Origin of the sequence: Clostridium sp. E02 (assembly GCF_003833015.1) — a bacterium.
Lineage (GTDB): Bacteria > Bacillota > Clostridia > Lachnospirales > Lachnospiraceae > Lacrimispora.
Map to the genome: position 1 here is coordinate 173,014 of NZ_RJLQ01000003.1, position 57,671 is coordinate 230,684.

Annotated in this window: 58 protein-coding genes and 1 pseudogene (2 of these 59 only partly in view); 4 read left to right on the forward strand and 55 right to left on the reverse strand. The window is 39.9% G+C overall.

What is annotated here, in order from left to right; translation table 11 throughout:
- From EFT72_RS03175 to EFT72_RS03195, 5 genes are all read right to left on the reverse strand, one after another.
- A protein-coding gene (locus EFT72_RS03175; RefSeq protein WP_124065462.1) for a DNA methylase crosses the window boundary here: on the reverse strand, nt 1-1,186 show its 5' portion. The gene continues 344 nt to the left of window position 1, outside the view; only the first 1,186 of its 1,530 coding nucleotides appear in the window; the start codon lies at nt 1,184-1,186; the stop codon falls past the left edge of the window.
- A 30-nt stretch (nt 1,187-1,216) separates the two neighbouring features.
- Entirely contained in the window at nt 1,217-1,732 is a 516-nt protein-coding gene (locus tag EFT72_RS19875; protein WP_347561832.1) for a DUF3781 domain-containing protein, read from the reverse strand.
- A 239-nt stretch (nt 1,733-1,971) separates the two neighbouring features.
- Complete coding sequence (locus tag EFT72_RS03185; RefSeq protein ID WP_124065463.1) at nt 1,972-3,459, reverse strand: hypothetical protein; 1,488 nt, start codon at nt 3,457-3,459, stop codon at nt 1,972-1,974.
- A gap of 262 nt (nt 3,460-3,721) precedes the next feature.
- Entirely contained in the window at nt 3,722-5,338 is a 1,617-nt protein-coding gene (locus tag EFT72_RS03190) for a carbohydrate-binding protein (RefSeq protein ID WP_124065464.1), read from the reverse strand.
- A 322-nt stretch (nt 5,339-5,660) separates the two neighbouring features.
- Nucleotides 5,661-7,367 carry a response regulator gene (locus tag EFT72_RS03195; RefSeq protein ID WP_124065465.1) on the reverse strand — a complete coding sequence of 569 codons (1,707 nt, stop codon included), beginning with the start codon at nt 7,365-7,367 and terminating at the stop codon, nt 5,661-5,663.
- Between the two features lie 874 nt (nt 7,368-8,241).
- Between EFT72_RS03195 and EFT72_RS03205 the strand changes: the two genes are divergently transcribed.
- The gene (locus EFT72_RS03205; RefSeq protein ID WP_124065466.1) at nt 8,242-8,496 is read left to right on the forward strand and encodes a hypothetical protein; all 255 of its coding nucleotides are present in this window, start codon (nt 8,242-8,244) and stop codon (nt 8,494-8,496) included.
- Nucleotides 8,497-8,658: 162 nt separating this feature from the next.
- Here the strand turns inward: EFT72_RS03205 and EFT72_RS03210 are convergent, their stop codons facing one another.
- The 29 genes and pseudogenes from EFT72_RS03210 to EFT72_RS03335 all read right to left on the reverse strand — a co-directional run bounded on the left by EFT72_RS03210 (nt 8,659) and on the right by EFT72_RS03335 (nt 30,452).
- A complete protein-coding gene (locus EFT72_RS03210) occupies nt 8,659-9,108 on the reverse strand; it encodes a transposase (RefSeq protein WP_124065467.1) in 450 nt (149 codons plus the stop codon).
- A 382-nt stretch (nt 9,109-9,490) separates the two neighbouring features.
- Nucleotides 9,491-9,841, reverse strand: a complete 351-nt coding sequence (locus EFT72_RS03215; protein WP_124065468.1) for a hypothetical protein — start codon at nt 9,839-9,841, stop codon at nt 9,491-9,493.
- A 10-nt stretch (nt 9,842-9,851) separates the two neighbouring features.
- Entirely contained in the window at nt 9,852-10,157 is a 306-nt protein-coding gene (locus tag EFT72_RS03220) for a hypothetical protein (RefSeq protein ID WP_124065469.1), read from the reverse strand.
- Nucleotides 10,158-10,382: 225 nt separating this feature from the next.
- On the reverse strand, nt 10,383-10,586 hold the full coding sequence (locus tag EFT72_RS03225) for a hypothetical protein (RefSeq protein ID WP_206426600.1): 204 nt from the start codon (nt 10,584-10,586) through the stop codon (nt 10,383-10,385).
- Between the two features lie 328 nt (nt 10,587-10,914).
- Complete coding sequence (locus tag EFT72_RS19115) at nt 10,915-11,061, reverse strand: hypothetical protein (protein ID WP_164473058.1); 147 nt, start codon at nt 11,059-11,061, stop codon at nt 10,915-10,917.
- 432 nt (nt 11,062-11,493) lie between these two features.
- Nucleotides 11,494-11,736, reverse strand: coding sequence for an RNA 2'-phosphotransferase (locus EFT72_RS03230; RefSeq protein WP_243109928.1), 243 nt, complete (start codon nt 11,734-11,736; stop codon nt 11,494-11,496).
- Nucleotides 11,737-12,043: 307 nt separating this feature from the next.
- Nucleotides 12,044-13,255, reverse strand: a complete 1,212-nt coding sequence (locus EFT72_RS03235) for an IS110 family transposase (RefSeq protein ID WP_124065471.1) — start codon at nt 13,253-13,255, stop codon at nt 12,044-12,046.
- A 513-nt stretch (nt 13,256-13,768) separates the two neighbouring features.
- The gene (locus tag EFT72_RS19760; protein ID WP_279221931.1) at nt 13,769-13,891 is read right to left on the reverse strand and encodes a hypothetical protein; all 123 of its coding nucleotides are present in this window, start codon (nt 13,889-13,891) and stop codon (nt 13,769-13,771) included.
- Nucleotides 13,892-14,205: 314 nt separating this feature from the next.
- Nucleotides 14,206-14,469: a DUF2247 family protein gene (locus EFT72_RS03240; protein ID WP_124065472.1), complete on the reverse strand. Its 264-nt coding sequence runs from the start codon at nt 14,467-14,469 to the stop codon at nt 14,206-14,208.
- A 19-nt stretch (nt 14,470-14,488) separates the two neighbouring features.
- A pseudogene (locus tag EFT72_RS03245) lies at nt 14,489-15,385 on the reverse strand (integrase core domain-containing protein).
- Between the two features lie 652 nt (nt 15,386-16,037).
- Nucleotides 16,038-16,355 (reverse strand): hypothetical protein, encoded by a 318-nt coding sequence (locus tag EFT72_RS03250; RefSeq protein WP_124065473.1) that lies wholly within the window; start codon nt 16,353-16,355, stop codon nt 16,038-16,040.
- A gap of 238 nt (nt 16,356-16,593) precedes the next feature.
- Nucleotides 16,594-16,962 carry a dihydroorotate dehydrogenase (quinone) gene (locus EFT72_RS03255; RefSeq protein ID WP_124065474.1) on the reverse strand — a complete coding sequence of 123 codons (369 nt, stop codon included), beginning with the start codon at nt 16,960-16,962 and terminating at the stop codon, nt 16,594-16,596.
- Nucleotides 16,963-16,971: 9 nt separating this feature from the next.
- Nucleotides 16,972-18,369: a PAAR-like protein gene (locus tag EFT72_RS03260; protein ID WP_124065475.1), complete on the reverse strand. Its 1,398-nt coding sequence runs from the start codon at nt 18,367-18,369 to the stop codon at nt 16,972-16,974.
- A gap of 13 nt (nt 18,370-18,382) precedes the next feature.
- Nucleotides 18,383-18,904: a hypothetical protein gene (locus tag EFT72_RS03265; RefSeq protein ID WP_124065476.1), complete on the reverse strand. Its 522-nt coding sequence runs from the start codon at nt 18,902-18,904 to the stop codon at nt 18,383-18,385.
- A 2-nt stretch (nt 18,905-18,906) separates the two neighbouring features.
- Nucleotides 18,907-19,503 carry a hypothetical protein gene (locus tag EFT72_RS03270; RefSeq protein WP_124065477.1) on the reverse strand — a complete coding sequence of 199 codons (597 nt, stop codon included), beginning with the start codon at nt 19,501-19,503 and terminating at the stop codon, nt 18,907-18,909.
- The gene (locus EFT72_RS03275; RefSeq protein ID WP_124065478.1) at nt 19,503-20,900 is read right to left on the reverse strand and encodes a contractile injection system protein, VgrG/Pvc8 family; all 1,398 of its coding nucleotides are present in this window, start codon (nt 20,898-20,900) and stop codon (nt 19,503-19,505) included. Before EFT72_RS03275 ends, EFT72_RS03270 begins: the two co-directional genes overlap by 1 nt.
- The gene (locus tag EFT72_RS03280; protein ID WP_124065479.1) at nt 20,887-21,504 is read right to left on the reverse strand and encodes a hypothetical protein; all 618 of its coding nucleotides are present in this window, start codon (nt 21,502-21,504) and stop codon (nt 20,887-20,889) included. The genes EFT72_RS03275 and EFT72_RS03280 overlap by 14 nt, the downstream gene beginning before the upstream one ends.
- Nucleotides 21,501-22,049, reverse strand: a complete 549-nt coding sequence (locus EFT72_RS03285) for a hypothetical protein (RefSeq protein ID WP_124065480.1) — start codon at nt 22,047-22,049, stop codon at nt 21,501-21,503. The genes EFT72_RS03280 and EFT72_RS03285 overlap by 4 nt, the downstream gene beginning before the upstream one ends.
- Nucleotides 22,030-22,275: a hypothetical protein gene (locus EFT72_RS03290; RefSeq protein ID WP_124065481.1), complete on the reverse strand. Its 246-nt coding sequence runs from the start codon at nt 22,273-22,275 to the stop codon at nt 22,030-22,032. Before EFT72_RS03290 ends, EFT72_RS03285 begins: the two co-directional genes overlap by 20 nt.
- Nucleotides 22,276-22,277: 2 nt before the next feature.
- The gene (locus EFT72_RS03295) at nt 22,278-23,936 is read right to left on the reverse strand and encodes a contractile injection system protein, VgrG/Pvc8 family (protein WP_124065482.1); all 1,659 of its coding nucleotides are present in this window, start codon (nt 23,934-23,936) and stop codon (nt 22,278-22,280) included.
- A gap of 223 nt (nt 23,937-24,159) precedes the next feature.
- On the reverse strand, nt 24,160-24,657 hold the full coding sequence (locus tag EFT72_RS03300) for a DUF1543 domain-containing protein (RefSeq protein WP_124065483.1): 498 nt from the start codon (nt 24,655-24,657) through the stop codon (nt 24,160-24,162).
- A gap of 27 nt (nt 24,658-24,684) precedes the next feature.
- Nucleotides 24,685-24,798, reverse strand: a complete 114-nt coding sequence (locus EFT72_RS19880; RefSeq protein WP_164473059.1) for a metallophosphoesterase family protein — start codon at nt 24,796-24,798, stop codon at nt 24,685-24,687.
- Nucleotides 24,799-24,806: 8 nt separating this feature from the next.
- On the reverse strand, nt 24,807-25,277 hold the full coding sequence (locus EFT72_RS03305; RefSeq protein WP_124065484.1) for a flavodoxin domain-containing protein: 471 nt from the start codon (nt 25,275-25,277) through the stop codon (nt 24,807-24,809).
- 108 nt (nt 25,278-25,385) lie between these two features.
- Nucleotides 25,386-26,255: a PhzF family phenazine biosynthesis protein gene (locus EFT72_RS03310; protein ID WP_124065485.1), complete on the reverse strand. Its 870-nt coding sequence runs from the start codon at nt 26,253-26,255 to the stop codon at nt 25,386-25,388.
- Nucleotides 26,256-26,438: 183 nt separating this feature from the next.
- Nucleotides 26,439-27,092 (reverse strand): GNAT family N-acetyltransferase, encoded by a 654-nt coding sequence (locus tag EFT72_RS03315; RefSeq protein ID WP_124065486.1) that lies wholly within the window; start codon nt 27,090-27,092, stop codon nt 26,439-26,441.
- 212 nt (nt 27,093-27,304) lie between these two features.
- A complete protein-coding gene (locus tag EFT72_RS03320; protein WP_124065487.1) occupies nt 27,305-28,078 on the reverse strand; it encodes an EFR1 family ferrodoxin in 774 nt (257 codons plus the stop codon).
- Between the two features lie 2 nt (nt 28,079-28,080).
- A complete protein-coding gene (locus EFT72_RS03325; protein WP_124065488.1) occupies nt 28,081-28,467 on the reverse strand; it encodes a hypothetical protein in 387 nt (128 codons plus the stop codon).
- Between the two features lie 86 nt (nt 28,468-28,553).
- The gene (locus EFT72_RS03330; RefSeq protein WP_124065489.1) at nt 28,554-29,363 is read right to left on the reverse strand and encodes a DUF6597 domain-containing transcriptional factor; all 810 of its coding nucleotides are present in this window, start codon (nt 29,361-29,363) and stop codon (nt 28,554-28,556) included.
- Nucleotides 29,364-29,432: 69 nt separating this feature from the next.
- Nucleotides 29,433-30,452, reverse strand: a complete 1,020-nt coding sequence (locus EFT72_RS03335; protein ID WP_124065490.1) for a LacI family DNA-binding transcriptional regulator — start codon at nt 30,450-30,452, stop codon at nt 29,433-29,435.
- A 125-nt stretch (nt 30,453-30,577) separates the two neighbouring features.
- On the opposite strand from EFT72_RS03335, the gene EFT72_RS03340 reads away from it, so the two are divergent.
- Nucleotides 30,578-30,817, forward strand: coding sequence for a hypothetical protein (locus EFT72_RS03340; protein ID WP_124065491.1), 240 nt, complete (start codon nt 30,578-30,580; stop codon nt 30,815-30,817).
- Between the two features lie 82 nt (nt 30,818-30,899).
- Here EFT72_RS03340 and EFT72_RS03345 read toward each other — a convergent pair whose 3' ends face one another.
- Nucleotides 30,900-31,727, reverse strand: coding sequence for an alpha/beta hydrolase (locus tag EFT72_RS03345; protein ID WP_243109929.1), 828 nt, complete (start codon nt 31,725-31,727; stop codon nt 30,900-30,902).
- A gap of 300 nt (nt 31,728-32,027) precedes the next feature.
- On the opposite strand from EFT72_RS03345, the gene EFT72_RS03355 reads away from it, so the two are divergent.
- Nucleotides 32,028-33,233 (forward strand): IS110 family transposase, encoded by a 1,206-nt coding sequence (locus EFT72_RS03355; RefSeq protein ID WP_206426602.1) that lies wholly within the window; start codon nt 32,028-32,030, stop codon nt 33,231-33,233.
- Nucleotides 33,234-33,399: 166 nt separating this feature from the next.
- Here EFT72_RS03355 and EFT72_RS03360 read toward each other — a convergent pair whose 3' ends face one another.
- Together EFT72_RS03360 and EFT72_RS03365 are read right to left on the reverse strand one after the other, a co-directional pair.
- The gene (locus EFT72_RS03360) at nt 33,400-34,863 is read right to left on the reverse strand and encodes an ATP-binding protein (RefSeq protein ID WP_124065494.1); all 1,464 of its coding nucleotides are present in this window, start codon (nt 34,861-34,863) and stop codon (nt 33,400-33,402) included.
- Nucleotides 34,860-35,546, reverse strand: coding sequence for a response regulator transcription factor (locus EFT72_RS03365; protein ID WP_124065495.1), 687 nt, complete (start codon nt 35,544-35,546; stop codon nt 34,860-34,862). The genes EFT72_RS03360 and EFT72_RS03365 overlap by 4 nt, the downstream gene beginning before the upstream one ends.
- A gap of 176 nt (nt 35,547-35,722) precedes the next feature.
- On the opposite strand from EFT72_RS03365, the gene EFT72_RS03370 reads away from it, so the two are divergent.
- Nucleotides 35,723-36,163, forward strand: a complete 441-nt coding sequence (locus EFT72_RS03370) for a hypothetical protein (protein ID WP_124065496.1) — start codon at nt 35,723-35,725, stop codon at nt 36,161-36,163.
- A gap of 72 nt (nt 36,164-36,235) precedes the next feature.
- Here EFT72_RS03370 and EFT72_RS03375 read toward each other — a convergent pair whose 3' ends face one another.
- The 18 genes from EFT72_RS03375 to EFT72_RS03460 all read right to left on the reverse strand — a co-directional run.
- Nucleotides 36,236-38,155: a beta-L-arabinofuranosidase domain-containing protein gene (locus tag EFT72_RS03375; RefSeq protein ID WP_124065497.1), complete on the reverse strand. Its 1,920-nt coding sequence runs from the start codon at nt 38,153-38,155 to the stop codon at nt 36,236-36,238.
- Nucleotides 38,156-38,212: 57 nt separating this feature from the next.
- Nucleotides 38,213-39,730: a carboxylesterase family protein gene (locus EFT72_RS03380; RefSeq protein WP_124065498.1), complete on the reverse strand. Its 1,518-nt coding sequence runs from the start codon at nt 39,728-39,730 to the stop codon at nt 38,213-38,215.
- Nucleotides 39,731-39,750: 20 nt separating this feature from the next.
- On the reverse strand, nt 39,751-41,703 hold the full coding sequence (locus EFT72_RS03385) for a right-handed parallel beta-helix repeat-containing protein (protein WP_124065499.1): 1,953 nt from the start codon (nt 41,701-41,703) through the stop codon (nt 39,751-39,753).
- Nucleotides 41,704-41,732: 29 nt separating this feature from the next.
- Entirely contained in the window at nt 41,733-43,454 is a 1,722-nt protein-coding gene (locus tag EFT72_RS03390; RefSeq protein WP_124065500.1) for an extracellular solute-binding protein, read from the reverse strand.
- Between the two features lie 33 nt (nt 43,455-43,487).
- Nucleotides 43,488-44,411: a carbohydrate ABC transporter permease gene (locus EFT72_RS03395; protein ID WP_124065501.1), complete on the reverse strand. Its 924-nt coding sequence runs from the start codon at nt 44,409-44,411 to the stop codon at nt 43,488-43,490.
- A gap of 20 nt (nt 44,412-44,431) precedes the next feature.
- Nucleotides 44,432-45,352: an ABC transporter permease subunit gene (locus EFT72_RS03400; RefSeq protein ID WP_124065502.1), complete on the reverse strand. Its 921-nt coding sequence runs from the start codon at nt 45,350-45,352 to the stop codon at nt 44,432-44,434.
- Nucleotides 45,353-45,657: 305 nt separating this feature from the next.
- Complete coding sequence (locus tag EFT72_RS03405) at nt 45,658-46,716, reverse strand: LacI family DNA-binding transcriptional regulator (RefSeq protein ID WP_124065503.1); 1,059 nt, start codon at nt 46,714-46,716, stop codon at nt 45,658-45,660.
- Complete coding sequence (locus tag EFT72_RS03410; RefSeq protein WP_124065504.1) at nt 46,716-47,705, reverse strand: Gfo/Idh/MocA family oxidoreductase; 990 nt, start codon at nt 47,703-47,705, stop codon at nt 46,716-46,718. Before EFT72_RS03410 ends, EFT72_RS03405 begins: the two co-directional genes overlap by 1 nt.
- Nucleotides 47,706-47,803: 98 nt before the next feature.
- Nucleotides 47,804-48,856, reverse strand: coding sequence for a hypothetical protein (locus EFT72_RS03415; RefSeq protein WP_124065505.1), 1,053 nt, complete (start codon nt 48,854-48,856; stop codon nt 47,804-47,806).
- Nucleotides 48,853-49,716, reverse strand: a complete 864-nt coding sequence (locus EFT72_RS03420; RefSeq protein WP_124065506.1) for an L-ribulose-5-phosphate 3-epimerase — start codon at nt 49,714-49,716, stop codon at nt 48,853-48,855. Before EFT72_RS03420 ends, EFT72_RS03415 begins: the two co-directional genes overlap by 4 nt.
- Nucleotides 49,717-49,780: 64 nt before the next feature.
- Nucleotides 49,781-50,542 (reverse strand): DeoR/GlpR family DNA-binding transcription regulator, encoded by a 762-nt coding sequence (locus EFT72_RS03425; protein ID WP_124065507.1) that lies wholly within the window; start codon nt 50,540-50,542, stop codon nt 49,781-49,783.
- Nucleotides 50,543-50,639: 97 nt separating this feature from the next.
- Entirely contained in the window at nt 50,640-50,942 is a 303-nt protein-coding gene (locus tag EFT72_RS03430) for a PTS sugar transporter subunit IIB (protein WP_124065508.1), read from the reverse strand.
- Between the two features lie 17 nt (nt 50,943-50,959).
- The gene (locus EFT72_RS03435; protein ID WP_124065509.1) at nt 50,960-52,438 is read right to left on the reverse strand and encodes a PTS ascorbate transporter subunit IIC; all 1,479 of its coding nucleotides are present in this window, start codon (nt 52,436-52,438) and stop codon (nt 50,960-50,962) included.
- Nucleotides 52,439-52,453: 15 nt separating this feature from the next.
- Nucleotides 52,454-52,915: a PTS sugar transporter subunit IIA gene (locus tag EFT72_RS03440; RefSeq protein WP_206426601.1), complete on the reverse strand. Its 462-nt coding sequence runs from the start codon at nt 52,913-52,915 to the stop codon at nt 52,454-52,456.
- Nucleotides 52,916-52,935: 20 nt separating this feature from the next.
- A complete protein-coding gene (gene ulaG, locus EFT72_RS03445) occupies nt 52,936-54,039 on the reverse strand; it encodes an L-ascorbate 6-phosphate lactonase (protein ID WP_124065510.1) in 1,104 nt (367 codons plus the stop codon).
- Between the two features lie 579 nt (nt 54,040-54,618).
- On the reverse strand, nt 54,619-55,773 hold the full coding sequence (locus EFT72_RS03450) for a LacI family DNA-binding transcriptional regulator (protein WP_243109930.1): 1,155 nt from the start codon (nt 55,771-55,773) through the stop codon (nt 54,619-54,621).
- Nucleotides 55,770-57,080 carry an Nramp family divalent metal transporter gene (locus tag EFT72_RS03455; RefSeq protein ID WP_124065511.1) on the reverse strand — a complete coding sequence of 437 codons (1,311 nt, stop codon included), beginning with the start codon at nt 57,078-57,080 and terminating at the stop codon, nt 55,770-55,772. The genes EFT72_RS03450 and EFT72_RS03455 overlap by 4 nt, the downstream gene beginning before the upstream one ends.
- Before the next feature lie 85 nt (nt 57,081-57,165).
- On the reverse strand, nt 57,166-57,671 hold the 3' portion of the coding sequence (locus EFT72_RS03460; protein ID WP_124065512.1) for a dihydrodipicolinate synthase family protein. The gene runs 445 nt beyond the window's last position; only the last 506 of its 951 coding nucleotides appear in the window; its start codon lies off the right edge, out of view; its stop codon occupies nt 57,166-57,168.

Sequence of the window (57,671 nt, forward strand, 5' to 3'; positions counted from 1 at the left end):
AAGACGTAGGCCATTTAAGATTTATAGTTCCATGTGCATGCTTTGGAACCTGTCGTCCATAGTGATCGGTTGTGATCAATCCATGATACTTCGCTTTTATATCCGGATGTATTAGATTTTCAATATCATACCCTACGGTCAAAACCATTTGATCTGTCACAAGACGCTTATCCACCAGATCAAGAACTAGAAGATCTGTCATTTCACGTACAATACGTCTTGCTTTCTCATATTGATAGGGGGACTGTAAAACCTGTCCCGATCCAAGACTATTTGTGGACGGTTTATACGCCTTTATATCTGCAATTGTACATGGCTCAACTCCCCAAGCATGGTCGATTAATAGCTCTGCATTTATTCCGAATAATTTATATAGCAAATCTTCATTATAATACGCATTCTTCTTCCCAACGGAACATCTTGCCACGTCCCCCATTGTTTCCATTCCTTTTTCTTCTAATTTCTTGGCATATCCTCTGCCTACACGCCAGAAGTCTGTCAGTGGTTTATGAGTCCAAAGAATTTCTCTATATGTCATTTCATCTAGTTCTGCTATCCGCACACCATCTTTATCTGCTGGTATATGCTTTGCTACGATATCCATTGCTATTTTGCAAAGGTAAAGATTGGTTCCGATTCCAGCGGTTGCAGTGATTCCAACCGTTTGTAAAACTTCACGTATTATCTTCATCGCAAATTCGCGTGCAGAAAGATTTGCTGTCTTCAGATAATGTGTCACATCCATAAATACCTCATCGATCGAGTAGACATGGATATCTTCTGGTGCCACATACTTTAAATAAATATTGTATATTTGTGTACTATACTGGATATACTCAGCCATTCTCGGTGGTGCTGCAATGTAATCCAGTGACAAATCGGCTGATTCCTTTAATTTAGTATCATCATAGGATGCGCCCGTAAAGGTTCGATTTGGTACTTTGCTTCTTCTAACTGCATTTTCTTCTTTTACTTTCTGCACAACCTCGAATAACCTGGATCTCCCAGAAATCCCAATCGATTTTAAGGATGGGGATACTGCAAGGCAAATGGTTTTTTCGGTTCTACTTGCATCCGCAACTACAAGATTGGTGGTTAATGGGTCTAGCCCACGTTTAAGACATTCAACTGAGGCATAGAATGACTTGAGATCTATAGCGATATAAACGTGATTTCCCTGCTCCATTCCTTTCCCTCTCCGTTTCTATATAAATACCTAACATTTCTTGTTTTCTTTGTGAGCCGTGATAATCGTATAACTCGTGGCATTCACGGTAATCCTACACCCTTCTACGATTACATACCAATTTTTCCCCTCTCTAGATATCAAAGCATCTGTCCGTATGATTTTTTTTACACACCAATCAACCGCATCATCTACGTCGAGTTTTAGGTTCTTTCTTATCCGCTGTATTCCGGATTCTGTGGAATGTAATTTTTCTATGTTATTTAATAGAACACTGCAATCAGTTGTTTCTTTTGTATTACCCTCAATACAGTGGGGAATGTAGACCTCAGCTATCATCTCACAAATTTTTCCTAGATACTGTAAGTTCATATGATATGTTGCTTCCGGTGAAGGGGTTGACATCCGTTGATCACCAATTCTATCTTTGTCTTTATATTTTTCAAATTTTCGGATTTCCTTTAATAATGAATCCCTTACCTTCAATAGATTACAATATGTCTTATCCTCCAACATTTCTACGTACTCTTTGGGATTAATTATCATACCTAGCAGTCCCCCTAACCCATCTTTTTTATTCAATCATTCGCCTTGTTGTATCAGTGCATTATAACCGATTTGGTAACACAACTATATTTTACACCATGGGCCTGACTTTTCGAAGCCTAATTCCATATTTTTTTCAAATGAATCAGGCTGCGCTCTTACTTGAAACAAAAGCTGTAGTGAGGACTGTCATACAATAAAATACCGGACTCCAAAAATCTGAAATCCGGTATTTTTATTTATTTAGGAATAATTAATAACTCAATTTCCGGCTTGTCCAGCTCTGAAACCGGCATGATTCCTACTAAATTAACGGGTATTGTTAACAAAGTGGAAATCTGGCCACCAAGCTGCTTGATATACCATTTGTCTTTATATTCTACTGCATCCGTACAGAAACAATACCTCTCTCCTTTAAGTTCAAAAACAACAACGCAGCTTTCCATTCTGTTGGCACCGCAAACCTTCGCTCGCCGGGTCCTTATATCCAGGCTTCGTTCTGATCCATATACCTCTGAAAGCGATTCAGGGGGTAGATACCCCAGGATTTTCATGGAACTCAAATCAAATTCCGGCAATTCTGCCGATATTGTAGAAATATAGTCCTCTTCCATTCCATTGGCATCGCTCAAATCAGTTCTACTTATAGCAAAAAGGGCGGCATATTGTTTGATGATATCCTTTATAATATATTTTTTCCTGCTTTGGATATTTAAGTCTCTTGAAAAATCATTTACAACAGGCAGATTTAACTCCTGCTGCATAAAGAAATACCCTTGTACATATTCTAAACTTGCCTGTAAATTATAATGATCTACATAGCTTTCTACCGAGAACGCACTTATCATTTGATCTATATCATTGGATTTAAGACCTCCCAAGTAGGCTTTTGCAGCCTCCTGAGGCGAATCAAATCCTTCTGATTCGACGATGAAGGTTGAAGGTTCCTCTACATTAATTTCTTCTGTTCCCAGCTCAAATAAGTTCTGTGATAAATCGGGCATTAACTTCTTAAGCGTTTTCTCATCTTCTGTATCCAACGGTATGGTTCCAACGATACCCCTTTCTACACCTGTCATATTGGCTAAAATTCCACCTAATTGCAGATTAAACCATTGGCCATCGCGTTCCAAGACATCAAAGAAAAGGATATACTTTTTCTTTCCAAGTTCAATGGCTGCCACACAGCTTTCTATATTTTCACCGCCATATTTTTCTGCCATCTTAACCATATTATTCTGATGTGCGTCCGTGCTATATGCATCTGAGAGCGAATCCGGAGGAATAAATCCCAGCAGCTTCATAGATCCAAAATCCACTGCCTCCATCTGTCCCTTCAGCTTCTCCAAAAACTGTTTTATGTTTTCACTATCTTTTAATGTTATGCAGTCATTGGGATTTAAATCCATTCCGCATAGGATTGTATATTGGCACAGAATATCATCTACGTTATTTTCTGCAGAGAAGGTATCTGCCATTCGTTTAAAATCACTGGCCTTAAGCCCCAGCAGATAAGCTTTAACGGCGCTTTCCGCCGAGTCAAACCCAACAGGTGCTGCTTTCGTGGATACTGCCGCCCCAGACAATACGGGCAGTCTTTCAGATGCACGCTGCTGTTCTGTCTGCGGTTTAGATGACTCCTGTGAAGAGCAGGCAGAAATACATGTCCACATCAAAAGAATTGCCGTGATTACCAAAATATGTTTGTATTTTAATATTATTTCCATTTATTTGCTTATCCTTTCAAAACCACTTTGTATTAACTCCTGTATTTTGTCATTACAACTAAATATTAATTGGTATTATACTATGATAATTCAATAATATCCACTATATATTTACGTAACAAAGCATTCATATCGGTTGTTACTATTTAAATTACACCTTTTCTTGATCTTGGATAAAATAAAAAGATGTCTAAAAATGGTAGATACCATCTTTGGGGACATCTTTTTATTATTACAGCTGCTATGTTTGAAAAGTCAGGTTTTAATTTATTTCATAATAATCTACAAATGCATCCCAAGTGCCGGTATCCTCGTCAACCTGCAGCTTTACTTGCTGGGATCCTGCGCTTAGCGATACATTCATGCTCTGAAGAGAAGGAGTCGTCCCTGTAAAACTTAGGGTACCTTTCTTAACACCTCCTACATATACCGACACCTTTGCCGTGCTGCTATTATTCGAAGCCCCCCGTACCTGAATGGTATACGTTTTTGTGTTGGTAAAATTAAAATCATTGGCACAATAATCTCCATTGGCATACAAAGCTATTCCGCCAAAGGGGGATGAAAGATTGCCCGCATAGGTCCCGCCTTTGGTCATATTCTCACACTCAATGCGTGTTTGTGTGCCTTTCGTGAACTTCCACCAGTTTAGATTAAACAGATATCCACTCCCTCCAGTAAACTTTAAGTAGAGGTCATGCTCCCCAGTTGCACCACTAATATCACACGTCGTAGTTGCCCATGACTGCCAGTCGCCAGTTCCGGCAACCTTGCAAGTCCCTACCAGAGGACCAGTCAGACTATCTAACCTGACTTCAATATTCCCACCGCTGGAACCACTCGCTGCTCTTACCTGAAACCCTGTGGCACCATCACCGAAATCAATATTGTTGTAGACCACATAATCCCCGTTTTCAATATAGGCAACAGCCTGTCCACCTTCGCTGCAGTTTTCTAACTGGACTCCCGACTGGGTTTTATACCCCTCTGCTTCAATCTGTGAAAAAGCTGACTGTGTATCAGGGGTTGGCGTTGTCCCTTTAAAAATCAATTGTGAAAATTGATAAAAGCTATCCTTCCAGAATTTAAAATCATGGTTGCCAGGAGCACGGTACCAGTTATGAGGAACATTGTTCTGTTCTAGATAATCATGTACCCCCTTGGCTACATTGAATAGACCGTCCTGTTCCCCGCAAGAAACCCAAAGAACTTTCATATTCTGGGTGACTTGTGCCGGATTCGGCGCCAGCTTACTGGGTGCATTAGTATTCGGTGCCGGGGAAAAACCTCCTACATAAGCAAAGGAGGACATGTATTTAAGCCCAAAGTTCAAGGATTGCCCTCCGCCCATGGATAATCCCGCAATGGCTCGATTTTCACGGTCAGTCAGCACCGAATAATGGGATTGTATATAGGGAATTAAATCATTTAATAAATCATATTGGAAATTTTCAAAAGCTGCCACCTTATCTGCCGAATAAATATCGCCCACCGGGCGGTCATCTGCCATGGCACGGCCATTGGGCATCACTACAATCATTGGAGCCAATTTGTTCTCTGAATACAGGTTGTCCAGGATAATATCCGGACGACCATTTAACCATTCTCTGTGATCTCCTCCAATGCCGTGCAGCAGGTACAATACATTGTACTTTTGACTGGCGGAGTACCCTGGAGGCGTATAGATATTAGCTTTACGGTCCGTACCCGTTGTATTTGAATGATAGCTTACCGTAGTTACTTTCCCATGGGGAATGTTGCTCCGTTGTTGATCATACCCTGCCGGAGGCGCCGCCAAAGCAGTGATTGCTGTAACACCTAAAAGTGCCACAGACAACAACATGGTATAGATTGCACTAAATAGTTTTTTCATCATCATCTTCACCCCTTTTTTTAATTCGATAAACTTAATTTACCTCATAATAGTCTACAAACGTTTCCCTAATGCCAGTATTGTCAACGCCCTCCCCTCTTATTGAATCATATTCTTCCTACACCTGAAACTAATAATACTTATCCTACTAGGCCGACACATTTAAGTTGTTCATATTGGGTCCATCAAATACCGCACATAACAGCTTCTTTATATTTACATAATAAACTTAGTAGAACCTCATTACTATAGTCATATTTTTACTTCGTTATCATTTATTTACCCATTTGAAACCATGAAAGTATCTGCCACTGTTATAACTTAAATCTTACTTATGTTTACTTAACAGTACTTCATTATGATATTCTTGTGGAGAGCGACCAGTTCCTTTCCTAAAAAATCTCGTAAAGGATGTAGCTGTTTCGTATCCGACCATTTTCGCAACTTCATAGATTTTAACGTTTTCTTTTTCCAATAGCTCCTTCGCTCTTTTAATTCTAACACGATCTATAAACTCGGATAGGTTGACACCAAAAACCTGTTTGTATAGGCGCGAAAGGTATGATGGGTTCAAAAAGACCTGTTCGGAAAGTCTTACCAGTGAAAGATCTTCACTTATGTTCTCTTCAATGAATTTTTGTATATAATTAACTGCCTTATCCGCTCTCTTTTTTTTCTCTTCGCTCTGGAGCCTGAAAATCACATTGGATAATTGATAAATGTATTCTACAGCCTCTTCCCAGGAATCAAATTTATCGATTCGCATCAGTCTGTTCTGATCGAGATGGAAGGCAATTTTTTCAGTAAGCTTGCATCGGTTTATATGAGACAGAAGGCTCAATGAAATCTTATAATATGCCTCGATTGCTGCATTGCTGTTTTTACTCTGAATTAATTTTAAAGGATCTCCCCATTGGGCCAGGATTTCAAAAAACTTGTCCTTCTGTCCTGACTCAAGGTATAATTCAATCGCATCCATTCTTTGCTGCCTTATCAATAACTCAAGTGCTTTGATATCAGCGTCCATTTCCGGCACTTCAGAACTGGTATTAATTATATCGTTTTTGATTTCATTATCGACTAATAGCATTTCGATATCTATGCCGATTCGATAATTCAGCAACTGATTCAGAGAATAATATTTTTCTGATAGGTTCTCCCATCTACAGGGCTCTCCACTTAACGCAAAACTAATGGATACATCTAGAGACTCTCTGCAGACAGTCTGAATCACTTCAAGAGTTCCTTTCAGAAATGAAACGATCTTTTTATAACCGGCTGCTATTTCTGTTTGTATCTGACTTATATCAAACAGTCCCTTCGGTTGTATGAACAAAACAAATCGATAAGTTTCATCCATCACACAAACACTTGTAATGTTAGTCTTTAAATACTGGTTAATAATGAGTCTTACGGAATAAAGGTATTGTATTTTACTACTATAGGATAAGTCAGTTGGAAAATTGTCAATCTGACCCAGAAGCAATAAAACAGGCTTGTTCGAATACATAGGAATTTCAAGCTGGTCAAATTGTGACTGAGTTATATTCTGTGAAGAATCTTCATGCAGCAAACGTTTTAAATAGTCTTTCTGAAATAGCTCTAGTGCCATATTTATCTGTTCTTTAGCGGAATGAATTAATTTCTCTATGTTTATTCCATTATGTATGTCCTCAATGGTATTTTCAACTGCATTTATCACTTTCTCGTAGTCTTCTGTTTTCATTATATAGCTAACACCATTGCGCCGAATTGCTTTATATACATATTCCAATTCGCTGTAGCTAGTAAGAAATATAACCCTGCATTGAGGCCAATTTCTATAAATTACATCCAGTAATTGTAAACCATTGATCTCAGGCATCCGGATATCGGTAAGTACAATGTCAATTCTTGTTCTATCCATCCATTCAATTGCTTCTTCACCTGAATAAGCCTTGTAGACATCCAAATCATATTTTTTTATGTCTATGAATATGTCGTACAAACCATTCACAATTTTTTCTTCATCATCCACAATCAGTAATCTGTACATGATTATCTCCCCCCGGTATTTGATTTTCTATTAACTTTAGCCCGCCCTTCCAAACTAGTCATGGTTATATCAGTTTCATTACGAACGCCTCCTCTATCCTGGCTATGGGATTCATTGCAAACTAACTATTATTAAGAAAATGGGGATTAATTTGTGATTGTAGCTGCTCTAAATTCAGCCCGCTGCATAAGATTTTTCTGATTATATACCTGATCTATGAGTCACTTTAAGATTCTCACCATACCGTTAAAACATTAATAAAGATATCCGAATTCATCTTTTAAATCGTGATTCATGGATACCTGTAAATCCCCACTTCACTTTACGGGTTTATGTATAAATAGTTTAACTTTAAACCTTTTTTACGAGGCGGATTTTGTAATATTATATCATGGTATCCATATTTTAACAACGTTTTTTGTATAATAATACACAATACATTATTATATATAATGTATCCCTATTCCCTTTATGCAAATGATGATTGCAAGCGATTTCTGGATTATTTGGGGGAGATGGAACAGCAGAAAAAAGAATAGAAATGGGAGCCTGTGTGACCTTTAAAACCCATGGTGGAACATATATGCCATTCAGGCGATAAAAAGCCTTGTTGGGCAAATCTGAAAAAGATGTATTTTCCTACAAAAGCAGGGATGAACCATGGGGTCGTAAATAATGCTGGTTAAAGGCTTTCCAAGGTGTCTGCATAGGTACACCTCATAAATTATCTCTAACTTATTTTACTAAGATATACCGCTTATCTTTTATAATTTTCTATCTATTTTCACCAATAAATCCAACGACTTTTATTGGTTTCCAATATCGACTTCCTGAAAATATTCCAGTATTGTATTTGTCAAAGGAGGAACTCATTATGACGGAGCAAGAATTACTGGATATGTTCATTCAGGAACGTATCAACATGCTACTTGATATATTCAATAAAAATCAGCCTGACAAATCAAAGAAGGAGATGAGCAAATTTTACAGGCAGAAATTTTTATTGAACATTTACCCAGCAAAGAGAAGGAACTGGTTGAATATTACATTGATTCTCTCACAAATTTACTTGCATCAGAAGAAAATTTTCTGTATCAACATGGATTTATGGATGGGGTTAAACTGTTAAAATTTGTCTATAAATTATAATAATTTAAAATAAAATCAACAAACAGACCTTCAAACCAAATAATAACCTTCGTTTGAAGTTTTTTGTGCTTCTGTTGCAACACCGTCTTGAAATGCTGTTATTGCTTGTTGCCTTTACCTGCGAAACTGAACTTTACAGGAGCTACTCCTGCGAATCTTGCCAGCTTGTCAGCTTGTCAGCATTGGGAAATCTTCGAATATCTCCGATTTCTGCAATCAGCTTACTGGCTATGGAAGTTCCAATCCCGGGTATACTGGTCAGTTTATAATCAAAACTAACCAGGATTTTCTTGATTTCTTGATCAAGCCCTGCTAATTCTTCTTTTTGATGTTCCAAATCTACATCCTGAATTGCACCAATAATTGCATCATCTGACCAATTATCAGAAAATATAGTACTTGTTTTTAGCCTAGAAACATTACCATCAGGAAATTGCTTATAGTACTTAACCACTTTTGTCCCATCCGGATTTATTTTTACTTCTTCTACAGCGAAGATAGGGCTATTATTATTGACAGCATTAGGAGAATGTCCACCTATAACCTTATTACCTGTTCCAATTCTTTGTCCTTCTAGGATCTTTGCCTCCATCTCAGGGGAGATTTTACTAGTAATCTTACCCGTCCCCTCAGGTGGAGTACTGAGATATGCGACGAATGGTAAAAATTAGTATTCAATAAAAAAAGTATAGCACTTATTTTTCATCATTCCGTACACAATGTTCACCAAACGGCGCATAATGCAGACCAATGCCTGAGACTTTGTCTTTCCTTCACTCGCCTTATTTTGTTCCAAAAGCAGGGATGAACCATGGGGTCGAAAATGATGCAGGTTAAAGGCAGGTGCACCTTACGGCGCTCCAGCCGATTTACAGCAGACGGCAATGCCGACTGCTTAAGGATTTATGGACAATACACTTCTTTTTACTAGGTAGCTGTCAATAAGGCAAAAGTCACCTGTCAGGTGGTTATGGTCACTCTGAAATCAGCCAATTTAGAGAGATTTTAAGGTGTCTGCGTAGGTACACCGCATAATATTTCAAAAATGATACATTTATCCAGATGGGTACAAATGGGGCTTTGCATGATAAAAGCCTTGTAGCATCATCCAAAGATAATAACCTAGAACCAATATTTTTTTCACTTAATGCTATAAGTCTCATTGAATCATCTCTAGCATTTAAAGGTTTATCAGGCTCTGAAATAGCAACAATTTTAAATTTAGCCTCATTAATATTTAAATTCATCACATTTTTAATCTCTTCAATTGTTTTTAATAAATTATTTTTAAAGATATCTCGATTCATTTCTCTTAATTTTTCCATGCATATTCCTCTACTTAGACATATTTCCGACTGGACCATTATAAAATATTTTTTCATCTATAACATAATTCGAAAGCGATGTTTCAAAATCCCCAATTCTTATCCATGAATTATCCACGTTTAAATCCATGTTCTTTAATATTTGTGGATAGTTTTGTGCTTGAGAAACTGTAGGTTGATAGTGCCCTGATTCATTAGTAATATTACGAATATATCCTTGTGAATTTACTTTCATTGTACTAGCCGCCTGAACAGGTTCTCCATTTGCTAAATAAGAATGTCCCCGCCCAATATTTAAATTACATTCCATATCCACTACAAAATCGACCTCTTTGATACCATTGTTTAATTTTAGCTGTCCATTTTCTATTATATAGTCAAATTTTTTACCTATTTGGTTATCTTTAGGGAATTTATTACTTATACTTTGACTCTGCCCCGCCCCCTCAGGTGGAGTACTGAGGTATGCGACGAACGGTGAATTTTCGTATTCAATTAAAAAAATTATAGCACGTCTTTGTGCTATTTTTAAATAGACAAATTACTGTTCTTCTTCTCGAATCGGTTCACGGTATTCCGTCTTGTTTTTCATCATTCCGTACACAATGTTCACCAAACGGCGCATGATACAGACCAATGCCTGAGACTTTGTCTTTCCTTCACCGATTTTTCGCATATAATAATCATAAAACACCGGATGATTGGGTACTCCGTTCTTGGGTTTAGACACCATGGTTACTGCCATGAAATAAAACAGTCCATGCAGCTGGTATCCCCATCGCATACTATTGATATTTGATCTTTTGAACAGGCAAAATATTGCATTTTAAATCCGACAGGCTGATTTACTTTAAATAAATAATCTCCTATTAGATTATAACCATATAGTTCTTGCTTCTCACCATCAGATAAGATAAATATTTTCTGCTTTTGAGGTAAGAAGATTACTTGTTTTAATTGATTAATAAATAAATTCTTCTGTTTGCCTTGATAAATCCAATTCACAACACTTAGATTTAAATCATAGTACAATTCTAAATTACCATCATAAGAATAATAATAAACCTTAGTTGCTAAAAATCTTTACCTGATTCAACTTGAATCAATTCTAATTTTTCATCTTCTGTTGCAAAAAAAGCATCCTCGACGTTTAAAATAATATTGCGTTCATTGCTTTTCCAAATTACACAACCAGAACTTACATTAAGGTTCTCAATCATTAATTCTCTCCTTATTTTATCTTTGAGATAGAAGTAATATCAAAATAGTCCATAACATTTGCACTTTTGTCTAATATACTATTTATTTGTTTTGCGCCTCCAGGTAGATATATATCTAATGGTAGATCAATTTGTGGTCCTACTGGACCTTGTAAACTTGGTAATGTTATACCATCTTTTACCGTATATCCTACAACTATATCAATCTCTGGTTTCCATTCACCTTTTACATATCAACTTCCTGAAAGGCTCCTTTACAAATCAAGTTGATTGGAAATTTTTTTATTAGCATGAATTCATAAATGGGATAAAAGTCATAAAGTATATTACCAAATTAACTTCATAAAAAAGCTTAGAACACAACCAGAAATAGTCATATTCTAAGCTTTTCAAGGCACTTACTTGGTATTTTTTAATTATTGAGATATGTTATTATTTTTCTAAAATATACTTACTTGGGACCATATCTGCCAGCCATACTTTCTCATTACCATAATAAAATTTTATTCCATCATTCCAAGCACTTAGCGAATCAATCACTAATATTCGAGAATTATTATCATGTCTTTTCCCTACGTTCTCTGCGGTTTCAATATCCTGTGATAAGTGAACATACTGCCTGCTCCGTGGTAACAACCCTTTTTCTGAAATTGAATCCATCCATATCAACAGCATACATATATTTTCCATTCATATTCTTATTCCCCAAATAATTGGAGCCTTAACTAACATAATCTTTAATATTATGAGCTGTTGGATTTCTGACATATTCTCCATTTCTTAGTACGCCTGCCGCTTCGTCATCAGGATACATAGTTGAGTCTACCTTATATCCACGTCCTGTACCATTTTTAATACCCTCACCCGCCCCCTCAGGTGGAGTACTGAGGTATGTGACGAACGATGAAAATTCGTACTCATATAAAAAAAGTATAGCACATCTTTGTGCTGTTTTTAAATAGAAAAATTACTGTTCTTCTCCTCAAATCGGTTCTCTGTATTCTGTCTTATTTTTCATCATCCCGTACACAATGTTCACCAATCGGCGCATAATACAAACCAGTGCCTGAGACTTTGTCTTCCCTTCGCCGATTTTTCGCATGTAATAGTCATAAAATACCGGATGATTGGGTATTCCGTTCTTTGGTTTGGAAACCAATGTTACTGCCAGAAAATAAAACAGTCCATGCAACTGACGATTCCCTTGCCTGGAGCTTTGTTCCTTGCCTTTTCCGGCGGAACTAAATTTTACAGGAGCCACTCCCGCAAATCTTGCCAGCTTATCTGCATTGGGAAACCTTCGGATATCTCCGATTTCTGCAATCAACTTACTTGCTATGGAAGTTCCGATACCTGGCATGCTGGTCAGTTTGTAATCAAAACTAAGCAGGATTTTCTCGATTTCTTGATCAAGCCCTGCTAATTCTTCTTTTTGATGTTCCAAATCCCGTACCAAACTTGTTGTGATAAAATCTCTGGATTCCTGATATTCCCGAAATGTATTTCCATCATTCTGAACGCAATCCAGAATCAACTCCGCTTTATCTTTCTTGGCAATACGGGATATTTCCTTAAATTCGATTGTTAGTTCTTCTGCTGTCTTTCCCTGCAAATGAACAGGAGATGGGTAGGTCTTCCAGAAATACATAGCACATTTCCCATCTATCTCACTGAAGAACTTACTGTAACTGGGATACGCCATTGATATCTGTTCATGAAGTCCGTTCTTAAACCGGATGCCATCTTTCACCAGTAAATCTCTCCGATTTACCAATTGTGACAACGTCCATTCATTATCTTTTGGCTTTGCGTCCGGCAACGTATGCAATTGGTTAATCAGAACCGTTGCCACACAATACGCATCATGCTCATCATTTTTACGGAGCATAGGTGCACTTTTTCTCTGGTCATATGCCAGGGCAGGATTAATGTCTTTTACAATGTAACCTTTTTCAATCAGCCAGACAGCTAGACTTCTGCCGTAGCCGTATGCATTCTCCAATCCGTAAATGGGTTCAAGCCCAAGGTGATTGGATTTTCTATTTACCTTTTCTGCCAGCTTTTTAAATTCACTGGGCTTGTTTTCTATCACGACTACCTCTAACTTTTCATTCCAGCAGTTCACCATCACTGCGGTATGACTTTCCTTATGCAGGTCAATCCCCACATAAAGCAGATTTTCTCTTTTCTGCAATTCTCTCCCTCCAGATCTTGTTGGGGGCCAATCAGTTCCCGTACCGGCAACCTCAGATGACAGCGTTAACTCTTTATGAGTCCGCAAGGGGGCGACAGCCTATCTACAACAAACCAATGGGTGGTAGGACAAGTTATTTCTTTTATTGGTTGTTGATGTTAACTCTGGATGGAATGGATTGCAAGTTATTTCTGGATGTGTTTTCAGAAGAAAGGAACGGCAGAAAAAGGAACAGAAAAGGGAGCTACAGAAAGAGTATTTCTTACCCCCTGTAACCCCCGGCAGCCCCAGTTTACCATAGAACCAATTACCTGTAAATCCCATGGTTCATCATGAACCATAGGTTAGACGATCTGGCTAAACTTCTGGTGAAACAAGATCTATACCACTTTCATTTTGCCCTGTGCCGTAAAATATTGCCCCTGTGTGACCTTTAAAACCGATGGTGGAACATATTATGCCAATCAGGCAATAAAAAGCCTTGTTGGGCAAATCTAAAAATATAGGCTTTTCTCATTGCACATGATAGCTGTTTGGATTGCTATTGCCTCCTGTTTGTCTTCCGGTTGCTTTTTCAGAAAAATGTCGCATATATGCCAGCTTTTCAAACCCATCTAGTTGCACAATCGCAACCATTTATAACATTCCTGAACTATAAGATTATCACCCTATTTTACTCCTAAAGCAGGGGTGAACCATGGGGGCAAAAATGATGCAGGTTAAAGAGCTGGGGGCAAAAACTTCCCCGGCTCTGATAACATTAGCCCGCGATGAGGACTAAGAATTTTTTTCATTGGGGCAACTTCCTAGAATTAGTGTCTTAACCGGAGTCGCACTTACTGAGGACTCCCATACATAAGAATTTAGGGAGCAAACCTCTATCAAACTGTAATAGATCGCCCTCGGTCACAATAATTATTAACATATATTCTTTTAACTTAATATCAATTTCAACTCTTCTTTATTTCTTTTAATTTTCCATTTATAAAGGAATCTAAATTAGCTAACAATCTATTTTCATTCTCTTCCTTTGTATGTTCTATAGGTATATAATTATCTGTAATAGGCATATAAGAAATAAATTTTTCCATGTCACTAATCACAAACTGATTAGCTATTTCATTTTTTAAATAATTATTCTTTATACCATAATATATAGTATACCAGTCTAAAAAAATATTAGCATCTGACGGTGTCAAGCTTTTTTGTAACACCTGTGTATAGTTTCATTCCCTACGCAGCACATCGTGCTGCATAAGGTGTAAGACCTCCATTATAACGGTGTGGTCTTATGTAATTATATTTTATATAAACGAAATCATAAACACCTTGGTCTAAAGCTTCATTGGTTTTGAAGCGATGAATGTTTAGATATTCGTTTTTAAACGTATTATAAAAACGTTCCATTACTGCATTATCATACGGACAGCCCGCTTTACTCATACTTTGCTGAATATGTTTTTTTTCACAAAACTCATTAAAATCTTTCGATGTATATTGCGACCCTTGATCCGTTTGCAACTCCTTTTTTGTACCCAGGTTTTTTCCTTCGAACAATTGATCTTAGCCCTAATTCCTTCATATAATGATGAATGGTAAGTGCAGATCTAATGATTCCGTTTTCGTTTTCAAGATAATCACGCATCATGTTATAGCCTGGAATGCCCTCCTCACGATGGTACTTGGCAACCATGATACGTTGAATATATGCCTTTTCTTTACGATATTCTTGTTTTTTATCCTTTTTGTAATTGTAGTAAGCATTGGGACAAATATGAAACTTTTTCAATAACCATCGAACGCCAAATTTAGAATGATATTTCTGGATAAACTGGTATTGTGCTAATCTATTTCCTTCGCAAAGAATGCTGCCGCTTTTTTTAAGAAGTCATTTTCCTTTTTAAGTTCTTCTAATTCTTTTTTTAAACGCTTTGTTTCAGCATATGCGTCAGATTCTTCTTGTTTAGTTGGATTGCTTTTGCATTCTTTGCGGTATTGCTGTAACCAGTATGTGAGTGTGCCGCTACCAAGATTGTATTCTTCAGTAAGGCTTTTTTTAGTTCTTCCCTCTTCCAGATAGAGGCGAAGTACTTTTTCTTTGAGTTCAGGATCATAACGATTGTTTGACATGTTGTAACTTCTCCTTTGATGTAGGTTATTTTACCAAACTATACCTTGGTGTTACAACTTAATTATACAACGTCAATCCTCAAATATCTCTATATTATACAATTCTTACCTCCTATGGTCTAGCATTAGGCTTTCCAGTTACTCGTACACCTTCTATGAACCTGCGGTGTGTTACTCCTTTTACAGGATCTGGATCTACAATCCATTCAAATATTCCATTTTTTCCATTTAGAGATCCTTCAATTTGATAAAGAGAACGTTTTACACCATCTCCACCAACTAGCGGAAATTCTGTTGCTTAACCTGCATAATTATCTATAATATCATTAAACGCATGTAGTGAACCTTCCTCTGTATGGAATGGATTGCAAGTCATTTCTGGATTTATTTTTAGGAGATGGAACGGCAGAAAAAAGAACAGAACAGGGAGCTACAGAAAGAGTATTTCTTACCCCCTGTGACCCCCGGCAGCCTCAGCTTACCATAGAACCAATTTCCTGTAAATCCCATTGTTCATCATGAACCATAGGGTAGACGGTCTGGCTAAACTTCTGGTGAAACAAGATCTATATACCACTTTCATTTTGCCCTGTGCCGTAAAATATTGCCCGTGTGTGACCTTTAAAACCAATGGTGGAACATATTATGCCAATCAGGCAATAAAAAGCCTTGTTGGGCAAATCTGAAAAATATAGGCTTTTCTCATTGCACCTGATAGCTGTTTGGATTGCTTTGCCTCCTGTTCGTCTTCCGGTTGCTTTTTCAGAAAAATGTCGCATATAGGCCAGTTTTCCATATCCCTCAAGTCGCACAATCGCAACCATTTATAAATTCCTGAACCGAAAATTTCTCGCCCTATTTTGCTACAAAAGCAGGGATGAACCATGGGGTCGAAAATAATGCTGGTTAAAGGCAGGTTCACCTTACGGTGCCCCTGCCAGCTTACAGCAGCCGGCAATGCCGACTGCATAAGGACTCCAATCAAAACACTTCTTTTTTATTAGGTGGCTATACATAAGGCAAAAGTCACCTGTTAAGTGATTGCAACCACTCTGAAACCAGCTAATCCCAAGGCTTTCAAGGTGCCTGTGTGGCTGCACTTCAGAAATAATATAATTCAATCCATAGCATTTCTCACTCCAAAGCATAAGCATAAATGAATATAATTTTTATTATGCCTCATAATTTTATTTAACTTACTTTTTACATTACTCATATGATATGTATACCTTATTATTTTCTTCAATAGATTTTTTAAATAACTCAAGTATTTCTTCATGTATTTCTTCTTCCAAGTCATCAAGCTTATACTTATCTATACCTTTAAATTGTTCGTATGCATCTTTAATATTTTCTACTAACCAAGGACTTTCATCGTACCACCCTATATTCAGATTATAATAATATGCTAATGCTGTCCATTTGCCTTCTACTGGTGCAATTTGCTGCATTATATTATCAAAATAACCAGACCATAAACTTATTTCTGATTTTTCATTGTTTTGTTGAACAACTGTAATAATTATCTCTGGTTCTCCCTCAAATCCTAAGTAGTATTTATTATCTATATTACCCATAGTACCTCCTTATTTTGCCAGATAATGACCATTTTGCAGCATCTGCTTTTGTGCTTCAGTAGCTGTTCCTGTTTGATTAGCCTTAACTGCTTGATTCCAAGTTGACTCATTAACCCATGCACCTCCAACTTTTACCTCCACTACTTTTTGCACTCCATTTGCATTACCTGGTGTTGTTTTGGTAACTACCCACGTTGTTCCTCTATCATACTGTACGGCTCCTGGTGTTTCAGTATGCCATCTTGCTTCATAACTATAACTCCCATCACTCCATTTATATTTCACTTGTTGATATCCATTTTTAGATTGTGCAATTACTCTTGTATTTTCAGGTATATCAATTGGTGAGCCACCATTATTTCGGATATCTGTTGTAACTTTTGTTAAATCATCACCTGATAAGGAATCAAACTTTATATTATCATAGTTTGTCTTACCCGTCCCCTTAGTACCAGACCTTCTAGTATTCCTTTGCTTAACCGAAGGTTCATTCGCCTTGCTTTGGGTATTCCTCGCACTACCACCAATCGCACTGTAATACAGCACCGCCCCATAAGCAAAATTAGTTACTACTTCCGCTGCCACACTCAAAAACAGCTTATTTTTTTCCTGCCATCTCTTAGAAGGTACTGTCGCTATCTCCTTCTCTGCATCTTTACAAACTATCTTTAACTGATTTATAAATTCTTTATTTATAACAAGTGAATTTATATCATTGTTTCCAATTTTATCGTTGTTGCTAAACGTATTTACTATCCCATTTGATAACGTCTCCGTTGATCCCGTATCACATTGCATGATCAAACGTCCCAACGCTCCCTTGATATACTCCCCTTCAAGGTTATTATCATTATACAAAGTAGAAAGTGCAATCTTCCCCCCACTCTTATTCATCCGGTCCTCTATGAACTGGATTGCCATTTCATACTTTCCTTCATTTAAATACAAGCTTCCATATGGATTATCCAATAACTCCCGCAGTCCTGGATAATTCTTATCCATCTCTTGAATTAGTAGAATCTGTTTTGCAAAAATTCCATCCTGACCTGAGTTAATAATTTTAAATTCCATCCCGCATGTTTTACAGGATAGAAGAGATTTGGTTGTTATAATTTCCTTCCCATTTATCTTCTCCCCTTGTGGTTCCGGGTTCTCCCATTTTTCCGCCAAATTCATTGAGTCCTCACAGAATCCCCCCTCCTTGCAGTACCCAAATGATTGAATATTATGAAATGCCTTACAGTCCTCCACACATGCTTTTGGCAGATTATTGACATCAATACCGCCAGAATCCACATATAAATAACTGTCATGGTCCCCATACGGGCAGCGTAATTCAGCCCCTAGCACCAGTGGCTCCGGTGGTTTTTCTTCTTTTTTCCCGAACATCCAATCGAAAAATCCCATTGACACCCTCCTCTCATTCTATCATAAATTCCTCTATTCTCATACCCATAACTTCCCTTCGATAGGCACTCTCTACAAAGTTCAAGTCAGCCACAAGATATCTTCCTTTTATACCTCCAAGTCTGAAAATAGAGTGCATTTGTATTTTCTCTTTTTTCAAAATACCTTTCATAATTACACTTCTATCTTTGCTTACCTCACTCTTTGCATCCAAACAATCAAGTTCCGGTAAATTAGGAATCTGATAATAAGCACTTCTCCGATTTTCCTTATCAAATAAGGTTGCATATTTAAACTGAATTTCCGGACTATATATTCGAATTAACGCCGCCAGTTCCTTTGAAACCATAAAACAGGGATGGCAAATCAGGTCCATAAATGACAGTTCCCGATTCAATTCTATTTGAAAATGATTCTGCCTGGAAAGCTCCTCATATATCTGACGATCCGATCTGCCTGGTCTCATTTGAGTGTACCAGTCCAAGAATCGTGGCTGTGGGTTCCTTTTATCAGCATATATCATGAAATATCTCATTTTTACTCCTCTCCTAGATGAAAAAGAACGTCGGCTTCTCCCATATACTCTCCAAACAGAATCCTCGCACAACGATCCAGCCGCACTCGTTGTGGCAAAAAATTGCTCTCTGACACTGCTTCCTCAAACATTGCTTGTAAAAATGCCTTGGTCAAACGATGATAATACGGTGCATACGCATAGCGTATATAATCAGCTTCATATTCACGGATTCTGGGAAAATTTTTACCAAGTTTTTTCCTGATAGCTTCCACATCCTCCTCGAAAAACTCATATATATATCTGGCATCCCAATAAGACACGGCATGAGAAGAATCGTTGTAAAATGCAGGATCCATTAAATCGATCCTGATAAGATAGTGCTGCAGAAACATACTGCTGTACAAATGGGAAAAAAGAATATATTTTATCTTTCCTTTTTTCTTCTCGTCTTGAAGAATTGTGGTCTGTTCTACCACTGCTTTGAAAGCTTCCAGAAACGTATGTACGATCTCCTTACTATGTTTTTCGCAATGCGATGTAATACACCTGCTGCTTTTTGAAAATTGTTCCGGCAAGATGGGTTCCAAAGCTGTCGTAAACTCTTCTTTTCGATCCATTATTGTATCCTTATCTTTCCACCGGTGAATGTAATGTCCTTATCGATCAACAATCCCGAACCACCCTGTTTGATGTTAATCTGCTTTTTTCCAGCTATAACAAGAGATGCATCCTCACTGGAAACGGTCATGTTACCCCTAGAAGAGATCGATATATCTTTGTTGCTGATAATCTGTATTCCTTCCTCATCCTTTATACTGATTGACATCCCTTTGTTATTAGTAAGTTCTACACTGTCAGGTGTAAACAGTAATTCCTTTCCATATTTTGTCTTAAATGACTTGTGATCTGGATTCTTCCTGTCTTTTCCTGTTTCCATATGTACAGAACTAATGACATAACCATGTTCCTCCATCTGATCTGGTATCTGCAGGCGTACACGGTCCCCTGGTTCTGGCATGCAGTACCAGCCCGCACCATCGGGGGAAGAATATCCAGTGGAATAAGGGAACCATTTCGTTCTATTCTGGCCGGTATTCTCGTCCCCTGCCAATTCAATCTTTACCCGATCTTGACGGACTTCACTGACAGATGCTAAAAAAGAGCAGCCTGTCTGGTCCATATTTGACTTAAGCATTACACGCATGCCATTGATCGGTCGTAAGGTATAAGTGTGAGTTAACTCCTCATGCACATATTTAATTTGAATTTTGCAGACATACCCACCTTCGTTCCCCAGCACAAGCCTATCCCATAAGTCATAAATATCTCTTGAAGTAATGCGGTATTCCATATAATCCTGCTCCATAAGTGGATTAGAACCGCTCCCCCCCTGTGTCATATAACTGTCAACCCGCTTGCTGACACTATAGCGAGTAGACTCAGACATGGTGTACGTTGAAAAATTAGCATTCCCCACAAAGTAATAAGCCCCTTCTCTGGTGATCGCAGGTGTTACAGCCATACCAAAACGGCTGGCAATTCTTCTGATAAACTCCCAGTCAGTCTCATTATATTGCAATAAAAAGTCTATGGTGGATGCCTCAAGACCGCCATTTACTTTTACATCCGCTTCCCCATACGACTGATTTATGGTTTTTAATACCTCCAGATATGTTAATCCAGTATCCTGAAAAGAACGATAATGCTTGTTCCCATCCATTAGAAATGTTCCACTTTTTAGTGTGAGGGTAAGCCTGGTGGCATGAGGCTGCGGTTCTAAGGAAAATCCGGCAATCAGTCCTGTCATAAGGTTTTGGGTATTCCCTTCTTCATCCTCTCCAGTAATATTCACCCACATGCGTTCCAGTAATTTACCTCTGTAAACCTCCACATCCTTATCACGAATATATCCGCTTATAAAAGCGGTTGCATGTTCCCCCACTTCCCGGTCTATTTCCAGGCACTCCAGTGTCAGGAACTCAAATTGAGAAATATGTATTTTATCTGCTCTCATTTTTCAATTCTCCTTTTCCTGTGAACTCTATATACCCCAGCGATTTTAACACTGGTTCTCTCCATTCATCATAAAAACACATCCTGCAGTTAAAGGTTCCCACTAACAGATACTCCTCCGTACCAACCAGAAACTGCAGGTTATAGGTTTCCTCATCCAGCGTAAAGTTCTTGTATTCAAACCACCTGCCATCGGCTCTTGCTAAAGGAATACTCCCTCTGCTATAAAATACAGTCTCCGGTGCATGAATCTTAACCGTGTCCTGCATTTGGTCTATAAGTTCGTCTAAATTGCTATACTCATGTATGTCCTCGCGCCTTAATAGATGAAAACCAAAATTATCATCATAATATTCATTGGTGAGCAATACCGCCGGTCGACTGCTGCTTATATATCTGATCTTTGCAATCATCTCGGGCATTTCTGTGAAGCTATGGGGCATTCGTGCAATCACCTTTCCGTTAAACATAGGAAATGGTTCAAATCTTACCCCTTTTCCCCGAATAGGGATTTCATCTGTCCGTAGATCATATGCACTGGTTCTTTTCTTGAAGAAGTTCTGTAACCCGATAATTTTTTCATCTACATAAACACCTTTTTTCATTTCCCCCCTCCGTGATGTCTCCCGATTGTCTGTAAAGAACCTGGACTGCTCCTGACATAAGATGGTTTTCTTTCGGGAACTTCCAATGATTCCATCATCTGTAACATTTGCTTTTTTCCTACCTCATCCTCAATAAAACAGCCCATTGTTCCAAGCATCATGCACTCATCCACAGAGTATACATACATGAAGTTTTGTAGTGTTCCTTCTCTTATCATACTTCGAAAAGAAAACCAGCCACATGCCCCATCCTTCTTTGGGACTAACTGTGGATCGGATAACAAGCATGAAGGATACAGCCCCACGATTGCTTTGGTTATGCATTGTATTGCATACTCTACCTGAACTGCTGCTAACTTTTGTTCTTTTAAAAGAGAAAAAGTACAAAACCGATGTGCATTCGTATCCTCTAAAATGATCTGAGGTCTTTGTTCATAGGGGTACATGAATTCTGCTCTGTTGGTTTCCATTGGATGTAAGAAATCCGGAATGCGCACTGCCAGCCTTCCACCAAAAAAAAGAGATTTATCTGCAACTTGCTCCATCTGCCTCCCCCGTTTCTAATTTTAAGCGATGCAACTGTTCCTTTATTTCCCTTCTGCACGCATCAAACGAAAATTGGACAGACTGGCAGATTACCTCACTGTGCCCAGAAACCAGTTGTTCCATCTCTTCCTGAGCCCCGCTTTTAAACTGCCAGACTGGAATCTGGTTTATCTTATCGATTAACGGACTTTTTCCTACTGCTCCATTAATAACAGAATATGACATTCTTAATCTCCTTTCATTTTCCCGGCTATCGGTCGAAATCCTGCTGCAATCTGGGATAGCTTGTCCTGTTCAATACTTTGCGGTATCGCCGAGATGACATTTACGATTGATGGTCCAAGCTCATAGGTATTTCCCCTGTCCTCTGACAATTCCTTCATCTTAAGCTGCATCTTCTCTTTATCCTTTTTCCTCCTTTCTTCTGTCCGTTTATCCACCTTTTGTTGATTTTCTATATCGGAACTGGGACCTGTGGTTCTCCCCTCTGAACCATACCGGTTATTTAAAATCGTATTTTCTCCTATACAATCCAAATTGTGGCAGATATTAACCACTGCCGGATTTCCCAACCTTCTTTTTACAACGGTAACCTCAGTGGGTGCTATCAGCTCAATTCTTCTTCCATGCAATGTAACTTTTCCCTTTGCCTGAAGCAATAATTCCCCTTTGCTGTAAATCATATTACCAAATCCATCCTGCATGGATATCTCAGACTTCCCTTTGTCCGCAGACAATTTAATATCCGATGGTTTAAGTTCCATCTTTTTCTTAGTCGTTGTACGAAACCACCGATTATCCGGATCCAGTGATTCCGCACATTCCTGCCCAGCCTCACGTACGCAGCTCACGCCAAATGCTTCCTGCTCATCTCCCCTTGGAATCTGGAGACGAACCTTGCTTCCTGTTTCTGGCATGCAGTATAGTAAATTTCCAAACTCAGGAGACCATAGATAAAAAAACGCTTTGCCTGCATCCTGTTCCTTATCCATATCCAAGTGGACTTTTATTGTCTCTTCCCTGCGTTCCAGTACTGTCCCGGTCAATAAAGCGCCTTTTATACAGGAATTATATATTGTTGGATACACTCCGTGATTCATTCCCGATAACTTATAGGTACAGTGCAATCCTCCTTTTTGTAGATTCATCTTTACACTATATGTCCACATAATTTCATTTCTGTAGCTAACACATTGTCCCAAATGCAGGATTTGATAAGTATCTACTTCATAATAAGAGGCTTCTCTGGTTTTACAGTTCAGCGCTATTGCATCATCCGCATCCATACACCATTGTTCCCTTAAAACATTTAATTTAAGGGGTACACTTTTTTTCTGAAATCCCAGGTATATTCCCCTTGCTTCGTAATCAGCCGCTGGGATAACTGGTATATGAAGGTGCGTTGATAATCTTAATATAAATTCCCAATCCGTTTCCTCAAACTGAATGAAAGGTTTTGTGATTGCCTGATCTGGTGCAGAAGACAGCACAGTAAAAGAAGTTTCCTCAGCTATATTTTGAACCAATTGCGAAATTGACTTATTACAATCCTGAAATGATCTGCTTTTTTTTTCTAGATCCATAAGCCATGACAATGAGTAAGAAGTGAGAGAAAGAATCTCATAAAATGATTCCTTTTCTACACAAATTTTACTAATTACACCTGAAAAAAGCAAAATTTCTTTTTGATTTTCCACACGATATATCTTTATAGGCTGGCTATTCATCTCTTCGCCGGATACAGAAAAACTACCCGGCTCTAGCTCTGCTTTTACCATAGCTATGGCATGGGTACCAATACTTTCTTTTATGGAAAGATCCAATATACGTTCTATTTTGATGTTACATCTAATTTTTAAATCACCATATGTAATATACTCCTCCATACATTTACTCCTTTTTTCCTGTACTAAAGTAAGCAGCACCTACAAGACCGTTCAGTTACTATGTTTTGTTTTTATCTTAATTATAGTTATATTTGTAACAAATAAATAGATTCATGTAACAAATAACGTGATTCATGTACTTTTTGGTATTTTTATCGTATTTTATTGAAATAAAAAAGGCTATGCTTATCATTATGATAAACATAACCTCATGTTCATGAGTCTATACGAGTTTTTTATAACCACTCCAATCAGGATTCAAACGATACGTTTTCCCATCAGGAATCAAATGAACAGAAGCATTCTTTCCATCTGCAAATTTCAAACAATTCTCAACCTTGAAAATACGATCCACATGACGATTTTCAACATTTTTAAGTAACTCTTTTTTTGCTTTCTCTTTCGCTTCTTCTTCCGTTTCTGCTACATAAAATCCATACTCATGTTGTTCTCCAAACAGCCCCTTCAAATAACCACCCATATTGACAAAAAATAGACTTAGTTCTATATTCTGCGTGTATTCTTTTATCTGAATGGCATATCCATCTGCGCCTGTAAGTACTTTATATTCATCTAGGTGCAGACCGATTCCATACCAATCTCTTTTAAGAGTTTCATATGTTTCTTCAATAGAATCGGCTATTACTAGTTGCACATCATGTACTTCAATGTTCGCTTTGCTAATACTTCCACCAATTCCAATCACAAATAATTTTTTCATATATTCCTCCGATACGCTTAAATTTCCCTAAGGCGTATTAATATCTCCAGCGTGTATGATACAATCAGCTGCATCCAGTTCAGCCATAACCGGCTCTCTAAGGATGCCATGAGTATCCGATACAATTGCAATGTGTTTCATCAGTTAACTCACCTCATCAGACCGGCAAAGCGTGTTATATTATCTTCAGCAACCTGCGACTGACTCTGTTGAGATCCGGTTATCTTTTTCATGATAAACTTCTCCAGGAAATTCATTTTGTCATAATTACATTCCCCTCCAAAGAACCCCTTTGCAGTGCTCACAACCAGTAATTCCCTTGGAAAAGAGGAATCAATCTGCTTTTGAACATCTTCTTCCTTCGCCATTCCACATATGAAAAGCCCTAGCTTTTTCCCTTTCAGGACATTTAGATTGTCAGAACAAAAACGCATTACTGGCTTTCTTATCTTCCCTGCATAGATCGAACCGCCGATGATGACTTTATCATATTTCTTCAGACCCGGAGGATTCGTGCCCAAATCACAGATATCCACCCTTTCACCCAGCTTTTTTGCAAGAATCTCAGCGCACGTCTTCGTAAATCCATATTTCGTTGCATATGCAATTAATGTACTCATTTTACCCCTCCTATATATTTAATTTAAATTCCTGATCTAACCAACTCCTGATAAGACTTATTCTTAAACTTACTCCTACAATTTAGAATCAATTTAATCCAGAAAATTTCAAATTTCAACTTCAGTTAAAACTAAATTCATTGCATTGCCCCCAACCCTGACTTCCTGAATTTCGTTTTTCTTTACCAATAAAGAAACCAAAATTTCAGATGGCTTTTTCATAGAATATCCCTGTTCGAACACGAGTTTCGATTCCTGTCCGCTTTTGATTTTTCCATAATGATAAAGATAACAGCTAAGTGCTCCATTTGAGGTTCCTGTTGCCGATTCTTCGGGGATCTCATATAAAGGAGCAAAATTTCTGCAACAGGCAGTGGCTCCATATAAGGATTCCAAGGCAAAAACATGATATCCTATTGCATTATATTTTTGACTGATTGTTTTGATTTTCTCCATGTCAGGCTTCATTTCATTTAGAACCTCAATACTTTTTACGGGAATTATAATATCTCGGAGTCCTGTTGATACGATCTGGGCCGGCAAATCTTCCGGTATTTGCAAAGCTTTGATATTTAATGAGTCTGCAAGTTCCTCTTTCTCTATTATTTCTGAAAATACTGGTCCTGGTTGATTCATCATAACAGAATTATCTTCTTTTATTTCAATGCCCAGTATTCCGGCTTTTGTCTCCTGTTTATAGGTACCTGGTTTTAAGAACCCCAAATATGCCATGGTGTGAAAAGCTGCAACTGTAGCATGACCACATAAATCAACTTCCTCTTTTGGTGTAAAGAATCTCACTTTATAGTCTGCCGCATCGGACTTCAATAAAAAAGCGGTTTCACTAAATCCCACAATTTTAGCAATTTTTCTCATATCCTTTTCCGATAATGAATCTGCATTTAACACAACCCCTGCTGCATTACCGCCTTCTTTCGTTTTAGCAAATGAATTTAATTGATATACTTTTACTTTCATGATCAATTCTCCTTATATCGTTACACTCGTTCCAATGTTCTTTTCTTCTGCTGCTCTTATTATGTAATCTGCAACAGCAAGATCCTGCAGCGCAATACCTATGCTGTCTCCGACCATCAATGGTCGATTATTAGACTTCAGTGAAATTCATTTTTGCGAGAAAGAAGGGCTTCCCATCACCTTTTAGAGGCTTGGGTTAATACTCATACGGAAACTCCAATTCCCAATCGCATTCTTATCCATTTGTATGGTTTTATAATCAAATTCAGTAAAGCCGTTTTTCAAATAAAATTTTTTATTTAGTTCAGTATTCGTAAATGTAATAAATGTTTCCGGTTCTGCTCCCATGCTTTGTTCCTTGATGTAGGGTATTATACACTCGTTGATCATCTTACTGCCTAATTGCCTTCCTGTGTAGGATCTGTCCACCGCCAACAGTTCCAGTAACCAGGAATGATCTTTCATACCGCTGATTGGTTTATGTCCTTCTTCAAGAACATTCAAAAATTTTAAAAGTTTAGGCAGACTTACCATTTTCATCAACTTTAATCCATCGGAACAAATATAATCCATTAGATTGGTATTCGAACTGTACGGACGTACCAAAACAGCAAAACTTCTGATTTTTCCACCTTCCTCACCTACAAAAAATACACTACTTTTATAATGCGCCCTGATATGCACCTCATATACCTCACTCATAAAAGCAATATAACGGCCATATTCTCTGATTTCCTTTTTAATATCGTTGCAAATGGGATACTCCGCAAATGTCAAAGCACACATTCTCGCGATGTCTTTTACTTCTTCCTTTTTAAGCTTTCTGTAATGAATCATATCTGTTCTCTCCTTCTTCTTTGCTTTGATCTATAGTCGTTTTTCTATATTCAATTATATAGCAGAATGTCTAAGCGATAAACGCTATTATGTTCAGGGTCTGGCTATCCTCAGCAAATTGAAAAAGCAGGAGAATCGATAATTACACCATTTCCTTAAATTTTCGAATCTGTTCCATGGTATTATTGTCTGACATGAGCTTTGCCTTTCCCTTACAATTCGTTTACATTGACGCTCTTTTTCTGAACCAGTTGTTTTCCCCCTACCTTGAATGCATTCTTTGGGCAGTAATTGACACACCTCATGCAGGAGATGCACTGGTTATGATGGATTTTCATACGCTGCTCATCTGTAAATTGAATGGCATGAACCGGACAATGTTTTTCGCAAACCCGGCATCGAATGCATAACGGATCGTCTATGCGAATAGACTTACTGGTTATTTCCCAGATGAAATGTCCTCTGGAAATAAGTCTCATCAGATCGGATAATACTGGTATTCGATTCCATTTCGCGCTTCCGTCTATCAGCGACTGTACATATTTTTCTGCCTGAAGAAAGGCTGCTTCATTTTTTTGTTTTCCTATTTCTGCTTTTTTTTCCGTCATCTGCATACTTGTCGCCATTTTAAACTCACAAGCACCAATGCATTGATATCCTTTCGCTGTCAGGGACTTTTTCATTGGTCCTACAATCCCACCGGAAAAGCTTTCCATGGTATCTGCAAGAAAAACACTTCTATTTTTTCCTTCTGGTAGATTTTTTACAAAATCCCATACAATTGGAAAGGTAGATTCTATGGCCACCGGAACCACGATTCCCAAATGACAATCCTCTTCCAATTCGACTATTTCAGATGTGGATATTTTTCTTAAAGTAACCGAGTATTTCTGCTTCTCAAACGCTTCTTTTATTTTTTTTGTAAGAAGAAACGTGTTTCCTGTCCCTGAAAAATAATAAATTATAATTGGTTTTCTAAGTAGCATGATTATACCCCCACTCCAATGGCAGTCGCAACTATAAATAGAAGCACAGCAAATGATGTATTAACAATTTCAAGCAGCATTAATGTCTTTGACATCTTATCCGGTGATTTAGGGAAAATCCCTCCCAAATCAATCATATATACAATAAAATAAAGTATAGAAATTATTTTAGCCATAGATAACGCATAGGAATTTTCCACCAAAAGTAAATAACTTGTTACATAAGAAGCAATCCCTAATGTAATAAGAAACGCATTAAAGCCCCAAAATACAACGCCTTTTAATCCACGAAAGTTTCTGTTTTCTATCGGACCTCCCGGAACTAATATAGTCAGTAATGTTACATTAATAAACACGAGTATGCTTGCCAATATCTTAATACTTTGCATATCAACCATCCCTTTCTGTTTTAGATACAATAATCTTACCAATCAGGCAGTCCGGTTGTATTGTAAAAAATCGGCGTTACTTTTATTTAACAGCAATCATTCATTCCATTACTATTTAGAATATGTTGCAATGTCAATTCACGATTCACATGTTCTAATTCATTGGCCGTTTTACCAGAAAACTTTTTTGCATTCTTGATCAGGTGAGATTGATCATAATAATAATTCTGCATATGTTTTCTACGGTCTTCATTCTCAATGTTTTTTCTGAATTTGATAATAGTTCCATATGTTTTCGGTGTCAATCCCACACTCTTTTTAAAAAAACGCTCAAGTGCGCTGATGGAAAGGCGAAAGAACTCAGCCATCTCACCAATATTTAGTTCCTCATAATTGCACTCAATATAATCGGTTATTTCGCTAATACGCTGGGTATTCCTATCAATACTCATTTTAGCTTTAAGATACTCGTAAACTTTATCGATTTTTTCCTCAATCCCATTTAAATCCTCAATTTGATGATATAATTCATGAATTGTCACATCAACTTCATTCGCATCTATTATTTTTTCCACAACGGAAGCTCCTAGGATATAAAAGAATGACATCAAACCTGCGGGTTTTAGGGAAATACCGATTTGATTAAGCTTACTCCCGTATCGAACACGCTTTGCACTTTTAATCTGACCGATCATTGCTGCATCTGGAATCAAAATTTCCCTTTCCTGCTCAATCAGCTTATAATTTGATCCATAGTTTAATATAAGATTAATGTGACCCAAGGGCATAATAATATCTTCTCGTTCTTCATCCTTAAGTAAATCCGATTCTACAACCCATATATAATCTACAAAGTTCTGTAGTATCCCAGAAGGACCGAATTGTTTTATCTCCATATCCAGCTCTCCTTTTCTGTTATCTTTTTTTCAGAAGCATTCTTGCTATTATAAGCTTATCAGGGAGATTTATACAGACTGGTGCGGACTGGCACAACTTTCACAGATTCTTATATAGGGCAGATTCTCCAGAATAACCTCTTCACGAATGGGTTCCAGGGACTTATGTTCAATCTCCGCTATCAATTCATCTACTATTCTTTTAATCCAGAATTCAAATGGCTGGTATACACTTGTTAAACTGGGTTTCATATGCTGACCCAGAGGGATTCCATCATATCCAATGATCGATATCTCGTCGGGTACGGGAATCCCTTTCTGAGATAAAGCAGATATCATCCCAATTGCCAGTTCATCCGATACACAAAACAATGCACTTGGTCTGTCATCTGTATTATCTATTATCGTTCCAATATTCCAGCCATTCTGCATCTTTATGTCACTTTTATAAAAGTAATTTTCATTAATCCTGATATCATGGTCTCGCAAAGCCTGTATGAAACCATCATATCTGGCATCCAGATAACGATTCGTACCATAGCCCTCAAAAAAAACGCAGCCGATTTTTCTATGCCCTAATGAGATTAAATACTCTCCAACCTTGTAGGAAGCGTTGTAATTCATTTGATTGTAACTGACCCCTTTTATCAGAGGCTCTGAATACAAAAAAGGAACTTTTGACAAGCTTTTTAGACGCTTCGCGGATAATTCATCTAAATGAAACAATGCAATAATACCCTCAACACGGCGTGCAGTAAGTTCATGAATGGAAGTTTCTTTTTGCTTCATGCTTGTACCAACAATATTGATGAGTGCTTGATATCCTGCCTGAGCAATATGCTGAGTGATCTGGGGTAAAAATTCAGAGTGAAATTGATTAATATGGTCTTCAATCAAAATACTAATCATAAACGTACGCTTGGCAGCAATAAAACGGTCCGATGACTTTGGATAGTAGTTGTATTTTATAACCGTCTCAAGTACTTTCTCCTCCAGTTTCTTACTTACAGGTTTGGAATGATTTAGTACTCTTGACACCGTGGCAATGGATACGCCTGCTTTCTGAGCTATAAATTTAATGTCAACCATGTAACCTCCTTAGCACTTGATACCCATAATTATATCGATTCTTACTTGCAATGTAAATGTTTTCCCGTATTATATTTATAGGACAACTAATTTAAACAAAATATTACATATGAGGAGGACTATTCATGTCAGATACCAAAGAAGCATTCAAAAAAAAGAAAAAACTACAAATTCTTGTTCCCATACTCGGCTTGATTGTTGCAATCGCTTTATTTTTGCTTTCCATTCGCCCTGCAGCAGTATTGGTCATTATAGGAGTTGTGATTTTTTCACAGATTAACTGGAAATGCCCAAAATGCAATCACTATTTGGGAAAAGGAACGAACCCAAAAATCTGCAGTAATTGCGGCGAAGAACTACAATAAAATTAGTCTAACTGCCCCCGATAGGAGAGAAAGTTTTTCTCCTTCCTGTCGGGGGCAGCTTGTTTCTGCTATGGGTAAGCGATCAGATACGTTTGCCAAGCCACAAAAGAATATCCCCAATGATCTCATCTCTACAAGGCTCATTTAAGATTTCATGAAAGAGGTTCGCATAGATATGCAAACTCTTATCCTTAGAACTTATCTCTTCAAATAGATCTAGGGAATCTTTTGCAGCAACTAGGCCGTCATCCGCTCCATGGAGAATCAAAACCGGATCGGAAAAGCTTTTTATATTAACCTTCAGCCACTGGACGCCTGCATATATCTGATTGATCAGTCCGGTGCTGATCTCCTTTTCCACCAACGGATCCAAAGCATATGCTTCAATCACTTTTTTATCACTGCAAACTCCCTCTCCCAGCTCATTGGGCAGATAGGTATCATCTGGTGCTTCAATTGGAAATTGATCGCCCATAACTGGATGGTTATAATGGGTCAGCGCACCTGAAGTAATAATCCCATCTGCCTGTCCCGGATTTTTTGTACCAAATAGTGTTACTGTTTCTCCTCCCATACTGTGTCCGAAGAGAAAGACCTTCTTTCCGCCACTCTCCTCTCTGGCAAGGGCAACAATCTGGCCCAGATCATCAGGCATCTCATTAAATTCTTTAAAATAAACTTTATTCCCCTCGGATTTCCCATGCCCCCTTTGGTCATACCGATATACGCTATAGCCGTTCTCGTTGAGCTTTTCCGTAAAATAATCATATCGGTTTAAATGCTCACACAGTCCATGGGCAATGACGATCAGCGCCTTTGGATTCTCCACAGTATCTTTTCTAAATCTCAGTTTTGTTCCATCAAAGGATGAAATCATCCTCTCCTCCATTTTTTTGTTTTCCCCATTCATAATCCCTTCTCCTTCCTACTACAATATATTTATGGTTAATATCCCTTACAGCCAGTAAGGAATTATCCATCTTGTTGCTTAACTGTTAGAATGTAGGTAGCAATCGGTATATCGTCCCCTTTCTTGGACTTAGCGTCCGTAAATAAGACTGATAACCAGCTCCTCATTCGCAGCATTCGTTTTATGCAGGTTGAACTGCCTCAGGTACGTTCGTGTCATACCACAGTAGATTGAATAGGTAATGAGTAAAACTGGTACTTATCCATTGCAATAATCTAAAGGAGTGACAAATTTATGAACATGAACGCAGTAGGTATTGATGTATCCAAGGGCAAAAGCATGGTTGCTATTTTACGCCCTTATGGTGAGATTGTTTCAGCACCATTTGAAATCAAACACACTTCCGGTAACATCCAATCTTTGATTGAACAGATCAAATCTATCGAAGGTGATTCCCGAATAGTTATGGAGCACACTGGTCGTTATTACGAACCACTGGCTCGTGAGCTTTCTCTGGCAGATCTTTTTGTAACTGCCGTAAATCCTAAGCTCATTAAAGATTTTGGAGATAACTCTCTGCGTAAAGTAAAATCTGATAAAGCTGATGCTGTAAAAATAGCCCGTTACACACTTGACAGTTGGACTGAATTGAAACAGTATAGTCTTATGGACGAAATACGTAATCAATTAAAGACTATGAACCGTCAGTTTGGGTTCTACATGAAACACAAAACAGCTATGAAGAATAACCTCATCGGTATCCTAGATCAAACTTACCCAGGTGTTAATACTTACTTTGACAGCCCCGCTCGTGATGACGGTAGCCAAAAATGGGTTGATTTTGCTACTACATACTGGCATGTGGACTGTGTTCGTAAAATGTCATTAAACGCATTTGTTGACCATTATAAGAATTGGTGCAAACGCAAGAAGTACAACTTCAGTAAAGATAAAGCTGAAGAAATCTACGGAACAGCAAAGGAACTTGTTCCTGTACTTCCAAAAGATGATTTAACCAAGCTGATAGTTAAACAGGCCGTAGAACAATTAAACACTGCTTCTAAGACCGTGGGAGAACTCCGTACCCTGATGAATGAAACTGCAGCCAAACTCCCCGAATATCCTGTTGTTATGGCAATGAAAGGTGTTGGTCCATCTCTTGGTCCTCAGCTTATGGCTGAAATCGGAGATGTCACACGATTCACTCATAAAGGTGCTATCACAGCATTTGCTGGTGTAGACCCAGGAGTAAATGAATCAGGAACCTATGAACAAAAAAGTGTTCCTATTTCCAAGCGAGGCTCTTCTGTACTTAGAAAAACCTTATTTCAGGTCATGGACTGTCTCGTCAAAACAAAACCTCAGGATGACCCTGTATATATGTTTATAGATAAAAAACGTGCTCAGGGAAAACCTTACTACGTCTACATGACCGCAGGTGCTAATAAGTTTTTACGTATCTATTACGGAAGAGTAAAAGAATATCTTATGTCTCTTCCAGAATAATTAAACCCACATCCTTTCAGACCAGCGGATAACGGTGGTCTATTTTTCATACCCAAAAATCAATATAAATTTAATCCAGAAAAATCATCAATTTCCTATTGACTTTTTATTTGCAGGCTTGTTTTAAATTCATCATACTACAGGAATTACTTTGTGGCAATTATGTTTAAAATATAACAAGAAAACTGGTAATCCCATTCCTGCTTTCCACACGGATACGAGCATTGTGCCGGTCTGCAATCTGCTTTGCAATGGCAAGCCCAAGACCAGTGCCAGAACGGTTTTGAGGGCTGCTTGTTTTATAAAACCGGTCAAACAGGAACGGGATTGTATCGGCAGGAATCTCTTCGCCGCTGTTAGTCACAGTAATCAGGCATCCTTGTACATTCTTTGAAAGAGTTAGTCCCACATCCCCCTTCTGCGGCGAAAATTTAACCGCATTGTCCAGAAGAATTAAAATTAGCTGTCGCAGCCGGCCATAATCACCAACCACAACACACTCATCTGCCGGGCATTCTACCAGAAGTTTAAGCTTTTTTTCCTCTGCCTTACGGCGGATTGCCCTCTGAGAATCCCGAATTACATCGCAGAGATTTACCTCCCCTATATCAAGAGAAAACTGATCATCTTGAAGGCGTGACAAATCCAACAGATCGTTCACCAGCCTCTCTAAATGCCGGCTCTCTGCTAACATCTGGTCATAATAATCCCGAATCTCCTCCGGTGTATCAACGGTTCCATCCCAAAGCACCTCTAGAGAACCGCGTAAAACTGCCACCGGTGTACGTAGCTCGTGAGAGACATTGGCTACAAAATCCTGTTTCATCTGATCAAGAGCCGCCTGCTGCTTTCTAGCCTCAGTCAAACGTTTGGAAATCAAATCAATGGTTTGGGCCAGCTGACCAATCTCATCCTCCTGGTCAACTTCAGTTTGGGCCGTATAATCACCATTGGCAAGCCCCCTTGCTGCATCATTCATGCGGCGCAGAGGATTGGTAAACCGATAGGACAGCCACACGGCAGCCATACCTGCAAGAATCAGGGCTATGACTGCACCTGCTCCTAGTGCGGACAAACCCTGAAGCACAGCTTCATTGACTCCACTTACCGGGGAGTGAAGTAAAACAGCGCCAAAAATCCCGTTTTCAGTACGAATCGGCACCCCCACCGTCAGAGTCGAAGCATTTAATAACCCCGAAAATTCTTCTCCGTAAGTAACTTCTCCTGTCAAAACCCTGCTGATAATTTTCTCTGCATTTTCAGGCAGTTCCTCTCCTGAAGTAACACCGTCATGACTGGAGGAGATAACATTTCGGTCGTTATCCACAATCCATACCGTTGCCATTGCAACCTGATCTAAAAAGTGAAGATAGGCACCATATCCTCCCATTCCATGACGCCCCATGCCCATTCCCATTCCCATTCCTGTTTCCGGTCCCTGCTCCTCTCCGCTCTCATAGAGTGCCAGCGTTTCCGCAATGGAAACCGCCCGCTTCTCCATAGAAGAACGATTGATTGCAATGGTATGCTGCCGGAACATGGATACAAACACAGTTCCCAATATGGCTGTAAACAAAAGAAGCACTGCAGCAAAAGAGGCTACCAGTTTCCAGATTATTTTCTTATTCATGGCAGCACCTCAAATTTATAGCCCACATTCCGTATAGTACGTATTTCCCAGGTGGGATGTGGTGCTTCTTCCAGCTTGGCCCTCAGGCGTTTCATATGAGAATCAACCGTGCGGGGATCACCATAATAATCATATCCCCACAAAAGATCCAGTAGCATCTCACGGGTATAGGCCCGATTCTTCCCGCCGGCAAGGGTCCAGAGCATGTCTGTTTCCCGCTTTGTTAAAAGTATGGGTTTGTTGTCGACTGCTACGCTGTAATTTTCAAGATTTATTATCAGATTCTCAATCTGAAGTATCTTCTCCGGTTCCCCGGCGCCCTTCTCAATACGTCGCAGTACAGCTCTCACTCGCGCCATAACCTCCCCAGGTGAAAATGGTTTCACAATATAATCATCTGCACCTATGTCCAATCCCATGATTTTCTCAAAATCCTCTCCTCTGGCTGTTACCATGATAACCGGAACATCGGACTGCCTGCGGATTTCCCGGCACACCTGGAACCCGTCCAGTTTAGGCATCATTACATCAAGCAGAACAACCTGCGGTTTTCTTGCATAAAATTCATCCAGCGCCTGCTGCCCATCCTGAGCAAGTACCGTTTCAAAGCCCTCTTTCCTGGCCGCACTGTTTAAAATATTTAATAACTGGGGACTGTCGTCCGCGATCAGCATTATTGACATATCGTATCCCTCCTGTCATTTCATTATAAATATATCAGCAAAATAAGGCAACTTTGTGGCACATAAAATAAAATGACAAACAAAAAAACCATTCCTGACACATTTGTGCCATATACAAACGTTATTATGAACGTACCGAAAGGAAAATAACACAAACCGAAAGGAGTTTACAAATTATGAAAAATAACAAAAAAATGATTACAGGATGTGCCATTACACTTGCGCTAACAGCCGCAACCATGACCTCATTTGCAGCTGCCGCTTACAAGACACCTGCCGAAGCAGTGTCAGGTATTACAGGAAAGACATTGGATGAGATAATTACGGAACGCAGATCTGGAAAAACCTATGGATCCATGGCAGATGAGGCAGGAAAGTTAGATGAATTCCAGCAGGCATTGGCGGATATCCACGAAGACAGGCTGAATGAGAAAGTAGCTGACGGTACACTGACACAGGAGCAGGCAGATACACAGCTTACCGCAATCCGCGAAAGACAGGCGGTCTGTGACGGAAACGGAAATGGCGCAGGTAACGGTTATGGTACAGGCGGCTGTAACGGAAACGGTATGGGCAATCACCGCAGAGGAAACGGATTTGGATACCGGAATCATTAAGAGAACCATATAAAATACTGACACAGCCGCCTCCTTCCGGTCAAAACCCGGCAGGGGCGGCTGCAGTTTCTTCTAACGCTGATTTTCTTCTCTAATCCATACACGCATTTCATTCTCGCCTCTGTTGGCCCAGCTGTAATAAGGAATCCATCTGATCTTTGTTCTGACTTTCTTTTCTAATACATTGCTCTGTCTGTAAAGCCCTAAGTCTTCCCTGTCCGCTTCTGTCTTCCAGCCATAAGCCGTGAGAACGCCCACGCCTCCCAGCAGAGTTTCCTGAAATTTATATTCCAGTGGTTCCTGTTTTTCCACGGACAATAGGTGCAGATTTTTTCCATTATCCACTTCTTCCGCACAATAAACGAGAGGACCTCTTGAAACTACAAATTTCCCAAAATCATTTTCAACCAATGGATTGGCATACCAGCGCTTTGGTTCCATATCCAATTCAAGTCGTATGGTATCCTCTTTGAAACTCTGGTTGATATAGATAAAACCATGTTCTGCATCAGAAGCTGTGCTTTTCCCGTTGATCTCCACACCAATGGTATCAGACCAGGATGGTATCCGGATTCCCAGGCAGACACTGGCAGTTCCACTGTAATTTACCTTGATTTCCACGGATCCGGTCCATGGATATCCAGTCTTTAGTTCTATGTCCAGAATGCCATCCTCTATTTCAAACCTCCCCTTACATTCCACAAAGAGATTGACAAGAAGTTTGTTTTTCTTTTGAACAAATACATACTGCTCCACTGAGGCTACAAGCCTTGCAAGGTTGGGAGGACAGCACGCGCAGCCAAGCCACTGGGGACGTACGCATTTTACATGACTCTTCCCCGGATCCTTAAGTGATTTGCCTGGAACTACCTCCAGAGGATTTACATAAAAGAAATGTTTTCCGTCAAGAGCCATGCCTCCCAGTACTGTATTATAAAGAGCGCGCTCCATCACATCGCCATATTCCCCCTTCTCCTCTGATAAAAGCATCTGATATGCAAAGAACACCAGTCCCACAGACGCACATGTCTCACAGTACATGGTATCATTGGGCAGATCGTAATCCAAAGTAAATGCCTCCCCGGATACCGTCGATCCGATTCCACCGGTGATATACATACGCCGTTTTACAATATTCTTCCATAACCGTCTGCACGCTGCAAGAAGCTTCTCATCCCCTGTTTCTGCCGCAAGATCAGCCATTGCAGTGCAAAGATAAACCAACCTTACAGCGTGACCCTCAGCGGTATTTTGCTCAAGGATCGGAAGATGTGCCTGATAATAGGTTAAAGGAAGATGCTTTGATCCCATAACTGCACGATCTGTTCCCCGTATCAGTAAAAAGTGCCGGGCAAGTTTTAGATATCTGTCATTTTGTGTCAGACGGTATAACCGCATCAGTCCGATTTCAACCTCTTCATGACCATCATAGCCATGATTCTTTCCTTCCTCTTCTCCAAACACGGAATCAATGTGATCCGCTAGCTTGCATGCGATCTCTAAAACTTTTTGATTTCCAACTGCTTCATAATAAGCCACTGCCGCCTCAAGAAAGTGCCCTGCGCAGTATAATTCGTGGTTCTGCCACAGGCCTTTGAATTTCTCATCCGGCTTTTCAATGGTGAAATATGTATCCAGATATCCGTCGTCTTCCTGCGCTTCACTGATTAAGTCCACAACATCATCCGCCAAACTTTTTAATTTTTCATCCATCTGTTCCCGTAAGGTATAGGCAACCGCTTCCAGCCATTTATAAAGATCGCTGTCCTGAAATACCCAGCCATAATGATTTCCTTTTTTCCTTCCGGCCGCAATCCGGAAATTTTCAATGACATGGCTTTTCTCGTTTGGGATGGAAGCATCGTTTCGTTCCCGTTCAATGGTTATATCAATCTCATCATTTAATACCTTCCATTGATACGGAATCATCTCCGTTTTGATTAATTCTTTGTACCTACTAAAAAATCTGTCACTAATTTCTACTCTATTCATGCTGCACCTTCTATAACCTTCCTTTATTCCTTCCTCTTTTGTTTGCACAAGTCAATTTTATTCCTCAAATTTCTCCTTGAGCCTGTTTAACAAAAACGTCATCAGTTCCGGTTCCTTTTGCTGATTCATTTCAATTTTCTCTGTGGATAACAAAATTCCGTTTGGATTTTCTTCCGTAAACGGCTGCCACTCTGGCATTGGCTCTCCATCCGCGTCATTTCCGTTTGGATCACCTGTTTTCATGAAGTTTGCCCAGTAATTGGCCATATGTCTTGCCAGATCGTAATGATTTCCTTTCAATGGCCTCCAGCATTTTGCAAGCGTCTCAAAGAAAAACCATAAGTCTACGGAATGAAAATTTCCCGGATTATCCCAGCCAGGAATATCTGCATCAAAGGTATAATAATAGCAGGAAACCGGATTGTTTTGCTGTGAATTTTGATGAAACAGTCCTCTTACAGCAAACTCAATGCTGCTTACGGAACCTGCATTTCCCTCAGAATCCCGTGGGCTATCTCCCAGCAAACGAAGAAACTCCTCTTCCTGTCCGGGATATAATGTTTTTACTTTTTCTTTTAGTTCTTCATCGGAACCTGCATAAATGGAGTCAAAAAATTCATCCGCAGTATTCCCCGCCATTATCGGGACCATTGCTCTTTTATTTTCCATAAAGCGCTGATAGGAATTCCCAAAGCAGAATTTTTCATCAATGACCGTTCCCATGAATCCCCCAAACTCCTCATACTTTTCATATAACAGTTTCCCATCCATTGCTCTGGCCTGATCAAGGTCTTTTACACCAATAAATTCAAAGAATTCTTCTCCCGTTTTTTCCGCGTCGGCAAGTGTGTGGCTAAACAGATCCATTTTATCGTCATAGGGAAGATTTAGTACGCCACTTAATACGATTGCTTTTTGAAACAGACCTTCGCTTCTTGGAGTGGTTAATTGTGTCATAACGCTGCCCCCACCTGCGGACTGCCCCGCTATGGTTATATTCTCAGGATCACCGCCAAATGCCTCGATATTTCTAGTGACCCATTTTAAACCTGCCAGCTGATCCAGATGACCAAAATTTGCTGGATCATCTGGCTGCTTATTGGTAAGCTTCGGATGGGACAAAAAGCCGAATACATTCACCCGGTAATTGACGGAAACCACAATGATACCTCTTCGTGCCAGTCTTTCTCCATCAAATTCCATTTCAGCCGTATATCCGTTTTGCAGCCCACCGCCAAAATACCATACCAGAACAGGCCGCTTTTCTCCTACTTTCTTTGCTCCCGTCCAGACATTTAAATAAAGACAATCCTCACTCATTGCAATATCCGGATCCACATGCCATTCTCTGTCATAAATATTATCTCCCAGCCCCGGGACCCCCTGCATGGATATGGGACCAAACCGGAAGCAGTCACGGACTCCCTCCCAGTTTTCACAAGGCTCTGGTGCACGCCACCGTTTTTCCCCCACTGGCGGCGCAGCGAATGGAATTCCCTTAAACGCCGTAATCCTGGGATCCGCCGCCTCAATTCCTCTTACTATGCCATTTTCCGTTTTTGCTATGCGAATCATAATTTCCTCCATTTCCCTTTTCACAGTTTTCTTGGATCAATATGATAAACTCTTCCGGATACCAGTTCTTCAAAAGGCCCCGGCTTGCACGTATCATTTCTAAGAAACGCTCCGAAAAAATCATTGGATACCAGCAAATCTTTTGTTACTGGTTTAATATCTTCTATTTTTATCACGTAATGATGCCGTTCTCTTCCCCACATGGTCTCCCATGGATACTCAGCTGCAGAACGAAACACCAGCGTATAATAATCAGTATCTAGATCAACTTGAAAGGCTCCCTCCTGTCCCTCTTGATCAAATCCATAAAACTCCTGCCATGCAGGGAGATCTAGACAACTTGGAGGAGCCGGATATAGAATTCTCAAATATCCCCCGTTCATAGAAACATAAAGATTTCCTTCTGCCTGGTTCTTCTCCGTGGGCATTTTGATCGCTGCCTCCCCACATTCGTAGAAAATGTTGTTGATAAAATGGGCATCTCTTGATGTTCCTCCCCTGAGATTTCCATGCATGCGAAATGCAACCGGTTTTGCAAAATACCCCGCACTTTTGCATCTTCCAATTAAATTATGAGCAACATATAAGTGGTCTGTCCCTTCGCCATAAATGGCATATCCATTTACAACTCCATCCTCTTCCATCTTATACCAGCCTGATGAGCCAGGTTCCTGTATCACTTTTTCTGCATCAAATCTGCCTTCCACATTCCAGAATATATTATTATCAATCAAGTTAACACCGTCTCTGGTGCATTCGATGAAAACAGCCTCCCGTTGCTCAATTCCATCTAAAAACAAATTCTGTGTGATCCGATTATTCTCATTGTTGCAGTCCAGCCATAAATGATCTGCCCGAAATGTCTTTGTAAAAATATTTCTTCTGATCAGACTATTCCTGCAATTATGTATTTTTATGGCACCTGCTTCCCAGGACAGCTCCATCCTCTGCCAGCCTGTACCCTCGATCACATTATCTTCGATCAAAAGATTCTGCGCAAATAATCCGGCAATGCCGCATACCCCTGCATTTTTAATTCGGCAGCGGCGTATTATGGTATTTCCAATGATCTGATCCTCAGACACCGAATGATGCCAGCATTCATTCCCAATATCAATTCCCACACCATTTGCCCAATCCACTTCACAGTCTTCGATAATCCAGTGATGCCCCCTGAAACAGGAGATGGAACCCCTCTGGGGCACTGGGGCACCGGTAGCTGCATGTGCACAGGTAATTCCTTTCACCTTGATATAAGATAAAAAGGGAATCTCCGGTGCAAAGCATTGTTCCCTGCATGTAATCTCCAGCCGATGTTTCTTTGGATCATCGTCTTTGCTTAATCGAACATGGACGGTCTGCCCATTGGCTTCCACCCAATACGCGTTCTCCTGTTCGCTTAACTGATGATAAAGGGATACCTGAACCAACGGCTTCCCATCACAAAAAACCATTCCACGCCGGTTTAGATACGTGGTCATATCGGTTTTGTCATATTCCAGAAATAATCTGTCATGAAGGATATTGACTGCACAAAATGGATTATATCCTTTAAAATCCTCTGGATTTAGCTTTATCTCCCAAATAGAAACTCCTTCTTCCTGTGCATCCGAAGAAAAATGGTTCCATCTCCAGCCCCGGCTGGGGGTGAAATTCTTTCCCTCTATGGAAGCTTTGATGCAAACCGGTTCGTTCTGCCAGGCTTCATAACAAATCATCCGATCCGGGCCGGTTCCGCCCATGGCAGGGTGTACGCATTCCCTGTACACACCGCCATGAATCCATACCCTGGTTCCCGGAACTGCAGCTGCAGCTGCTTCATTTATCGTCTGAAAGGGCTTTTGGATACTTCCATCACGTTCCTCTAATGCTCCAGCCTGATTGCAGTCCACATGCAGTTCTTGCTCATAACTTTGTTCCTGCTCCCAGAATGCGTTGCTTTTGCCCTCCGGAAGTATTGACGTTATATCCATGATTTCCCCTCCCTTATGAGTACTTTTTGCTATTTTACAGCCTTTTTTGCGTCTAGCTCGATCTGATACTTTTCTTTATCAAACTGAACCAGATCATCAAATCCCATTCCATCCATCTGTGTGCACATCTCATTCCAAAAAGAATCAAACTCTTCGTCATCCTTTGCATAAATCATTCTCCATGAATAATCACTGAACAGTTCGCTGCACTGATTGCGAATTATGGATATATCCGATGGATCACTGGGAAGGGACACGCTCACATTGGGGCTGATTAAAAGAATCTTGTTCTCTTTCATGTAATCAACCGGTTCTGCCGCACCGAATTTAGCTGCCCAGTCTTTTTTCATCTGTGTCATTGTGGCTGCTTTATAAGTACTCCAGTAATCTTTGTTATATGGTTCCCCGGTAGACGGATCTGTACTGATGGCATCCACCATCCATTGATTGATTGCATTATTTCCGTCGTTGTATCCGCCGCCTCCAAATTCGTCCGGTACGATCACATTGTCCATCAAAGCATTATCATTTATTAATGTATATTTTCCGTCACTGCCCACGGTATAGTTAAATGTTTTTAATCCATCATGCTCGTAAGTTAAGCCCTCAGGACTTGCATACCAATCCAGGAAATCCATAATTCTTTGATATTTGGCATCCTCTACTTGAGAACCTACAGCAAAAACACGACCACTGCCATAATAGGTATCTGCATCTGCATAATAGGTCTGGTCCTTAACCGGTGTATAAATAAATGCGGTGCCATCCTTTAACCGGTCCTGCGTATTCCAAAAACCCGTCTGCCAGCTATACCACATTAAGTACACTCTGCCCGTTTTCATCTTATCACAGGCCGTATTCCAATCCTGGGTACCGGAATCGGGATCCACAAGCCCTCTTCTGTTTGCATCATTTAAGAAATGAAGCATCTTATAATAAGTACCATCTTTGCTGTTAACCGGTATAAATGTATTATCTGGCTTTAAAAGAAGGGAGCCTTTGATTTTTTCCCCATACCAGGTTGTCAGCTGTGTGACATTGGCGATTCCTAACATTCCGTCTCCACCATCCCAGTCAGACCACAAAGAGAAGGGATAAGCCAGATCTCCGGCTTCGTTGGTCGGATGTGCCTTCATCATCTGTTCCAGAACATCTAAAAGTTCATCCGTATTCTTTATATCTGGACACCCCATTTCTGAATAAAGATCCCATCGCAAAAGCGGACTAGACTGAATTACGTCCTGGGAATAGGAGGTGGGTGATGTATTGGTCATCTGACAGGGAATTCCATAGGTTTTTCCTTCCTTGTTTTCTGGCAATGCCTGATTTAAAACATCGATCTGATCCTGATACCCCATTAAATTAGGATAATTTTTGATATCCGCCGTAATATCCTTAATTAATCCTGCTTTTACACAGTCCGTAAAATCGGTGCGTTCCACCACAACAATATCTCCTAAATTTCCTGTACTGCACCGGGTCTGGTAGATCCCATCCCCAGCTACCTGTGGCGATATCATGTTTAGTTCTATGTTAAACTTATCTTTTACTACTTTTGCAAACCACCCAGTCTGAGTCCCCTGATAATTTGCTGCAACATCATAAATATCAAATTTCATTGGTTCGTCGTAGTTGCCTGTGTCAGAGGCGGCGGTTGTTCCCTGTTTTGCTGCGGGACTGCCACATCCAGCCACCAAAACTGACACCATAGCTACCGACAGCATTTTTAAAGTTCTTCTTTTTACGTTCATACACTGCTCCCTTCTTTCTATTTGCAATTGTTATTATCCTTTCACAGCACCAATCATGATTCCTTTTACAAAAAATCTCTGAAAAATCGGGTAAATCAATATAATCGGTGCCACAACTACAATCGTAACGGTCATTCGGATGGATGTTGCAGTCTGGGAATGTGCCAGACTTGCCGCCATCTGTGCGGAGGAGGCATTGCTATTGGCGAGTGCCTTTAAGGAGCTTGCCTGGTTGATGTACTGATAAAGAGTAAATTGCAAGGTATACAGCCGGTTATCCGTTACCAAAAGTAACGTATCCTGAAACGCATTCCATTGCGCTACAGCCGTAAAGATTGCAACCGTTGCAAGGATGGGTTTAATCAAAGGGGTAATAATCTGAACAAATATTTTCAGTGTACCGGCCCCGTCAATTTCCGCCGCATCTTGCAATTCCCTTGGGATAGACTCCACAAATGTTTTACACAGAACAATATAAAAGGGGGATACTGCAACCGGTAAAATGTAGCCCCAGAAATTATTGGTTAAATGAAGATTTCGCATTGTGATGTACCAAGGAATAATGCCGGCATTAAAATACATAGTTGCAACTACAAATCGATACCAGAATTTTCTCTTCCACATAGTTTCTTTCGTAAACATATAGCCAAGAAAAGCAGCAATGAATACCGTAACAATTGTCCCTACCAATGTCCTGGCCACAGAAACTTTGAGAGCGGTAAACAGTCCGGAGATCTTAAGAACAGAAACATAATTATTAAAATGGATCCCAATCGGCCAGAGAAGAATTTTTCCCCTTTCACTTAAATCATTGGCACTAATGGTATTAATGAATATGTAGTAGAACGGATAAACACATATAAAGGTAAAAAACAAATAGACAATACAGGTAATGGTATCAATCATACGGTCTTCAAAACTTTGTTTTCTTTTATGTTTTTTAACGTTTTCTCTCATAGCTTCTCCCTTCTGCCTCATTAAACAAATCCTTCCCCTCTGACCATTTTAGATACCTGATTTGTTGCACACAACAAAAATACGCTTACGATACTCTTAAATATACTAATGGCAGTAGACAGAGAATATCCCCCACTTCCCATTGCAATGTTGTAAACATACAAATCCAACACCTGTATGTAGTCCTTATTAAAGGCATTTTGAAAAACATAGAATTGTTCCATTCCATTTGTCAGGAAATTAGCAAGATTTAGCATTACCAATACAAAAAATGTGGGAATTAAACCAGGGATTGTTATATGCCAGATAATCTGCATTCTCGTGGCCCCATCCACTCTGGCCGCTTCTTTCATCTGTTCATCAATCCCGGATATGGCCGCAATATACATAATCGCTGCCCACCCTGCATTCTTCCAGGTAAGCCACAGCCACATTTTCAGCCATATATGATCTGCAGACTGAAGAAAAAGCTGGGGTGACTGAATAATTCCCAAATTCATCAATAAGCTGTTTACGACACCCGTGCTGCAAAATACGCAGTATGCAATGGAATACACCAAAACCCAACTGATGAAATTAGGTAATGTAGTGGCTGTCTGGACAAATACTTTAAATGGTCTCCATTTGATTTCATTAAGAAAAACAGCAAAAATCATGGGAAACCAGGAAAACAGAAGGCTTAACCCACTGATCGCAAAGGTGTTTCTTAAAACAGCCAGCAGCTGCCTTACCTTTACATCATTGGTAAACAGGGAGGAAAACCATTTGAAACCCACAAACTGATCCATACGAAGCGGAAACGGTGGCTTATAATCAAAAAACGCATAAACCCAGCCATATAACGGATAATACGAAAACACAGCAACTAAAAGAAGAAATGGTAACACATACATAAATTCTCTGAATGCCCTTGCCTTTTTCCTGTCAGTAAACATTTTCATGAAAACCATCCTTTCCTGTTCTTACAGTTTCACAACATTTTAAGGATATGCATCTCCTTTTGTAAATCGTTTTACTTGTTCACTGGAATTATATCCCAGAACTTAAGCACAGTCAACAAATATTACATTTAAATTGTGTCATTTGTATATTTTACACAACACTTATTCTATTTTATTATACTTTATTACTATGTTTTTCTCGTTAAATTTATGTATAAATCGTTTTACGTTTTCACCTTTCTATCATGTGATATGAAAATAGCAGATATGGCTTAAAATCACCACATCTGCTTTCCATTTTGTTCCTATATTTTTTCTATAACAATTTTTTTAACCGATTTTCTGAAAATAAGGGAACACGGAAAAGAAATTTCCTCAACCTGGTTCGCTTTTTGTTCTACTTGCTCCTCTAATGTCTGAATTAATAACTCCGCCGCCTTTTTCCCAATTTCTTTTAGCGGGAGTGCAGCCGTCGTCAGTGCTGGTCGAAAATATTCAGCAATTATCTGATCATCAAAACCCACTACTGAAATATCCTCTGGTGCTTCTAGTCCATTCTCTTCTAAATAATCATAAACTCCACCTGCAATAATATCGGAAAAGCAAAAAATTGCTGTAACTTTCTTTTTCATCAGGGTTTCTGCCCCCTTATATCCACATACCCGATCCCAGCTTCCATAACATACAAGATCTGGATTGTAGAAGATCTTCCGGTCAAACAAGGCTTTCTGATATCCCAAAAGCCGCTTATCCATATGGATGTTGTCTTTTCTTCCCCCGATAACGCCGATCCTTTTATGTCCCATTTTCAGAAGATATTCTGTCATATCATATCCACCCTTTTCGTCATCAATTACAACAGAAGGAAAACGGGGCGTATGAGTATATCCGTATGTCATAACTGCCGGTATTTTTAAATCCTCAGAGAAGCAGCACATGTTTCTCGCATGACCCGGCACATATATGATCCCATCTACTTTAATAGACAAAAGCTCCTGTATCGCCGGGTTTAAAACAGAGTAATATTCCTCTTCATCATGATACCATTGTTCCTTCCATCTGGCATACAAACGTAGATTCACCATAATTGTTCTGTAATTTTTTTCCTCGCAATAAGACATAATACTTTCAATAATAATAGGGGCGGAAAAAAGTGAAATATCCTCTGCAATAATCCCGATTAGTTTTGTCTTTTTCTTGCGGAGTCCCCGGGCGATATAGTTGGGTTGATAGCCAGTTTCTTTGATTACCTGTAATACCTTTTGCCTTGTTTCTTCACTTACTTTTGGTATCCCATTTAAAATGTTCGATACCGTAGATACGGATACGTCACATCTTTTTGCAATATCCTTCAATGTTACCATTACCATTGCTCCTCTTCATCTGCGGGAAACTTTATAGATAGCTGTCTTCTGACTTCATCCATCATTTGAAGCTCCATACGTGAGGATCTCATCGACTCATGCCAGTCCCGCTCTCCCTTGATCTGCCCAATCCATTCCTTGATTTCATAAATCATATTGGATTCTGGCTCACGTGACATTAACACTTCAGTCTCTCCATTCTTTCCATAAAATGTTATCTTACATGGATTTGGTATCTCTTCAATCACAAGGGTTCCATCTTCCCCCTGAATCTGACTGGGAATATGACTATCGGATATCTTAGAGTAAATGAGTTCTGCCTGCATTTGTTCATATCTGGCTAGAATCGTTCCTGCTCCATCCACACCATTATGAAGAAAGATAGCATCTGATATAATTTTATTAGGTAAGCCAAAAAGCTTAACCAACGGGTGGATACAGTACACTCCGATATCCATCAAAGCCCCATTGGAAAACAAGGGGTTAAACGAATTCTCTATCACTCCCTTTTTAAAATTGTCATATCTAGAAGAGTATTTGCAAAACTGGAAACTAACTCTGCGTATGAGTCCCAATCGGTGCAGATTATCTTGTATCACCGCAAATCCAGGATCAAAAACCGAACGCATGGCTTCTAATAATACGACATGGTTTTTATCAGCAGTCTCTATTAATTTGTCAAGTTCCAATTGATTGGATGTAATTGTTTTTTCACACAACACATGTTTTCCATGAGAGAGCATTAAGATTGACTGTTCAAAATGCAGGCTATTGGGACTGGCAATGTATACTGCGTCCACATCCTTTGAATTCGCAAGACCCATTAAATCGGTGCAATATCTACATGCACTATATTCTGCTGCAAATGCTTTTGCCTTCTCCTCATCCCTTGAATACGAAGCGATATATAAAAGTTCACTGCTTTTAGCTGCAGCTTCAAGAAATTTTCGAACAATAAAATTAGTTCCTATGGTAGCAAAACGTATCATGTACTTCTCCTTTCTCAAAATGTATTTCAATACATTCAAGTGCTCATAAAGTTACTCCTATAATATCACTACTTTCAAACACTTACAATCGTTTCAGACTAAGAGTTTGTCACAAGGTACATGGCAATCTCATCGATTTCCCGGTTTGTACTGATTAATAAATCTTCCCCATCTTTTTTCAGATGCAGGACACTAGCCGGTCCGCAGTCCTGATCAAGAATTTCCCATTGGTATGTCTGCCGCTCTTTGTTCCAGGTAAAGCAAAGGAGATTCCGTTCCCCCTGCCTGTGTCCCACCACAAGAGCCGGCTTTCCACATAAATCCCCTCCAAAAATTGCATGAGAAAATTCTGCCGGTTTTTCATATTCATATACCTTCTGATAACTGCCCTCTGTTTTTTTATAAATGGAAATACAGTCACCGTGGAAAGGAGACAGGACTGCAAGTTCTTTTTCCCCATCCTCATCAAAGTCCACCAGAACCGCATCGCTGGCAGGAGTTCCAAGAAGCTTGCGGACATCCCATGGCTCTCCGGTCCGAACAGGCGGAATAAATTGTCGGATTCCACCTTCAAAGGACACAAGCCCAGTATCCATCCCATCTTCTTCCACTCGGTAATAGCCGTGATTTTTAATCAGTCCCTCCATTATGACCTCAAGTTTTAAAGGACTGGATTCACAAAGACCGCCAAGAACCTTGGGAAGCTCTGCGGCATAAACCTTGCCGGGGCTTGACCAGTCTTCCTTATACGCATGACCTGATTTTAAGGTGCAGGCCAGAAGATAACTGGTTTTTCCCCTTTTGAGTATGTCAAAGCGGTGAACATGGGGAAGCACCGCAATGGTCCTTACCTGCCACTTTCCCAAATCATCAGGAGTTACCAGAACAATCTTTGCCTCTTTGGAATCATTGGGGGAATAAAATTTATGAGTTGCAAGAAACTGCCCGTCTGTACCGGGTACCTGCACCATGGACATGGTACCGCCCGGTCCGTCCCAGATGGTATCCACTTTATTACCGTCCATGTCAAACAACAGGCATGGATCTTCTTTTTCAGCCGCTACCAGAAAATGTTCTTTTCCTTTATAATATAAAGGAGCGACAGAATAACATTTTTTCAAATGCTCCAACACCTTTTTCTCTGCTTTCATTCCTCACACTCCTCTTTGCACTGTTTATCAAGAATCTCTGTCATCCGTTTATTGGCATCATAAAGATCTCTCATCCACTGGGTATTTCCAGTGTACCAGAACTCCGCTACATACTTTCTAATTCCCAGTTCCCAGGCTGTTTTAATGGCACTTTCAAAATCCACATGCCCTGTACCAAAGGGGATTTCACGGAACTTTCCGGGAACAGTTTCTTTTAAATGCATGGCGACCAGATGACCTTTTCCCGCACGTAAGTCATCGAATGCATTGATCCCGTAGGTTTTGGCTGCGTTGGTGATATTTCCGATATCCGGATAGACGTTTAAATACATAGATGATACCAGCTTTACATATACCATGGATTTTTCCACTGTATTCATGAATTCCGTTTCCATGGTTTCAAACCCCAATACAACACCTAAGCGCGCTGCGATCTCTGTTGCTTTCTTTAGGTTTTCCAAAAAATACTGTTTGGTCTCTTCGTTTGAATCCTCATAATATACATCATAGCCAGCCAGCTGGATGATCCTGACCCCCAGATCATCGGCCAGCTGGATTGCTTTCTTCATAATCTCCATCCCCATTTCCCGCACAGCCGGATCCTGGCTTCCAAGGGGATATTTGCGATGACCGCTTAAGCACATGGTGCGGATCGGCAGTCCCACAATCTTCATTGTATTGATTAATTCCAATCGTTCTGCCTGTGACATGGATAAACGGTTTAACTTCTCATCAGATTCATCAATACTGATTTCCACAAAATCATAACCGGCAGCTTTTGCAGCTTCCAGCTTTTCTTTCCAGCCAAGCCACGCAGGCATGGATTTCTCATATAATCCAAGGGTATATGCCTTTTCCATAAATTTGCCTCCATAAAAGATGCAATCAACATGGAAGCCCGGGCATTGTTCCACTATGATTGGTTCAAAAATCTGACCGGTGGACCACAAAAACTTCCACCCCTTTTTCTCTGATTATATCCAGAGCTTCTGCAGATGCCTTCTCATCGGTGATTAAATACTTAATTTTCTCAATCGGACAGCTTACAAAGCTGCTGTTTTTTCCGATCTTTGTATGATCTGCCAGAACGTATACATCCTGGGTTGCATGACCTACCATCATTTCGTTGATGCTGACTTCATTAAAGATCTCCGTTGTCATACCGTTTTCCCCGCTGATTCCGGAGCAGCCGATAAATGCCTTCTTCGCATAGATCGTCTGTAAGTTACGGATCGCAAAATCTCCCACCATCGCTTCTTTTGGATAGCGCAGTTCACCGCCTGTCAGTACTACATTCACTTCCTGGGAGTGCTCACAGTGAATCGCTTTTCCGTTATTGGTTATGACGGTAACATTAGAACAGGAAATGGATTCCAGTATTTTTAATGCATTGCTGCTCGTATTGATAAACACCGTATCATTATCTGACACAAATTTAGCAGCAAATTCGGCGATCAGCCTTCGGTATAAAGAGACCTCATCGAAAGGGCTTCCGGAAGCGATGGCTCCTCCATGCGTACGGACCAGAAGCTTCTTATCTTCTAAATACTGCAAATCTCTTCGTATGGTAATAAGTGATACCTCTAGTGCTTCCGCTAGTTCATCCACCCGCACCCTAGGATTTTTCTTCATCAATTCCAGGATGCGGTTTCTTCTGTTCTCAACACAAGCTCTGTCTTTTTTCATTGTTTTCCCTCTCAACTCATAAAGATATGATTCTTTTTCCTTATTATAGCCTGTTCAGAAGCCTGTGTCACTTATTTTATGTTCGTTTTGATTGAAATCAAAGAATTCCATTCTCTTTCATTTTTTGTTCCATCTCCTGTGGAGACATGATATTTCTCAAACCGATCACCAGAGTTCCTTTTTCTTTGGCACCCTGAAACATACTGGCGAAATTCTGTGCGCAAAAGACAACATCATACTGAGCGGCTGCCGTTTTTCCTTCTGATAAGGAGCAGTGATGAACCTTTGTGGGCTTTATACCTGCCTTATCAAGAACCTTTTGCATTGTCATTTTCATCATTAGACTGGAGCCAGCCCCATTGGCACAGCAAACCATAAAGCTCCTATTTTCTTTTGACATATTCATTCTCCTTCCTTCTATTTGATATCCTTTAATTCTTTATAGGCTTCGTAATCCTCTGTGATAAGGAAATAACCTTTTTTGTCCTTCCGATACTGAATCTGAGGTATTGCAAGTAAAACGGCTACTACAATCACCACTCCGGCATAGCTTAAATACTTCATCGCTGCGGTCATAACCGGCCATATAACTGCCCAGTCCCACATCCCTAAATACCCGCCGTAGGCTGCCATACCAACCCAGCCTGCGATGATGGCAGATCCGAATACCTGACAGATTCCGGAAAAGAACGGTAATATGAGAGCTGCCTTAACTCCGCCTTTTTCATTGGCAAATACGGCAATGGTTGCATTGTCAAAAAATACCGGAACGAAACCACAGATTACAAGCACAGGACTCTTTAATAAAATCAGTGCAGCAATCGCCAGGATCTGACCAGCAAAGCCTGCAAGGAAACCAAGAGGTACGGCATTGGCAGAACCAAATCCGAATACAACAGCACAGTCAACTCCCGGAAGAGAACCAGGAAGAAGCTTATCTGCAATTCCCTGGAAGGACGCGGTCAGTTCTGTAACGAAGGTTCTGACACCCAGCTGAAGAATTGCCAAGTAAACAGAAAAATAAAGACAGGTCTGAATCACATAGAAGAACATGCTGGCTCCCTCTTTCATGAACTCTTGTTCCACCAGATAGTCTCTTCCTAAAATACAAAGGATTGCTCCAAAGAAAACGATCATCAATATGGAGGTACATACCATGTTTTCATTGAAGATAGACATAAAACCAGGAAGCTCGATTTCATCTATCTTTTTCACTTCTTTACCATTCTTCTTTTTGCCAAACAGCTTTTCTGCCAGCCAAGTATTAATTGCAATCCCGAACATCTGCTGATGCGCAAGACAGAAGCCTGCGCCATCAGTCAGTTCCTGACAGGGCTTGATTGTTAAGTTAGAACCAACCGCCCAGTATGCTCCCAGAATTAATGCCATTACTGTTATTAGAGCTGCATTATTATTTAACAGAAATGGACAGGCAAAGAGGATAAGCCAGTAAGCAGTGGCAGCCTGCTGCACCTGAACATGGCCTGTGGTAAACAAGGCTCTTAACTTTGTCACCTTGCTGAATCGAACCAGGATAATATTTACGATGAAAGCGATTAAAAGCAGAATCATAGCATTACCAAATCCCTTGCCGAACACCTCTTCCACTCCCGCTGTTACCGCGTTCTGTCCGAAGTAAGGATCAATTACCATGGCATTCATATTGAAACGGTCTTTTAAACCGACAAGTACAGGACGGAAATTGCTGACCAGGCCTCCCGAGCCAACGGTCAGAATTAGATATCCTACAATTGCTTTAATGACTCCGGCAAGAACATCATACCAGGGCTTTCCTAACAGCACATAACCAATCATAACGATCAAGCCAATCATAAAAGCTGGCTGCTGTAATACATTGACTGCAAAATACGACCAAATCTTTAATAAAACCTCCATAAGAAACCCTCCCCATTATGAATCCAGATAATCGTTCTGAATCTTGATCAAGTCCTCTGGTGTATTCGCACTTAAAAGTGCTTTCACCGCCCCTTCATTCATCAAAAGCTCCGATAGCCTTGTCATGTTTTTCAAATGCTGCTCGGGATTGCAGGAAGCCAGGGTAAAGAAAAGCGTTGCATCCTTATCCGCATCACCTGGTTCAAAGCTGATCGGCTTGTTCAGCTTCATAAATCCGATTGCAGTTTTGTGCACCCCCAGTGCACCTTCCTGCGAATGCGGCATAGCAACATTTGGCATGATAATAATATAAGGCCCATATTTTCTAATACATTCAATGATCTCTTCCTTATAATTTGCCTCCACTGTCCCGTCCGCTTCTAACGTTTCACAGCTCATCCGGACCGCATCCTCCCAGGTGGCTGCTTTCTCCGCAAATTTATAATGCCCCAATTCTACAAATTCTCTTAACAGCATGGTTAACCCTCCCCAAATGCCTACAAACAGGACCTATATGGTATATTCTGCGGAGCATCAAAGCAATCCTCAAACCCTCTCGGATGGTGGTATGCCTTCTTCTCCCTGTCTGTTGGATAGACATATTTTCCGCCTACTTCCCAGAAGAAAGGATGGAAACGGTAATCCAGGCGGTCCTTTTTCATATCATAAAGTACCCGTATTTCGTTAACATCTGCCATAAAGTTGCTCCATACATCATAGTGAATCGGAATGACCACATCACTTTTTAACGCCTCCGCCATGCGAAGCACATCACAGGAAGTCATCTTATCAGCCAGCCCTACAGGGTTTTCTCCATAGGAAGCAAATGCCACATCAACCTTATAATCTTTGCCATGCTTCGCAAAGTAAATGGAGTAATGGGAATCACCGCTGTGATAAATGTTTCCTCCCGGAGTTTTGATTAAGTAATTGACTGCCTTGTCATCCATATCAGTGGGACAGGTTCCGGTGAGTTCCTCTCTGTCCTCTCCTGTGGAATCCGTTGTCACGAGACAGGTTCTGTCGAAGGAATCAAGGACTACGATCTCCACGTCTTTCATCTTAATGGTGTCACCGGGACGCACCACTTTGCAGCGTTCTTTGGGAACTCCCCATTTCATCCAGGTCTCCACGGATTTTAAAGGCCCGATAAATGGCACTGGAATTTCATTCCCCTCTTCATCTGTAGTCGTCATGCCGCTTTGAATCACGTGAGCCGCATATTCTGCACTCATGTGATCCTGATGATAATGAGTTGCTAAAACTCCATCCACCTTTTTGATGGCAAATGGATCAATGACAAAGGGCACCGCTCTTAAATTGGGCTGCATCTTTCTGGCTCCACACATATTGGCCATCTGATGCCCTTCTGCCATTTTTCCGTCTCCATGAGTCCGCTTTCCGTTTCCACACCATAAATCGATGGTCAAATTACAACCACCTGGTGTTTTAAACCAGATTCCGGTACAGCCTAACCACCACATTGCCACAGTGCCTGGTTTAACTTCCTCCCTTTCAATTTCTTCATTCAGCCAGGTTCCCCACTCCGGAAACGTGCTCATGATCCATGATTCTCTGGTCGTTTCGCTCACCTTGCTCATACTACCTTCTCCTTTGATCTTAATGCTTGTTTTTTATGTTCGTTTTGTTTCTGCAATGCCATATTAACATGATTGATATTGATTTTCAATAGCTTTATATGTTCGTTTTGCTTTTATATGTTCGTTATTGAAATTTTGTAATATCATACAGTTTTCTGTCAGTTTTTTGTGCATTTTTACATGGGTTGTTACCTCCCAGCCTCCGTATACTAGTTTGAAACAGGAGGTAAATCAACATGATTCCGGATAAAATTTATTATGAATCAGGCGGATTGTTAAAAGAGAAATATAAGGATATTCCATGGGTTTCCATAGAAAGCTTCCTTCATTGAAGCGTCTGTTGGTAATAGGAGTCAGAAAAAAAGATATGACCATTTTGTATATAGTCAGAAAGAAGAAATCTTACTGCTTCTTTTGCAATGCAGTATAAGATGTGATTTAATAAGAGGATCTGTGGGAAGCTTATCCACCTCCCAGTTTATCTCGCTGTTTGTAGTTCATGCAGGGTTTATTCTTTTATGGAAATCAGGAAAAAAAAGAACGAACTCCAATAATTTATCCATTGGCCCGTTTGAAGGTCTAAGTAGTTTCTCTCTCTATGAGCGAAGCTTCAAAAACCTTATGAAACGGGCTGCTTTTTTTATCCGGTTCCGATTCAATATCAGAGACAATCATCTTTGTCACTTCTTCTCCCATCTCTTTTGCCGGAACCTCCATGGAAGTCATTGCAGTCTCTAACATCCCTCCGATGGAGTGTCCAGTCAGACTGATGACCTTAATCTCATCTGGTACTTTTATTCCCCGCTCCTTTAACGCTCTGATCGCGCCAAGCCCCTGCATATCCACAGCTACCATAAGACCGTCCAGTTCATCCCCCTTTTCTATCAGCTCCAGGATTCCATTATAACCACCTTTAAAATAATCTCTTTGCGAGTACGCAGTACAAGAAACATATCCTTCTGCAGAAAGCTCGCGAATGGCTTTCCGGTATCCCTTATACCGCTCTTTATAAGGGATTATTTCCATTGATCCGTTAATAAACCCAATATGCCTGCACCCCTTACCATACAGGTATTGAACCGCTTCATAACCGCAGGCATAATAATTTGCCACAACACTGCTGAGTAAGTTGTCCTGATTTCTTACTATTTGCATCACAGATATTCCGCTGCTTTTTATATCTCTCAAAAGCCTTCCGTTCTGTCCGGTTGCAGCGATTAATATTCCGTCTACCAACCCGTTTCTCAGTCTGCTTAAGCATTCTTCTTCTGCATCCTGCTTGTCTTTTGTGTTGCATATAATAATGCTGTACCCCATCTTTCTTGCCTGTATTTCTATACCCTGTACCATTTCACCAAATATGGAAAAATTGATTTCGGGGATAACAACGCCGATCGTATGTCTTTTTCCCTGCCTCAGCCCCTTTGCCAGCAGATTAGGCTTATAACTTAACTGTTCTACTGCAGCATAAATTTTTTTCTTTGTCTCGGGATGTACGTATGAAGTATTGTTCAGAGCTCTTGATACCGTGCTTGCATCTACATTTGCCAGCCTTGCTACATCTTTCAATGTTGCCAATAAACCATCTTCTTTCCATATATAATCAATCGTCTTCCATTCTTTTATACCACACAGAAAATTCTTGTCAACCCAACCGGTCAGATTGTTCCGTAATAAAAAGTCCTCAGAGGCAATACTGACTCTGAAGACTTTTAAAATGATTCTACAAATCATGTAAATAATTTCATAATGGAATCAGCGAACTTTGGAATGACTGTATTAAGAGCTGAAATAGTCAGAACCAGACAAAACAGATAGCTGATTATCATGCAAATCCCTAATATTTTTGGCTGTTTTCCCCCTTTATTCACATCCTTATTCCAGATCAGCATACAGACAAAGAATCCTGATACCGGAGTCGCCACAGCTGTCATAATATTGGCAAATAAAATCAGCTGAGTCGGCGATCCATTATAAGAAAAGCAAATAACTGCAGCAATTGCAAGTACAACCATAGAACCGATTTTTATACTTTTGTGATCCAGATTCGTCGGTTTATCAAAACCGGCATTCAGTAAAACAACTGTACGATGGGTGTTACCCAGTAGCGAGGAAAATGCCGCCGCAAGAAGTGCAATCCCCATGACTGTATAAGCTGCTTTGCCCAGAAGCGGTACCATCATCTCTCCTAATTCAGCCGGGTTTTTAATTACAATTCCTGCTGGATGCAGCACAATGATACCAACCAGCATAACAGCTCCACTTATGAGGATAACCCCCCCAATATGAGTAATTGAGTCAACCATCATAGCGCCATTAAACAAATCCTCTTTGTCCCATTTCTTTTCTTTTCCCAGGTATGTACCATATACACCTGTGGTAACAGATGCACTGGTGCTGATAAATCCCAGAGCAGCTGCAAGGCTGCCTGCTGGAAATGACCAATGAGTAAGACCGCTTCCAAACTCTCCCCAAGATGGTCCTCCTGCAGATACCAGCGTGGCATAGTAAGCAATTATCATACCGATGATGCAGATAGTAATACCTTTTTCCACTTTGGAATAAACGCCTTTTGTTAGGTAACAGAATAGAGTGATCGTAATCATAATGATTGCACCTAATTTCCAGTTTATACCAAAAATCAGATTCATTCCTGATCCTGACCCTGATATGTTACCCATTGTGAAAAACATACATGATAAAAAGGAAGCGACTCCTACAAAGGCTGCTGCCCCTCCTCCGTAGTAATGCCGGATCGCATGGATAATTGGCTTTCCAGTAAGCAATGCAATCCGATAGTTTGTAAGTAAAAAAGTAACCCCCATAAACAGAATTGGAATAAACAGCCATATTATCCTATATCCATATCTTGCCCCCAGCATAGCTGCAGTTGTGATGGCTCCCGGACCTAATACAATTCCGGTAAGAACCAGTCCCGGACCGATTCTTTTCACTAACTTAAGAAACGGCAGCATTTTTACTGCTGAGCTGTCAAACGCTGCATCTGATGATCCTGCTGCTGTACCAATCGTTTCTTCCATAAACTGACCTCCACCTTAAGAGGTTCCGTTTACAATCCCCTCTTATAAACGGAACCAAAACAGTCACCATCTCCGAGTCAACTCTTTACAGAGTTATTTTAGATGTATAGCCGCTTCCTATCAAACCCTCTGATACCTGTTCTTTCTCTTCTTTTGTTAATGGAAGCACGGGACGCCGCATAAGTGCGGAAGAAAAGATACCTCTCTGGAAAAGTGCTTCTTTCATTCTGGCATGAGCTTCTCCTGAAGGCTGACCACCGCCGTAAATTGCTCTGGAGATCGGGAATATCTTGTTATCATATTCATGGATTTTTTTGAAATCTCCTGCCTTATAAGCTTTAAATGCCTCGGTGATCAATTCCGGAATACATGCCGCAAAACCAATTAATGCGCCATCCATGCCTGGGAATGTCAAAGAAGACATAAGGCTTTCATCATGACAGGTAATAAGTGATACGTGAGGTGCTTCTCTACGCAGAACACGGACATCGTTTTCATATAATGGTGTTACTCTGGTTCCCATCTTAATCGCCTTTACATGATCGATTTCTTTGCACATCTTAACCAGCGTATCAACCGGATAGAATGCCT

Bases quoted from the DNA above. Each gene is read 5' to 3' on its own strand.
- EFT72_RS03355 (WP_206426602.1), top strand. From the start codon at position 32,028: ATGAACGCAGTAGGTATTGATGTATCCAAGGGCAAAAGCATGGTTGCT.
- EFT72_RS03380 (WP_124065498.1), bottom strand. From the start codon at position 39,730: ATGATTCGCATAGCAAAAACGGAAAATGGCATAGTAAGAGGAATTGAG.
- EFT72_RS03185 (WP_124065463.1), bottom strand. From the start codon at position 3,459: ATGGAAATAATATTAAAATACAAACATATTTTGGTAATCACGGCAATT.
- EFT72_RS03325 (WP_124065488.1), bottom strand. From the start codon at position 28,467: ATGCAAAGTATTAAGATATTGGCAAGCATACTCGTGTTTATTAATGTA.
- EFT72_RS03305 (WP_124065484.1), bottom strand. From the start codon at position 25,277: ATGAGTACATTAATTGCATATGCAACGAAATATGGATTTACGAAGACG.
- EFT72_RS03360 (WP_124065494.1), bottom strand. From the start codon at position 34,863: ATGAATAAGAAAATAATCTGGAAACTGGTAGCCTCTTTTGCTGCAGTG.
- EFT72_RS03455 (WP_124065511.1), bottom strand. From the start codon at position 57,080: ATGGAAGAAACGATTGGTACAGCAGCAGGATCATCAGATGCAGCGTTT.
- EFT72_RS03275 (WP_124065478.1), bottom strand. From the start codon at position 20,900: ATGAGAGCAGATAAAATACATATTTCTCAATTTGAGTTCCTGACACTG.
- EFT72_RS03280 (WP_124065479.1), bottom strand. From the start codon at position 21,504: ATGAAAAAAGGTGTTTATGTAGATGAAAAAATTATCGGGTTACAGAAC.
- EFT72_RS03315 (WP_124065486.1), bottom strand. From the start codon at position 27,092: ATGATTCATTACAGAAAGCTTAAAAAGGAAGAAGTAAAAGACATCGCG.
- EFT72_RS03290 (WP_124065481.1), bottom strand. From the start codon at position 22,275: ATGTCATATTCTGTTATTAATGGAGCAGTAGGAAAAAGTCCGTTAATC.
- EFT72_RS03440 (WP_206426601.1), bottom strand. From the start codon at position 52,915: ATGCTGTTAAGAGAATTTGTAGAATTGGGGCATTATAAATTTGCGGAG.
- EFT72_RS03420 (WP_124065506.1), bottom strand. From the start codon at position 49,716: ATGGAAAAGGCATATACCCTTGGATTATATGAGAAATCCATGCCTGCG.
- EFT72_RS03345 (WP_243109929.1), bottom strand. From the start codon at position 31,727: ATGAATGGGGAAAACAAAAAAATGGAGGAGAGGATGATTTCATCCTTT.
- EFT72_RS03340 (WP_124065491.1), top strand. From the start codon at position 30,578: ATGTCAGATACCAAAGAAGCATTCAAAAAAAAGAAAAAACTACAAATT.
- EFT72_RS03300 (WP_124065483.1), bottom strand. From the start codon at position 24,657: ATGAAAAAATTATTTGTGATTGGAATTGGTGGAAGTATTAGCAAAGCG.
- EFT72_RS03385 (WP_124065499.1), bottom strand. From the start codon at position 41,703: ATGGATATAACGTCAATACTTCCGGAGGGCAAAAGCAACGCATTCTGG.
- EFT72_RS03450 (WP_243109930.1), bottom strand. From the start codon at position 55,773: ATGATTTGTAGAATCATTTTAAAAGTCTTCAGAGTCAGTATTGCCTCT.
- EFT72_RS19115 (WP_164473058.1), bottom strand. From the start codon at position 11,061: ATGATTGAGAACCTTAATGTAAGTTCTGGTTGTGTAATTTGGAAAAGC.
- EFT72_RS03295 (WP_124065482.1), bottom strand. From the start codon at position 23,936: ATGGAGGAGTATATTACATATGGTGATTTAAAAATTAGATGTAACATC.
- EFT72_RS03225 (WP_206426600.1), bottom strand. From the start codon at position 10,586: ATGGCAGTAACCATGGTGTCTAAACCCAAGAACGGAGTACCCAATCAT.
- EFT72_RS03410 (WP_124065504.1), bottom strand. From the start codon at position 47,705: ATGATACGTTTTGCTACCATAGGAACTAATTTTATTGTTCGAAAATTT.
- EFT72_RS19760 (WP_279221931.1), bottom strand. From the start codon at position 13,891: ATGGTTGCGATTGTGCAACTAGATGGGTTTGAAAAGCTGGCATATATG.
- EFT72_RS03210 (WP_124065467.1), bottom strand. From the start codon at position 9,108: ATGGAGGCAAAGATCCTAGAAGGACAAAGAATTGGAACAGGTAATAAG.
- EFT72_RS03435 (WP_124065509.1), bottom strand. From the start codon at position 52,438: ATGGAGGTTTTATTAAAGATTTGGTCGTATTTTGCAGTCAATGTATTA.
- EFT72_RS03400 (WP_124065502.1), bottom strand. From the start codon at position 45,352: ATGAAAATGTTTACTGACAGGAAAAAGGCAAGGGCATTCAGAGAATTT.
- EFT72_RS03365 (WP_124065495.1), bottom strand. From the start codon at position 35,546: ATGTCAATAATGCTGATCGCGGACGACAGTCCCCAGTTATTAAATATT.
- EFT72_RS03230 (WP_243109928.1), bottom strand. From the start codon at position 11,736: ATGCTGTTGATATGGATGGATTCAATTTCAGAAAAAGGGTTGTTACCA.
- EFT72_RS03190 (WP_124065464.1), bottom strand. From the start codon at position 5,338: ATGATGATGAAAAAACTATTTAGTGCAATCTATACCATGTTGTTGTCT.
- EFT72_RS19875 (WP_347561832.1), bottom strand. From the start codon at position 1,732: ATGATAATTAATCCCAAAGAGTACGTAGAAATGTTGGAGGATAAGACA.
- EFT72_RS03330 (WP_124065489.1), bottom strand. From the start codon at position 29,363: ATGGAGATAAAACAATTCGGTCCTTCTGGGATACTACAGAACTTTGTA.
- EFT72_RS03430 (WP_124065508.1), bottom strand. From the start codon at position 50,942: ATGTCAAAAGAAAATAGGAGCTTTATGGTTTGCTGTGCCAATGGGGCT.
- EFT72_RS03260 (WP_124065475.1), bottom strand. From the start codon at position 18,369: ATGGGATTTTTCGATTGGATGTTCGGGAAAAAAGAAGAAAAACCACCG.
- EFT72_RS03250 (WP_124065473.1), bottom strand. From the start codon at position 16,355: ATGCAGTCGGCATTGCCGGCTGCTGTAAGCTGGCAGGGGCACCGTAAG.
- EFT72_RS03395 (WP_124065501.1), bottom strand. From the start codon at position 44,411: ATGAGAGAAAACGTTAAAAAACATAAAAGAAAACAAAGTTTTGAAGAC.
- EFT72_RS03255 (WP_124065474.1), bottom strand. From the start codon at position 16,962: ATGGGTAATATAGATAATAAATACTACTTAGGATTTGAGGGAGAACCA.
- EFT72_RS03425 (WP_124065507.1), bottom strand. From the start codon at position 50,542: ATGAAAAAAGACAGAGCTTGTGTTGAGAACAGAAGAAACCGCATCCTG.
- EFT72_RS03215 (WP_124065468.1), bottom strand. From the start codon at position 9,841: ATGGAAAAATTAAGAGAAATGAATCGAGATATCTTTAAAAATAATTTA.
- EFT72_RS03390 (WP_124065500.1), bottom strand. From the start codon at position 43,454: ATGAACGTAAAAAGAAGAACTTTAAAAATGCTGTCGGTAGCTATGGTG.
- EFT72_RS03335 (WP_124065490.1), bottom strand. From the start codon at position 30,452: ATGGTTGACATTAAATTTATAGCTCAGAAAGCAGGCGTATCCATTGCC.
- EFT72_RS03205 (WP_124065466.1), top strand. From the start codon at position 8,242: ATGACGGAGCAAGAATTACTGGATATGTTCATTCAGGAACGTATCAAC.
- EFT72_RS03195 (WP_124065465.1), bottom strand. From the start codon at position 7,367: ATGTACAGATTACTGATTGTGGATGATGAAGAAAAAATTGTGAATGGT.
- EFT72_RS19880 (WP_164473059.1), bottom strand. From the start codon at position 24,798: ATGAAACACATTGCAATTGTATCGGATACTCATGGCATCCTTAGAGAG.
- EFT72_RS03415 (WP_124065505.1), bottom strand. From the start codon at position 48,856: ATGAAAGCAGAGAAAAAGGTGTTGGAGCATTTGAAAAAATGTTATTCT.
- EFT72_RS03375 (WP_124065497.1), bottom strand. From the start codon at position 38,155: ATGAATAGAGTAGAAATTAGTGACAGATTTTTTAGTAGGTACAAAGAA.
- EFT72_RS03285 (WP_124065480.1), bottom strand. From the start codon at position 22,049: ATGGAGCAAGTTGCAGATAAATCTCTTTTTTTTGGTGGAAGGCTGGCA.
- EFT72_RS03310 (WP_124065485.1), bottom strand. From the start codon at position 26,255: ATGAAAGTAAAAGTATATCAATTAAATTCATTTGCTAAAACGAAAGAA.
- ulaG (WP_124065510.1), bottom strand. From the start codon at position 54,039: ATGAGCAAGGTGAGCGAAACGACCAGAGAATCATGGATCATGAGCACG.
- EFT72_RS03370 (WP_124065496.1), top strand. From the start codon at position 35,723: ATGAAAAATAACAAAAAAATGATTACAGGATGTGCCATTACACTTGCG.
- EFT72_RS03320 (WP_124065487.1), bottom strand. From the start codon at position 28,078: ATGCTACTTAGAAAACCAATTATAATTTATTATTTTTCAGGGACAGGA.
- EFT72_RS03405 (WP_124065503.1), bottom strand. From the start codon at position 46,716: ATGGTAACATTGAAGGATATTGCAAAAAGATGTGACGTATCCGTATCT.
- EFT72_RS03265 (WP_124065476.1), bottom strand. From the start codon at position 18,904: ATGAGATATTTCATGATATATGCTGATAAAAGGAACCCACAGCCACGA.
- EFT72_RS03270 (WP_124065477.1), bottom strand. From the start codon at position 19,503: ATGGATCGAAAAGAAGAGTTTACGACAGCTTTGGAACCCATCTTGCCG.